We start from the raw sequence: 57,671 nt of genomic DNA, 5'->3' as shown, positions 1-57,671 counted from the left end.
TGAGGAAGTACGACAGCGACATCTTCTTGCAGCACGCCGAGGTCGCCCTCAATGAGGATGAGGAGCTGGGCCTGGAGGCGCAGGCAGAGTACGAGAAGATCATTGAGGTCGCGCAGCGCGTCTGTCGACGGCACAACATCCCCTACGCCGTTTACCTCGCCGACGTCCGGGAACGAAGCGGCTTACGTTACGGCGGACTTGAGATTGACGCCGACGACTCCGACGGACTTGAGTACTTCGGATGCCCGATCCCCGAGATCTCGCCCGCTGAGCGCCGGGCCTTGCTCCTGGTCGAAGGCCGGCTGCACGCCGAGTCCGAGCACGAAGTGCGCGAGTGGCTGCGTGACGACCGCGAAGCCTGCGCGGTCTTCGGAACGGACGCCTACTGGGAGTGGGACTTGCGCGACTACGACAATCACTACCTGTTCACCTGCTACGGCATTGACCTGGCCGTACGGCTCTATCGCGAGCACGAGGCCGAGAAGACCGGGATCACGGAGCAGGGTAATCCCACGGCTGAGCAGATCAGTGCGGTCGTCGAGTTCGCCGAACGCGGCATTGCCCGCGAACTCGGAGCGATCGACGCACGGCACCACTACACCGAGGAGGAGCGAGCGATGATGAAGGCCCGCTTTGATGACGTTCAAGCAGGGATCGCCGCCATCACCATGCTGCGGGCCCGCAGCGCCGAGACGGTGCAGTCGTGAGCCGCCGTCCGGTCCAGATTCCGGAGATTGACCCGGAGCACGGCGATGAGATCCATCCCGCCTTCGGTGTCGCGGTCGTGCAGCGACGGAGCGGAGGCGGTCGTTCGCTGTTCCAGTCCGACCTGCTCCACAACGAGACCATCTCGCTCTCCGTTTGCAAGGCCATACGCAAGCGCGACCTCAATCACGACTGGGTCCATCCGGGCCAAGAACTCGTGGAAATCGAGATGAGCCTCGCTCAGTGGGGCTCGCTCGTGTCCTCCATGGGACTCGGCAGCGGCGTGCCGGTGACCATCCGGCGTACCGAGCACGACGTCTTCGTACCCGAGATCCCGCATCAGCCCCGCACCGCCGAGAGCCTGCGGGAGGTTCGCGAGGTCACCGATCGGATGTATGCCGAAGTCAGGGCCGCCACCGCGGTGCTGCACGAGGCGATCCACGAGAAGAAGGGAGTGAGGGCCACCAAGGAAGCCCTCAACGCTTTGGAGCGCTCCGTCGCCGGCGCGGGCAGTAATGCCCAGTTCACCGTCGACTCGCTCGTGGAGGCCGGCGAGCAGGTCGTCGCCCAGGTCCGCGCCGACATCGAGGCCCACGCCCTGGAGGTCGTCCGGCTGACAGGTGCTGCACCTTCCATCGAAAGCTCGTCACTCGATGCCCCGGCGCTGCCGGGGCCCGCTACCAGTCGAGAGGAGCCGACTGATGCCTGAACTCACCTCGCTCGATGAGCTGTTCGACGCGGACCTCAGTGTCGCAGGCGAGGGAGAGCGCGGCATCGAGACGACCGATGGACGGTTCTTCGTCACCGTTCAGCCCATCGACTGACATCCACCAACCGCCCGATGTCTGGATGCGGCGCCGGCCGCGCGCGAGCACCCCGCGTCGTTCCCCCTTGCCCGACTCCACACGAGACAGGAACACCTCATGACCGACACGCCGCCTATCACCGCTCAACAACAGACCGCCCCCGAGGTCGACGCCGGGACCGCGCTGCTGGTCGGTGAGCAAGTCACCGCCTACGCTGCCTCGGTGCTTGCCAAGGCAGCTGACCAGATCACCACGCTGGGGAAGGCCCGCGGTTGGTCGACGTGGGCAGCCGACTACATCCACCCCAGCCGCGAGTTCGTCGATACCGGCGTGCCCGATCTGCCCCTCGTCACGCCGCCGTCGGCTGAGACCCACGCCATCAGGCAGGCCGCCACCGAACAGCGCGACAACATCGCCTTCAACAACGGCGACATGGTGGCCGCCCTCCGTGACGCCCTGCTCGATGTGGAGGGGCACACTACCGCCACTGCCGAGGCCGCCGCCCGCGTGCTGCTTGCCGCCCACACCCGCGAACTGGCAGCCGCCGCCCACAAGCACGCCACCCAGCGTGGCGAGGAGATGCGCGGGGCCGGTGACCGCAGCCACCGCGCCGTCTGCACCGGCATGCGTGACATCGCCCGCATGCTCGACCAGCGTGCCGCTCTGCTCGACCCGCTGCCCGAGGAGTAGCCCGCGGATTCGCCCATCGAGCCATCCTCTCCGCCGCCCTCGCCGTCAACTGGCCTGCGTGCAAGTCCCCCCGTCGGTCAGCTCTGCACCAGTCACAGCGGCACCCGTGTCCGCCGGAACGACAAGTACCAGACCCGTACCACCGCCTACCGCGAACAGACGCAGCACTGACCATCGCTGGGGTGCCGCCACCTGCGCGGCGCCCCAGCATCTGGAGGATCACGTTGACCACACCCGCCCACGAATTCCGCCAGGCCGCGAGCTTGCTGCGCGACCGGGCCACTGCCGCCATCCACGAGGGCCGCACCCGCTGGTCCACTGGCCACATCCTCGGCATCCGGGACCCCGTCGTCCTCGACGACCCAGAGCAGCCGTCCGTACTCATCAAGACCCACGCCGCCCGACTGGAGCGCGTGAACTCCTACCTCGCACTCCTCGGGCCCGCGACCGGCCTCGCCGGCGCCGAGTGGCTGGATGCAGCCGCGAAGTCCTACAACGCGCTCGTAGCGGCCGCTGCTCTCGTCTGGTCCGAGCAGCACGACGCCGACGAGCGAGAGGCCTGGGTGGCCAAGCAGACCGACCAGCACGCCCTCGCGTTCGCCCGGCAGATCCTTGGCACCGGGCAGGAACCGAAGGGACTCAGGAACACGACCGCCGACCGTGCCGCCGCACTCGGCATGACTCCGACCGAGTACCGGGCCCACAGGCACCACACCGCCGTGGAGCAGATCCGGACAGCCGCCCAGGGACTGCTCGTTGAGACCGGGGCGCGGGTGCTCAACGCGCTCGACACCACCCCGAAGTGACCGAGAAGCCAGGCCCGTGATCGTTTGCTACGCCCAGTGCGAGTCTTGCCAGGCCGAGTTCTGTTATGACATCCCCACACCGCACACGTGGGCTGGGCCCGATGACATTGCGCACGCCATAGCCCGGCAACCAGCACGAGCGCGGCGACCGCATTGCCTTCCGCGGTTCGATCAACGCACTTTGTCTCCGCCGGGGGGTGTTACCCGGATGTGCCTCGGAACACTGAAGCTGTTGAGCCACTACCTGCCGGAGCGTCTGAACCTCGACGACACCCGGAAGGCTCTGTCGGCGGACCTGGACGGCCGTTACGGCGGCAACTGCGAAGGCCGCTGGGTCGGCGAGAGCTACTGGGGCGCGCAGAAACGCCAACTGCCCGGCGTTCCCTCCCGGCTTCGACGGGTGGTGGAAGATCTGATGACTACTCGTGAGTAGCTGCTTCACCTCGTCGACCGCCCCCGACGCGGCAGCATCCTCCCCGCCGGACTCGATCGAAGGGCCGCCGGGACCACCGAGCTGGGCCAGTGGCCCGTCGTCGCAGCGCAGCTTGCCGCCGACGAGCGAGATCAGGCCCACGCAGCCGAACACCGTGCCGAGCAGGCCGAGGCCGCCACGCCCCCGTCGACCACAACGGCCGCACGATCGGCGTCAACTGCTCCGGGTACGGCAACGGCAGCACCGACACCCCGGCCCCGTACCCGTGCCCGACCATCCACGTCCTCGACGAGCAGTCCGCCACCTGACCGCCCAGCCGCCCCGACTCACGTCCACTCAATCGATTGGAGAACCAATGCGCCCGCTCGCCATTGTCATGCTGCACAGCGCACTGCTTGGCGGTGTCACAGCCGCCGCCATCAACGGCATCTGGCTCGTCCTGACCGGCCACGTCGCCTCACCGATGACCACCCTCGTCGCCGCCGAAGCCGTTTGCATCGCTGGCGCCGTCACCCACGCAGCCAGCGAACGCAGGCAGCGAATGGCCCTCGAAGAGACCTACCAGATGCCCGCCTTCGGGGAGAACTTCAACCCGCCCAACCGGCCGCCGGCCGACGAGAACCCCGAGGAACACTGACTCCAGCGCCCAGGGAATAGCGCCCACTGGACCCGGCGCTGTCCCACGGCCGACGGCGGCTGCGGCTACCAGACTCCGTGTTACCTGCGGACCGAGGAAGCTGCCAGGCAGACGCCCCCATTCTCGCCATAGAGGAACCCTGGTGATGCATGTGCATCACCAGGGTTCTCTTTTTTCACCCGCCCGTTTCGCGCCGCCTACGACGCGTCCCGCAGTTCGCTCTCAACGATGTCCTCGAAGCCGTCCGTATCCTCGACCATTCCGTAGGTCTCCGGCCGGGACGTCCCGTCCTCGTCAGCCTCGAGCCGGCGGTTGAAGCTGCTCGAAGCGGAGAACTTCAGCACCACGTAGTCGTCGACGTCGCTTTTGCCGAAGCGCACCTTGTGACCTTTGTGAGCCTGTCGGTAGAAGCGGCCGAAACCCGTGAGCACGACCGTCTCTCCGCAGCTGACCGCACCCGTGAGTTCACCGAGCAGTGACTCGTACACGTTGTTCACGACTCGGACCGGCAGCCCGCTGCGAGTCGCGACCCGAGAGATGAACCTGCGCTTGCTGACACGCGGATTCGTCGTCGTCTCCATACCCACGCCCTGTCCTATCGTCCTTCATGCTGCAATCTCACTTGAATACCAGTCTATCGGAAGTTGATGTGACTCAAGAAGGAGTACCGATCTATGTGGCATCCATTTGATGCTCTTGTTATAGCTCATTCGACTGGGACTCGTCCGGCCGATCACGTGACCGCTTTATCACCGGGTCGTTGATGTGGACATGGGGTGGGCTGATCTGAGTGATGCCGAGTGGGAGCGGCTGCGGCCGTTTCTGCCGGTCAGTAACGGGCGTTGTGGCCGGTGGCGGGATCACCGGCAGGCGATGGACGGGATTCTGCACAGGGTTCGGACCGGGGTGCAGTGGCGTGACCTTCCGGAACGGTTCGGGCCGTGGAAGACCGTCTACGAACGCCATCGCCTGTGGTCGGCCGACGGAACCTGGGAACGTCTGCTCGAGCAGGTCCAGGCCGCGGCCGACGCCGCTGGCGAGATCGACTGGGACATCTCGGTGGACTCCACCATCGTCCGCGCCCATCAGCACGCGGCCGGCGCCCGCACCGACCCGCCTCCGGCCCCGGGATCAAAGGGGGCCGCAGGGATGGAACACCAGGACGAGACGCCGTGGCAGAGTCTCGTTGCCCGCCTGGTGGAGGTGGTGCTGGAGGTGAGGGCCTGGGTCGCTCGCGGGGCGGGTTCACCAGCAAGCTCCACCTGAGCGCGGACGGCCGTTGCCGCCCTCTGTCCCTCATCATCACTCCAGGTCAGCGGGCAGACTGCACCCAGTTCAAGTCGGTCCTTGAGAAGATCCGAGTGCCCAGACCTGGCCTGGGACGGCCACGCAAGAAGCCGGACAGCCTCGCGGCCGACAGGGCTTACAGCAACGGCCCCATCCGCGACTACCTGCGACGGCGGGGAATCCGACACACCATCCCGGAGAAATCCGACAGCCAGGCGGCCCGCCTGCGCAAGGGCGCACGCGGTGGACGGCCGCCCGGCTTCGATGAGGACCGCTACAAGAAGCGCAACACCGTTGAGCGGGGCGATCAACCGCCTGAAGCAGTCCCGGGCGGTCGCCACTCGCTACGACAAACGCGGCTACGTCTTCCTCCGCACCGCCACCGCGGCGGCTGTCGCCCTCTGGCTCCGAACATGAACTCCTACGCGACCCAGCAGTAGACGCCGTGATCCTGGCGCCGGGCGCTGCTGACGAGACCAGCCAGCTCACGCACGACCGCCTCGGCGATCTCCGTGTCGATGGCCTCGCCATCCTCCGCGCGCAGCTGAGCCCATGAGGCGGCGATGTCCCGCAACCTGGAGTGCCCGGCGTCCCCGAGTGCAGTGGACAGGCGAGGTGAGATCGCGAAGACGACGCACCCGTCGTTGTCCTGGCCCGCGACGATGCGAGGCTCACCGGCATCGACGAGTTCCTCGAAGCTGCCGCCGGCCAGAAGGCATTCCCACTCGATCACTGCCTCTTCGGGATCGAAGTTACCGAAGGAGAGCGACTCGAATGTCCGTCCCGGCCCGGTTTGGAGGGTCAGAGCCGCTGACGTGTCGTCCGGCGCCACGAAGAACTTCACGATGATGCTCACCCGGGCATCATGCCCGACCGCCCACATCATGATCGGCCGGACAAAGTCCTAGCTGCCGGGTTCCTCGCCGAGGCCAACCTCACCACGGCGGCCACCAGTTCCACAGCCCCATCCTGACCAGCCCCCGCGTCACCGTGCTGGCCGAGGACTGCGACCGCGCCCGCTACCACCATGTTGCTGAGTCTCGCTGAGGTGTACGGGGGCTGTTTCATGCCGCCGAGCGGGACGGGCGAGCGGACCCAGGTGCGGCAGCGCTGCCAGCGGTAGGGCTGCGACGCCTGGTGCCCTGCGGTGGGCTGTCGGTCGGTGCCCGCCGCAGGTGGTGGTCACTACCAGGCCGTGGTGCGTTCCACGTCGTTGGCGTAGCGGCCAAGGGCCTGTCCGAGGTCGGCCCGGCCCTCGGTCCCGGGTTCGGAGGTGTCGACGGCGTCCTGCGCGGCTCGGATCACGGCGTGGGCCCGGTAGTCCATCTGGCCTTGGCTTCCGCCGGTGCCGGCCACCAGCGTGGTCAGGATCCGTAGGGCATCCGGGTTCTGGGCACTGCGGGCGGCTCGCTGCGCGACCCGGTCGGGGTACTTGATGTCTGGGGTGGCGGCGACGGTGCGCAGGGTCCGGGTCAGCCACTGGCGCTGGTCGGTTCCTTCGGTGAAGGCGAAGTGGCCGATACCTACGAGGGCAGGTGCGAGGGCGGGGTCTCCATCGACGAGGTCCAGGGCCTGGTCCCAAAGCTGGAAGGCGCGCTGGTGCAGAGAGAGGAGACCGGCGACGTCTTCGAGGGGCAGTGCCCGGGCGATGTCGCCGAGGAGCGTCGAGACGGCCGCCGGGCCGCCGTCACCGGTGATCAACGTGGCGAGGAAGTCGGAGTCGAAGGTGCCAGGGGAGTGGAGCAGGGTGGCGGCGAACCGGTCGAACACCTCCTCGGGTGCACCGGCGCGCAGGTAGTTCATGACCAGGCCGGGGTCGAGGTCGCCGAGCACCGCGAACTCGTCGGCGCCGAGGCGGTGCAGCGAGCGCAGCCAAGTGTGAATCGGGGCGGACGGCGCGGCGAGGTCGAGCAGGGTGGCCTGGTGGTCGGTGTACCAGGGCAGGGCGTAGTGGCGCAGCGGGGTGAGGGCCGCGCCGATGGCGGCCAGGGCGCGGTCATCGCGGCCGTCGGTGACGAGCTCGGTCAGTTGGGTTATGGCTTCGGCGGGCAGGCGGCCGGTGTCGGCCGCGCGGCGCACGGCCCACTGGAGGAAGGCGACCAGGGCGAGGCCGCCGGAGGTGGCGCTCGCGGTGACGTAGGGGCTGTCCGGGACCGAGGCGGGCGCGGTCCAGGCGCGGACGGCGGCCAGCAGCCAGGTAACGGCCGCGGCCTCGTCTACGCCGGGGTCGGCTCCGAGTGCCCAGACTTGGCGCAGCAGCTGGGCCACGATCCAGCGGGCCCGTTCGTCGATGTCCGGGTCGGCGCTGCCGTCACCTGCTTCGAGCTGGTTCTTCAGGTCCCAGGCGGCGGTGCAGGCGTTGGTGAGCAGTCGTCCGTCGTCTTCGGCGAGGCCCGCCTGCTGCTGGTCGGTGCGTAGGGTCTGCAGGTAGACCGTGCGCAGGTCGAACGAGCTGAGGGTGGCCGCGACGGCCGAGATGTCGGCCGCCCAGGCCGCGGGGTCCGCGTGGATGGCGGCCTCCAGCATCCGCAGGTCCGTGCGCTTGTAGTAGTCCCCCTGCGAGGAAGTGCGTGCCGAGAGCTCGGCGGCGCCCACAAGGACACCGCGCTCCTTGCACCGGGTGACGAAGTCCGCCACCGTGCTTTCGCCGTGGTCGGGGTACGGCCCGATCTTGATCAGCGGCTCGGTGAGTACCGGGGGCGGCCCGGTGAACTCGGCCAGCAGGTCCAGCACCGGGCGCCAGGGTGCCAGCACCGATGCGGGCGCCACCTCCGAGAGGCAGTAGACGGTCCGCCAGACGGGCTGGAGAGCGGACTCCCACTCCAGCTCCGGCATGTCGGCCGCGTCCTCGCCGAGGAGTTCGGCCAGCGCTTCCGTGCCGCTGAGCACGGAGGCGAGCGTGCGGGCGAGACGGGCGTCGTCGTCGGCCAGCTCGGCGCGGGCGGCCCGCAGTGCCTCCGGGCCGGGTACCGGGCCGAAGCCTTCGGTCAGGGCCGCCTCGAGGTCGGCCTGGTCCGCCGGTTCGCAGGTGCCGATGGCCACCTGGACGAACCGGCCGACGTCCGGGGTGAGGTAGGTCATGGCGCTCAGGCGGGCGAGCACCGCAAAGGCGGCCTTCCACCACGAGACGTCCGTCGGCGCGATCTCGGCGGCGTCCACCAGGTGGACTGCGATCAGCCGCTCCCGCTCCCAGCCGCCCAAGGTCTTGGACGTCCAGGCACCGGTCCGTGCGGCCAGGTTGGTGCCGACCTCGCTGAGCTCGATGCGAGCGAACTCGATGCAGGCCGCCGCCGCGAGCCGGGCCCCCGTCAGCGCCCGGTCCCCGGCCAGGCTCGGCGCACGCAGGTCGTCGCTGATCTGCAACTGGCCCCGGACGCCTTCGACCGCGAGGTGTGAGGCCAGCACGGCCGCGAGTCCGGTGCGGACCCGCCGGGCCAGCTGCGGGCCACTCGTTCGGCCGGTCTCCAGTAACTGGGCCAGCACGGTACGGATGTTCCAGGAGTCGGCCGCGGAGCCGTCCGACCCGACGGACAATGCCTTGACTGCCGCCTCCACCCACGCGGCGTCCCGGTGTGCCGGCAGGGTCTCCTGTGCCCAGTAGACCGCCATGGTCCGTACACCGTCGACGGAGTGCTTCTTCAGCGCGCCGGTGACCAGGGCCGCGCCGTGGCCGCCGAGGTGCCGGCACAGCAGGACGAGCTCGGCGGTGGCTCCGCGGCCGGACCGCCAGATCATCTCCAGGTGCTTGTCCTTGTTCAGCCACTCCACCAGGCGGGCGGGACTCTCATCGGCGAGACGCTCGAAGTAGGGCCTGGCCGGCCACCGGCCCTCCTCCGGTAGAAGCCGGACAGCGTCCAGTTTCTCCAGCCACTCCCAGCCGGTGAACCGCGTGAACAGGTAGGGGGCGGCAGCGGGGTTGTGCAGGTTGTTGACCTTCTGGATCTGCTCGGGAGTCGGGGAAGTGACCGCGCCGAGAGCCACCCACTCGGGAGCCTGGTCGACGACCGTGGCGACGAGCTCCTGGATCAGGGCCAGGCAGTCGTGCAGCATCGCGACCGCCGTCACCGCGTTCGCCTCGCGACCAGGGTGTACGACCCCGGACCCGATGCTGTACTGCTCCGTCCAGAGCTTGAATGCCGCCTTCTCTGCCTTGCCCGGCCGCTGGCCGGTTTCGTCGTGGACCACCGTGGTCAGCTGCATGATCCGGTAGGCGCCCTGCTGCTCCTCCATCTCGCACAGCCGCGCGTAGGCCGCACCGACCGCTTCGAGCCGCCGGTCGAGCACCGCCTGACGGCCGAACTCCTCGTCCGACCGGATCTTGTGGAGCTCGCGCAGCGCGACCGTCAGAGGGTGTCCGGCAGTCAACGTCTGGGGCACCGTGGCCCCGAGCCCGTCGACGGCGTCCAGCACCTTCTGGGTCGCGCCGAGCGCCGAGATCGGCGGGTGCTCGGCCTCCGTAGCCGCGGTCCGGGAGCGGAGCAGCTTGACAATGGCCTTCCCGAGAGCACTGTCCGCGTCCACCCCTTGGGGAAACGCCGGCAGGTAGTCCAGGGCCTCGATCAGGCCGTCCACCGGAGTCACGGCCTTGCGCGAGCTGTCCGTGTTGAAGACCGTACCCAGGGACTTGGAGACCTCAGCCTGGGCTGCCTTCAGCCCCTGGTAGTTGTTCCCGCCGATCTCCATCAGGCGCTCGATCGCAACCCGGCACATCGCCTGCGCGGTGACGTACGGCTCTTCGCGGCCGTCCGGCTCGCACAGCATGGCGCAGATGTCGCGCAGCAGGCCCAGCGCGACCGCGCCTTCCTGTTTGGGCCCGAAGTCCTGCAGCCGCAAGGCGAACAGGGAACCTTCCGCCAGCAGCGCTACGTCGTCCGCCGATGGCCTGATCCGGTCAGCCTCGAAGATGGTCACAGCGGCACGGTACCGGCGCGCCGGCCAGCGTGGCGATCGGTTTCGGGGGATGTAGCCCCCGCAGGCCGTCGAGGCCGTTCGGTCGGGCCGCCTCTTCGGCCGCTCCTCCTGGCGGGCCTGCCGCACGCGGCGCAGGGTCTCGACGACTGCCCGCTGGTCATCCCCACTGGCGGGTAGCGTCGTCAGCTCCTGAGCCAGGTCAAGGAGCGCGCGGACCACTTCGTACTCCGGCCGGGGGTCGGGATGAACCGGCAGGCGGCCCTTGGGGATGCGAATCAGCCGCTCGACTTCCGTTCCCAGGCTGGCCTTCGGCTCCAGTGCATCCGGCGCGTCGGCGGCGTCGAGAGCGGTGAGCAACTTGCCCAGCGGGGTCTTCTTCCCGGCCTGCTTGAGGAGGCTCGCGACCTCGTTGTTGACCTGCTTCTGGGCATCGTTCAGACCCTCGAAGTTCTCTCGGGCTTCCTTGAGGAGCGCATCCAGAGCGGATCGGTAGGACGCCTGGATGGTCTCGAACGGCCTGGGCCAGCGCTCGGGCTCCTGAAGCATCTGCGCGGCGGTGCGAAGGTTGGCCAGCGCCCGCTCACCATTGACTCCCCGTTCGGTGAGGGCCTTAGTCGGGTAGCCGGGACGGGTCAACCTCCGTGCCAGGAGCGCCATTCAGCGTCACCGACCCACGCCAGCACCCTCACATGCAGCCTGATCGGCCGGACAGCTCCTAGTAGGGCTTTGTTAGGTGTCTGGGCAAGTGGTCGCTCTGGTGGTTTCCTGCTGGTATGAGGGTGGATGAACTCGTTTCGTGTCGGGGTCGGTTGGAGGAGTTCGCTGGGGAGGTGTTCGCGCCGCTGGCGCGTGCTGATCAGCGGGTGAAAGGCGGGCTGTATCTGCGGGGACTGCTGCTGGATGGGCGTCGGAAGTCGATGCAGCCGATGGCCGGACGCCTCGGTGTGGACCATCAGCAGTTGCAGCAGTTCATGACCTCGTCGACCTGGCTGGTCGATGCGGTTCGCGCCAGGTTGGCCCGCCGGGCGGTGGTGGTGGTCCGGCCGCAGGTGTGGGTGGTGGACGATACGGGGTTCCCGAAGGACGGGAAGTCCTCACCGGGGGTGGCCAGGCAGTACTCCGGCACTCTGGGCAAGGTCGGGAACTGCCAGATAGGGGTCAGCGTCCATGCCGCGTCCGACACCGCGTCGTGCCCGTTGTCCTGGCGGTTGTTCCTGCCCGGCAGCTGGGACCGACCGGAGGCTGCGGACCGGCGGGCCCGCTGTCGGATCCCCGAAGATGAGCATCACCGGCCGAAGTGGCAGCTGACACTGGACATGCTCGATGAACTGGCCGCGCTCGGACTACGGCCGGCGGTGCTGGTCGCGGACACCGGTTACGGGGCGAACGCTGACTTCCGCCACGGCCTGGAGGACCGCGGGCTGGCCTACGCGCTGCAGGTCAAGGGCGAGATGACGGCCCATGCCGAGACCGCCGAGCCCTACGAACCGCCTTATGGCGGGCTCGGGCCCAGACCGTTGCCCCGCTACCGCACCCGCCCGGTCAGCCTGCGCGAGCACGTCCTGGCCGCGGGACGCGACAGGACAGTTGCGGTCACCTGGCGCAAGGGCTCGAAAGCCGCCATGTCTGCCCGCTTCGTGTTCCTGCGGGTCCGCCTCGCCGGCCGCCGCCCCAAACCCGCCCCGAACGGTGTCATTCCACCGCGGTGGCTGATCGCCCAGTGGCCCGAAGGAGAGAACGAGCCGGTCAAGTACTGGATCTCCAACCTGCCCGCCGACATCCCCGCCCGGGATCTGGTCCGCCTCGCGAAACTACGGTGGCGCATCGAACACGACTACCGGGAGCTGAAGACGACACTCGGACTCGACCACTTCGAGGGCCGCTCGTTCACCGGCTGGCACCGCCACGTCACCCTCGTCACCGCCGCCCACCTCTTCCTGACCGAACAGAGGTCCCGCCCAAAAGCCCCTGCCAGGGCCTGACCCTCTACCAGGCCCTGGCCCTCCTCCAGCACCTGTTGGCCACCTGGGCCGGGACCTGCCCCACCTGCCACCAACCCACCCCATGGCAGACCTACGACACCACCTAACAAAGCCCTACTAGAGCTCCAGATCCGGCTCGATCTCCTCCCGGTCGTCCTTGGGCTCGTAGTCGACCGTCTCCGTGATCGATCGCGTTCTCGGGTCGCGATGCTCACTCACGATCTTGTCGTGGGACTCCTCGAACCCCTGCTGCGCCGCCACGCGGTGGGCCGCGTCGAGCTTCGCGCCGACGATGCGCTCCCCGAAATCCAGCATCGAACCCAGCGACGACTTCGTGGCCTCCACCGCCGCGTTGATGTGCTTCTGGTTCTGTGCTCGGGTCTGCTCCCATCGGCTCCGGTCCTCCGCTGTGACATAGCCGAACATTCGCGCGAAGTGCGATCCGTACCGCGTCTGCTGCTCCTCGTGCTGTTCCCGGCTCATGGCTCTTCCTCCTGCTCCTTGGCCGTGATGTCGAACCGCGTTCAGGTCAGCTGGTAGGCCTCGGTGTTCGGGCCGTCGTTCTGCGGGCCGGCCTCCTGCTCGGGCGACGGGCCCGTGCGGTGTGAACGGGACCTAGAACGCTGCTCCTCGAAGAAGGTGCGCGGGTCGTCGACCGCAGTCTGCAATGTCTGCTTCCAGTTCTCCCCGAGGCTCCGCTTCAGCTCGTGCACGAGGTCCGGATACTCCTCGTTCACCGCCTCCATCGCATCGACGTAGGCGTTGGAGTAGACCCGCTGCTGCTCCTCGGGAGCAAGGCCGTCGATGTCCATGCTTGCGATCATCACCTCGGACTGGTCCAGGCGGTGCTGGAGCATGCCGGGCAGACCGCTGGTGTCCAGGCCCTGTCTCTTCGCCGCGAAGCCGACCAGATAGCCCAACACGTTGACCCCGTAGCCCTTCTGGTCGCCACAGGCCAGCGCATCAAGCATCGAGGTCCTCATCGTCTCGGCGAGTTGGACCTGGTGAACGTCCCCGTCCATGGGCCGGCGCAGCGTGAACATAGCGTCCCCGGGGAGGCGATGGCCCAACTGGTCGTCGAACTCCCCGCTCCAGACCCTGCGGACACGGTTCGTTCCTTTGACCTCCTTCTCGTGTGCGGGAGCCTTGACGATCCGGCCGTGTGCCACGCCGTTGAACATCGTGCGCAGCTCGGGCTCGTACTCCATCCGCTCCCCGATGATCAACCGCGCGCGCTGGACGACCTCCTGACGCTCCAGGCCGTCCTCGCCCATCTGGTCGTGCAGCCGCTTGCGCATTGCCCGGTAGCTGTCACGGATCTGGCCGACGTCCGCACCAGGCTCGCGCATCTTCCAGAAGGCGTTCTCCATGAGGGCGACCTCGGTCATGGCCGCCGAGTCCGGGGTGAACATCTCCCGGTGGCCGCGCTCGCGGTGCTGCATGGCGTCGAAGCGCTTGCGCCACTTCTTCGTCAGGTGGTCACGGGGATCGGTGCTGCCGACGAGCCGCTCGCGCCGGGCGTCGCTCTTCATGTCCCCGAACAGCTTCTGCCGGTGCGCGATGCTGCCCTCGGCGGAAGAGACCATTGCGCGGGCCCTGGTGTCGATGCGCTCCTGGATCTTGTCCTTGAGCGGCTGGAGGTAGCTGCCCATCTCCTTCTTGAAGTCCGGGGAGAGCATCCGCATCGCCATCATCATGCCGGCGGCCTGGATGACCGAGTTGGTGTTCACTCCACGCGAGAGCGGTTTGAGGCACGACTGCATCATCATCTGCATGTAGACGTGCTGCATGGCGCTGAGCTGCTCGTCGCGCTCCTCATCATTGAAGCCGGGCACCAGCAGCTTCGAGTCGCGCAGCGAGGCCATGTACTTCTCGCCGGCGAGCCTCGTCTCTGCCCGGAGCTTGAGCAACTGCTCGCGCTGATCCAGATCATCGCTCTCGTCCTCGGCCCGATCGACGTCGATCCAGCGCACGCGCTCGCGGTCGGCCATCCGCTCCCGGGTCTTCTCGCCGAAGAACCCGCGGGTGCGTTCCCGGAGGCGCTCGCGCCAGGCGCGCGAGCCGTCTGCATTCTCCGCTCTCGCCTCGTCGGTCACCTCGGCGTCGAACGGCTCGTCCGAGCGCGCGTCCCAGGAGGCGTAGACGCTGCCCTGCGGCTTACCGGCCCGCTGCCAGTCGCCGCTCGTCCCGGAGTGCGAGTCGGCCTGGCTAGTGCTGTTGCTGCCGACCGGCAGCGCCTTGGTCGTGCGCCGACGGTCCGCGGGCTCTTTCTCCAGGTCCTTGCGCTGTGCCACCTCAGCGCCCCATTCCGTAGCCGTCTTCGCTGCTGGGCTGCTGGTCGATCTCGATGCTCGGTGCGTAGACCGGGCGCGCCGCGCTCATGCTCACCGCGTGCGCCGAGCGGCGGCGCGCGCCGCGGGTGCGGGAGGCCTCGGCGTCCTGGCCGATCACGTCGGGCTTGACCACCGAGTCGTCGACGGCGATCGCGGCGTTGTCCAGAGCGTGTGCTTCGGCGGTGCCCAGTGCACCGAGCTGCCGGGCCATCTCCGCCTGGGCCTTCCGGGTCCCCGAGGACGCGAACTGCTCATTTCTCTCGCCGTCGTAGACGCTCTCGCGGTTCTTCGCTGCCTCAACCAGATCAGCGAAAGCACCGCCGTAGGCCATCCGGTCCATCACGGTGCCCCGGAGCGACGGGTCTTCCTCAAGGTTGCGGATAAGCCCGGTCTTCGGGTCCTGCAGCGCGCGGGCCACGCGGGCCACGTAGTCCGGATTGACCGTGACGCCGAAGCCCTCCTTTGACTCGTAGAACTCCGTGAACTGGGACTCCCACTCCTCAGCCGTGGCCTGAACGGGCTCGCCGTCGACGAATGCCGTGCGCCACTGGCCCGGGCCGACGTGCTCGATGCTGCGGCCCCTCCAGAGGTCGCGGCCGGGGCCCTGGAGCATTTCGTACTTGTGCCGGGCCTCGGCCGCGTCGTGCTTGGCCTGCAGGATTGACTGGGTCACCGGGTAGGTGACCTCCAGGACCGCCTTGAGATCCACGCTGCGCAGCGCCCGCACCGCGCGCTGGCTGAACGAGCCGCCCAGGCCCGTCCCATGAGCCTTGATTGCCGTGGCGAACATCGAGGCCTCCTGGTCGGCCTGCGTGATCCCGGGCGTGCCCTGCGCATCGCCCAGGTTCCGGGCGTAGTCGGCAAGCTTCTTCTCGCTGCCCTTGGCACCGGTCTCCACACAGACCTCGCGCACGCTCTGCAGGTGCGCTTCGCGGTCCGAGAACGTCAGCGCCGCGCCGAACTCGCCGCGCTGTGCCTGACGGTACAGCGCACTCAGCTCCTCCATGACGACCTGCTGGGCGATTTCGACGTCTTTCGGCGGTTCCGCTCCCGTCAGCGACTGCAGCCTGATCCGGTTCGCCTCTTGCCGCGAACTCTCCAGTTCCTCGGCCAGTTCCCCGTTCTTCGAGAGCGCGACCTTGGTGTCCAAGGAAACCTGCATCGCCAGCGGGTGTGATCCATCCGGACCGACCACGCCGGTGTCGAGCAGGTTGGCGGGCACCGAGAGGTTCGCCAGGGCCTCAGCCTTGGCTGCCTCGCCGTGCAGCTTCACCACAGCGACCGCGTCGCCGTCGAAGTCGCCGTCGAAGCACTTGTCCATCACCGGGTTGATCGCGGCTCCCGTGAGCCGGTCGTCAATCGCGACCCGCATGTAGCGCACTCCGGCGTCGCGGAGCACCGGGTCGCGCCACACCAGTGCGTGGTCGCCCTCGGCCAGCCCAAGCTGCTGGGCCTTGACCGAGCTGAGCGCAACCTGGTCGACATCCAGCCGCGGGTCCGCGGTCCACACCATCGTCGCCGAGTCCGTGAGCCGCGAGGACATCAACCCGGTCTTGAAGATGTTGTTCTTGCCCGTCAGCACCCGGTTCTGCGCGTCAGTCGTGATGACCTCGAAGGCGCGCTGTGCGCGCGAGACCGATTCGCTCATGCCTCGGCGCACCTCGGCACGCTTCTCGGCGGAAAGCCCCTGGCTCTCAAGCTGTTCGGCCATGTAGCGGTAGCGGCAGGCCTCAACGAAGACGTCCTGATAGCTGCGGGTGTAGTCGTGCGTGACTGAGGATCCGTCCTCGAACTCCTGGCCACTGCGCAGATGCGAAGACATCACCGGCAACTTCCACGAGGCCGCGCTCACCGCCTCGGTCTGCTCGCCGGTCGGGTACGTCAGCGCGAACGGGATTTCCATGTCCCCGCCCCGGTCTCCGATGAGCTTGCCGAAGGACTTGCGCATTGCCGTGGTGTTGAGCCCTGGGAGCCGGCCTTCCTTGCGTGGCTGGGTGCGCAGCAGTTCGGGCATCGCGATGAAACGGCGCTCGGGACGCTCATCGACGCCCTCGGCCTGGCCGACTACCCGCAGTGTGCCGTCTGCCTCCATGTCCATACCTGTCACCAGCAAGTACTCACGCAGGTTCGACTCGGCCCCGCTGTTGTGACCGTAGAACTCGTGCATGATTGCCGGGCAGTCCTTGGACTGCAGCGCCCAGGCCAGCTGCGAGGATGCCTTGCGACCCTTGCCCGCGCGCACCTGCTCGTCGTCGTAGATCTTCGTCTTCTCGTCCACCGCCATGTGCGTGACCACGAAGCGCATCCGGCTCAAGCTGCCTGCCATGACCTTGCCGACGGGGGATTTGAGTTGCTCCGCCCCTCCGCGGCCGTTGCTCGTCATGAGCTCGCGGGCGGAGCCGGCGTTGCGGCGGGAGATGAGCGAGAACGGGCTCATCACCACGTCCATGCGCGGGTTCGCGCGGAACCACGCGACCTCCTGCTCGATGCCCTGTTCCCGGGCCCCGTCTTCGGGCATGCTGCGGTCGACAACGAGAGAGACGACACCCTTGTTGCCGTGAAGGTCGCTGATCTTGTCGCCGACGACCAGGTCACGCAGTTTCCCGCCGGCCCCGCGGATCTGGTGGCGCTGGGCGAACTCCGAGCTGATGACGATGGGATCGTCGGCCGTCCAGCCGCCGAAGGTCATCAGCGCGGTGTACGTGGGGCCGGTGACCTCCGAGGACTGCATGATTGTCGAGGCCGTCATCTGCTGACGGTCGAACGGGTCGTACCGCAGCGTCTTGAGTTCCGGGAGGGTCATGAGTGGCGCACGCTGGCCAGCCAGTGTCTCGTCGCCCGGCAGAATCCGGCCGGCGCCGTCTACCTGTGCCTGCGTGGTCAGATACCGCACGACGCCCTGGTTGGTCGCGCCGCCGGTCATCACCGGGTCGAAATAACCGCCGGGCGCGGCGACGTCGTTCCGGTCCGTCCCGGTGAGTACCGCCATGTTCCGCCCGCCGGTGAGACGCCAGGCGTCGAAGCGGTTGTCATCGGCGGGATCGGTGCGGTCGCGCTGGGCCCGGTACTCGGCGTAGATCGTCGAGCCCTGCTTGATCTCGTTGGAGTAGCGTACCCGGCGTGCCTCGGTTTGCAGGATCGCGGCCGTCCATTCGTCCAGGTGCCCGCGCCTCTTGAGGCCGCCCCCGTCGAACTGGAATGAAGTGGCGCGCTCGATGAAGTCGACCGGGTGCTTCGTGCTGTACAGCTGCAAGTAGACCGAGTTGAGCGAGGAGGGTTCGCCGGTCTCACTGCGCCCGGCGATGAGATCGCCGGCGATCTGGTACTGGATACGCTCGTGCATGAGCTGCTCGTAGCCGCGCAGGCGTGTGCGTTCCTCGACCGAGGTCGGGGCCTCGCCCGGCGTCTGGGCCGTGATCGTGGCTTCGTAGCCCGGCACGACCAGGGCATTCTCCCCGCTGGCGAAGGCAGTGACGATTTCGCCGTGCTCGCCGGCGTCGAAGACCTGGCCGATCTCTCCGGAGATCGGCGACCCCTTGCCGTCGCGGCGCAGTTTCTCGCCGCTCCAGCGGATGACGCCCTGCTCGTCGACCAGAATCTCGGAGACCGTTGCCGCGTTGCGCTCGATGCTCTCGCGCACGGTGGCCCCGATGCGCCGCATGAACGCGGACTCGTGATCTGCGATCGGCGCGGCGCGGTCGGCATCGAAGCGGACGAGCCGGTCCTTGAACCGGGTCGTCTGGAAGGTGGAACCCATCATTTCGCTGGGGGGGATCCCGCAGCGGCGCAGCGCCGAGGCGAGGTTGTCGAGATTCGACCACTGCCCGGTGGGGCTGGTCATGTACCTCGCCACCCGGTCCGGGTTGAAGCGCTGATCGACCCACTCGCCGTCGACGTCGTGGGGTTCCGCCTCCCAGGTCCCGATGAGCTCGAAGGGGACGTCTTCGGCGTGCTGCCGGACCTTCTCGACGCTGGTGCCGGTGTAGACGAGGTTGCCCAGCTCTGGCACCTCATCGGCCTGCAGCTCGCCGATCTCGTCCAGCCGTTCCCGGTACATCTCCTCGGTTGCACCCGGGCGCAGCAGATCGCTGTGTGTGCCGGTGAGCACCTCCCAGTACGAGCGCTGGATCGCTGCGACTTCACCGTCGGCGGAATACTCCGGCGGATCGATCTCGTTCAGCCGTCCGCCCGTTCGCTCCAGCTCGGCCTCGGCGTGAGTGATGAGAGCCTCGACGCCGAGAGCTGCCTCCAGGTTCTCCCGCGCGCTCTCAACTGCCGCCTTCGCGTAGGCCTCGGCAGGCTCAGCATCGGCGAAGAAGGTCGGCAGGGACCGGTTCTTCGCATCTCGGCGCAGCATCACCTTCGACCCGGGCCGGGGGCCGGCCTCGCCCGGGGTCACGTAGTCGCCCACCACGAACATCGACTCACGATCGACGTGATAGCTGTCCGGTACATCCAGAACCGTGCGACCGCGGCCGCGCTCCTGATGACTCGTTCCGGTCTCGCCGACGGCATGCCCGGGAAGATCGGTGCGCTCGATGCGCTGGCCCTGCGCGAAGCGCAGCAGTTGTACGGCCTCGGCCGGCGAGGGGGAGTAGACCGCCATACCGCCGGGGAGCCGGTGGTTCGTCGAGTAGCGCAGCACGGTGCCGTTGTCATAGATCCGGGCCCCGGCGTATTGCTCCTGGCGCGTGTCGGTGAGCCGGATCTCCATGCCGGTTGCAGCGATCTTCGCCTTGATCTGGCCGGGCTCGCGGTCGCGCATCACCGCGTAGGACACGCCCTGGGCCTTCAGTTCCTCGAGTACTGCCGCCGAGCGGGCCACGGCGTGCCGGGACATGAAGCGGTTGCGGTCGACGCGGCCCGTCTGCGGGTTCCGGCCGCCGTCGATGACCCACTCGCGTACCTGGTCGTACTCCTGCTGGCTCATCTTGTCCATGAGCGCGGTGAGTCCGGCGGCATCGTCGTTCGTCATCGCACGACCGGCCTCGGACGGCTTGCCCTCGGCATCGATGCGCCAGAGCACCATGTTCCCGAGCCGCGGATCGGCCAGGGCGTCCACTTCGCCGCCGGTCACACGCCCGATCGTCTCGTCGGGCAGATACACCAGCGCGGTTCCTGCCCGTTTCACGCTGGCACGCTCCGACCAGTGCGGGTCGTAGGGGCTGATCGGCAGCCGGGCCGACTTCGGGTCGACCCGAGCACCGACGCCGGTGGCGCGGGTGAATTCCCGCTGCAGTCGCTGGTACTGCTCGTTCCGCGGGGAGCGGTCTCCGAACTGGGGCTCGTATCCGGGCACCCGCTCGCTGAACGCCTGGTCGACGGCGGTGAGGCAGTCCGTGACGCCCAGCCGCGGGTCGGCCACTGCCGTGCCACGCTGGCCGAGGATCTCGTCGACTCGGGCCCGGATGGCCTTGGCCTGTGAGATCGGAATGACCTGCCCGGTCTGGTCCCGGGCCTGTTCGACTGCTTTGTAGTAGACGTACTCGTAGAAGTACCTGCGCAGTCCATGTGCCTTCTTCACGGCAATCAGCCTCCTGTGGGGGCTCGGGTCCACTTGAGTATTCATAGAGACTACCCTGCTTATCGGAAGGTCTTTGATAAGTCATTCAGAAAGGGCAGTGCCGAGGCTGGCACTCTCAATCGAGAGGCAACCTCGGCACTGGTCGCGATCCTTCTGACGGCCGGTCCACGGCCGGATGCGCTACTTCGACTTCACCTCGATGGCCATCGCCCGGTCGAACCGGCCGTCGGCCAGCACCTCCCAGCTCGGCAGCGAGGCCAGGTACTGGTAGAAGGCCGAGTGGACCTTCACGGTGGCCAGCGACTTCAGGTCCTCCTCCGTGACGTCCACCTCGGCGAACACCCGCGCGTCCTCGTCGTTCACATGGCCGTTGATGCGGCGAGCCGCGCTGGCGTACGCGTCCGAGCGGACCTGGCTGATGTACGTCTGGGACCCGTCGGCGCTGCGGAGCTCGCCGTCGCCGCCGACCGAGAAGTGCTCGTGATCCTGCTCCAGCTCGGTCTGCGCCGACTTGTAGGCCTCTCCGATCTCGATATCCAGCGTCTTCAGCTTCGCCGAGCCGTTGTGGTTGATCAGCATCTCCTTGCTGATCGTCCCCTCGGCGTAGGCCATCCGCTTCCGGTCCGCCTCGTCCGCCTGCAGCGTGACCATCGCGGTGGCCAGCTCGACGTTCTCCAGGAAGTCCTCGTCGCTGGACAGCATCGTCGACTCGTACTCCGCCGGGTCGACCACGACCGGGCCGGCTCCGTCCTGGCCGTCGTCGGGCATGGTCATGCGCGTGACGACCTGCATGACGGCGTCCGAGTAGACGTCGGGGTCGAGGCGCTCGATGTCGACCTCCTCGTACTGGAACGTCTCCTGGAAGAGCTCCTTGGCGTTCTTCGCCTTCACCGCCTGCGCCATGCGCTTGTCGAGCATCTTCACGAAGTCGGGCTGGTTCATGCGCACGTCGAAGTCGATCGCCGAGGACAGCGTGGGGATCGTCTGCAGCGAGTACTCGTGCCCCGGGTGCGTGATCTTGTTGTCGAAGAGCCGCCACGACATCGGGAAGATCGTCTCGTTGCGGTTCCAGACCGGTGCATCGCCCGCGCGGAAGATGATGTTCTGGTTCGGCGAGATGAACGCCATGTCGTTGTAGGAGATCAGCGGCTCCTCCTTGGTGCTCATCGTGTACGACACGCGACCCTCGGTCTTGCCGCCGATGACCTTGTCGAGGTCCTGGCTGATCTGCTTGCTGTCCCGGTACGAGCGGTGCGTCTTGCCGCTCATCTTCTCCAGCGTCTCGATCATCGAGTCGTCGGTCGACTTGAGGAACACGATGTTGCTGGTGTTGTGAGTCGGGATGAAGTCGTCGGTGATGTAGAGGTGCCGCTCGTCGGCGATGCTGATGCACTGCACCTCGTCATCGCGCACGTACTCGACGCTGACGATCCGGTTGAACCCGCGAGTGCGGTCCTTCCCGCGCGCGGCCTTGCGGCCCAGCAGGAACGGATTGATCTCAGGCAGGCGGATGTTCTGCACGCGGTGTGCCGGCCGTCCGGACTTGGGCTCGGCCTGGTTCGGCGACGTGTAGGTCACCTTGGCCTTGAAGTTGATCGCCACCCGGCCGCCAAGCGATCGGATTAGCGTCTGAACGCCCTCCGCGAGCTCCTGGCTCGCGGAGGTGAACTCCATCTCGCCCTTGGCGCTGATCGTCCCGTCGGTGTCCATGAGCCCGCGCAACAGGTCGATGCGCTGCTGCACTGAGCCGAACAGATACGCCTCGGGGATCCGCTTCTCCCACGACCGCTTGCCAGCGAAACCGAGATCGCGCATCTCGGCGTTCACGCCGTTGATGCGATAGCAGATGCCGTCCTTGCGCTCACCCCGGACGATGTCATCCACGACGACGTATCCACGACGACGGATCTCCTCGACCGTCTCAGGATCGTTGCAGGTGAACTTCACGACACCACTGGGCTGTACGTGACCGTCCCCGAGGATCGCCCCAAGCACGTAGGGATCGATCGGCAGAGCGGCCTCCGCGTACTCCAGCGGTGCGACGCGAGGAAGGTCGACCTGGGTCCCCTTCTCGACCAGCTCCTTGATCATCGCAGTGGTCATCTGCTCCGAGACACGCGTCGAGGTCTTGCCCTCAGGACTCGTCCCAACAGCCTTGCCATCAACGAGCTTGAAGCTCGACTTCCAGCGCTCGATCGCCCAGATGTGTCCGGCAGACGCCTCCGCCGAAGAACCATCACACAACGTCACGCGGTAGACCGGCTGCACGCCCTTCGGGTACACGGCAGTGATCTCGGACGTAGTGCCGAACGGGGTGAGAACCTTCGCTCCGACCTCCGCGTCGCCCATCCGCATCCAGCCAGCCGGCGTCGCGATCTTCGCATCCAGGGGCTGCGGATTTCCCTGCACGATCTTGTCGACCGAGTCGCCGTAGACGTCCCGCAGCTGCTGCAGCGTCTGGAGAATCAGCGTGAACTGCTGCTCCTGGCCCAGGCCGATCGAGAGCATCGTCTCGAAGCCGGAGATGCCGTTGCCGTCGGACTGGAGGTTGCCGAGCTCGTCGAGCATGAACCGGGTCCGGTAGAGCGGCTTCTGGTTCGACTTCGTCATGTACGACTGGTCGAACGAGACGTCCACCAGCTGCTTGACCAGAATCAGGATCAGCTTGGCGTACTTCATCAGGTGCGGGGGAGTGACCAGGAAGACGGCCTTCGGCGACTCCGAGTACCGCGCCATCGTCTGCGTGACCGCTCGCGCTGAGTCCTCGATCTTCTCGGGGTTCCCGCCGCCGGAGAAGTCGAGCCGCGTGTGCGGGTAGGTCGTGTCACCGGGCTGGAACGAGAGGATCTTCCCGTCCCGCGTCCCGCCCTCGCGCACCGGCCGCAGCTCGCGCAGCACACCATTCTTGATGATCTTCTTGCTCGTCACCGGCTCGACGACGAAGTGCCGGCCGTTGAGCGAGAGCTGGTAGCTCTTCTTGAAGTGGAAGTAGAAGGTGCGCACGAGCATGTTCGACTGCGGGTTGAGCAGTTCGAGCTTCAGCCAGGCCTCGTCCTTCGGGAAGATGCCCTTGAAGTTGTAGCGGGCCCATCCCACGCGGCCCACGATCTCGGCGTGCTCGAAGTCCTTGCCCAGATTCTCGGTGAACATCGGATCGGCGTACGCCGACCACACCGCCTGCATGCCGATCAGGTGCTCGCGCTTGAGGAAGTCGACCGCGAAGCGCACGCCGAGCCGGCGCGGGAACGACAGCCCCGCCAGGTCGGTGTTCTGCGAGGGCTTGCCGGAGGTGAGCGTCGAGATCGTCGGATCGGTGAAGAAGGCCATCCCCGTGATCGCGATGCCGTAGACCGAAGACATCATCTTCTCGGCACCGGCCATCGCCACCAGTGAGTTGTGGGCGTTGCCGACCAGCGTGCGCATCGTGTTGCGGGGGAGGGCCTGCGTGGCGTTGAAGAAGAGGGTGAGCAGATCAGCCTCAGCCTTACCCTCCCACAGGAATTCCTGCTCGGCGACCTTCGCCTGCTCCTCCGCCAGGGCGTCCTCGTCGCCGTCGAACTCGCCGGCCTTCATGCGCTTCTCCAACTCGGCGGCGGGGTTCTTGCGCTTCTTCGACGTCAGCTGCACGAAGAGCTGGTACGAGTTGTAGAGCGTGACCTTGCCCCACATGTCGTCGAGCCGCTTCTCGAGCACCTCGGGGTCCATGCCGGTCGCCGCGGCGTACTCGCGCAGCTCGCGCTCCTCTTCCAGGTAGAAGTCGATGAGGCCGTAGGTCGCGCGCTTGAAGGCATTGTTGGCTGCGGTCGGCCACACCGGGTCCTCGCCTCCGTCGAGCGGGAAGAAGACCTCGCCGATGTTCTCGATGTAGAGCGCGCACTTGCTCGAATCCCCCTCGCGGGCAGCGTCGGCAGCCATGCCGAGGGGGTTGTAGATGTCGGTCTTCATCGAGTTGATGAGGTTGAACTGCACCGGCTCGAAGCCGCGCGTGACCAGCGAGACGTAGTTCTTCACCAGCAGTTCGCCCTTGGGGTCGTTGACCACCATGTTCGAAGGGCGCTTCTCGCGCGACCACATGTCCAGCACGGGCTCGATGTACGTCTGGCCCTTACCGGCTCGCGTGATGGCCAGCACCATCGTGTTCACCGGGGCGGTGTCCACAATGTAGGCCCCGGCCGGGCGCTGGACCTCGTACGCCGGGAACTCCCAGTCGCTGTTGATCAGGTCGGCAACGGTCTTGTAGTGCGGTTCGGGGGTCTGACCCGGCTTCGCCGCGCCGAGCTTGTCCCGGTTCTTGCCGCCAGGGTTGTACGGGATCAGCGTCGTGTCGTACTTCTTGCGCATCGTCTTGTCCCGTGGCAGGCCCGAGGACTCGAACAAGTCATCGCCGAAGTCCTCGTCGATGATCGGCAGGGTCCGGGTCAGCGGATTGCCCTCGTCGTCGTCCATGACCTCGCCGGCGTAGTAGACGACCTTTCCGCCCTTGTCGATGACATCCTTCTCGGCACGTTGGGAGACTTCGGCGGTGCCCAGTCCCTTCTTCCTGAGCATCATGTGGCTCATCACCGAGCTCACCTGGACGTCCGAGTGCGCGCCTGCGTCGGGGAACCAGTCGAAATTCCGCTGGATCTCCTCCGGCAGAGCGATGTGCTGGTCGTTCTGGTACTGGTTGATGTCGCTCGTGGTGTTCATCAGGTTCGCCGCGGCGACCTTCCGCGAGAACCACGTGCCGATGGTGAGCATGACCAGCAGCCCCGAGCCGAGCGTGACGAAGAGCTTGAACCCCGAGACATCGGCCATCTGCTCGCCGACCGTCGTTGTGCTCTTGGGCGCGGCCGTCTCGCCGGTGCCGGGCTTGCGGTCCTGCGCCGCGGTGTACCAGTCGGGGACCGGGACAGCCTCGGCACTGGGGTAGCACTGCGCCTTCACGTCCGGGTAGCCGTCCTTGGTCAGGGGACGGTAGCAGGTCACGACCGTGCCGCTCTTGCCCGTCGTGGTGTCCTGGACGTAGTACGCGCGCGGATTGCCGCTGCCGGGCAGACCCTGGTCCACGGACGCGCCCACCGAGAGCACCGCCGTGGAGAGGACCGAGTACAAAAGCCAGGCGAGGACCGCCACCAGCACGCCGGCAACCACTGCGGCGACGACGCCCGGAGCCTTTGACCTCCGGGGCCGGAGCTTGCTGCGGTCCAACTGCTGGTTGTCGTAGACGTCTCGGTTCGTCAGCGTCTCGCCGGGCGTCCGCGCCGATATCTTGTCCCAGCTGCTCGCCTTCGGCCGTGCCGCCTTCCACCTGTTCAGGACCATCGTGACTCCCTACTCTTGAGCCTCGCTCGTTCTGCTGGTCTGTGCGCCTGCTCGTGCAGACGGCGACGGCGCATGGGAAACGCGCCCCATGCGCCGTCAGATCACCCCGTCGGTCATCACCGGATCGCTCAACGGATGAAGGCGACACCGGCGATGAGGCCGGCCACGCCCATCAGGAGCGAGAGCATGACGATCATGACGATGAGGATCTTGTTCGACCGCCTCTGCACCTCGGAGGACCGCGCCTCGTACCGCCTGGCGACCGATGCCTCGACCGTCTCCAGTTGCTTGAACAGGTCAGTGACCCGCGCCACCTGGGAGTTGGTCATCTCCTTCTCAAGACTGAGGTTGTGCTGCCACTCCGCGTCGCGATCCGTCATTTGCGTGATGGCGTCCCTGCGGTTGCGCTCAAGCTCGTCCTCCATCCTGCGGATCCGGTCAGCGTGCTCGGTGCGCACCGACTCCAGGAGGGCCTGCTGCTCCCGGCGAAGGACGCCGATCTCATCCGTGGTCCGCAGATGCTCGGCCAGCGTCTTGGACTGGGCGATGTCGGCCTTGCGGTTGTCGTCGATCATCTGCTTGATCTCGGACTTCCACTGGTTCAGGCGCTTTTCCTCGGCTGCCAGGTACGTCGATTGCTGCTCGGCCAGGAGCTCGAAGATCCGCGTCTGCCCGGTCTGCGTCTTCAGCGTCGCGTCCGAGCGCCGGACGCGCAGGATCTCCTGCCGGTTGTGGGCGTGGGTGTCCTCGATCTCCCGCTCGATCTCGGCGGCGGAGTCGATCTGTTCGCGCTCCATCTTCGAGCGGTAGCGCTCCTTGTAACGCAGCTCCGCCGAGATTGCCGCCTGCTGGGCCACCTTGGCGGCATCCACCTCGAAGTCATTGGCGATCTCCGCCCGGCGGGCCCGGATCCTCTCCTCCTTCTTCGCCTGCCGCTGCTGGTGCTCGGCCTCTGCGGCGTCCTTCAGCCGTTTGTACCGGGAGCCCTCGCGGTCGGTGGCCACGTCGCGGATGACCTGCTCGGTATGAGCCGACATGAGGTTGACGTAGGACGCGCGCAGCTCGTCCTCGTGCGCAGAGCGCAGCTGCGTCAGGTCCGCGTTGGCCTGCCGGTTGAGCTGGGCGACCTGATCCCCGAGCCACTCGGTCGCGCCCTCGGGCACGGCGATCTGTACGGTCGGCGCGCCGATGGCGAAGGTCGCGTTGAACTCGTCGAGCCGGACGTCCAGGTCGAGGTCCTCGGCGAGGAACCGGCGGGCGATGACTTCGCGCACCTGGGCCTGATCGGCCAGCAGCACGGTGTCGTCAGCCTCCTGCGCCGGCGCGTCCTCCTGGTAGCCGTCCTCGATGCCGTAGCCGGAGTCGGTCTCGTCGAACCTCTCGTAGCCAGTCACCTCGTCGCCGTCGAATTCCGGCTCCGCTTTGACCAGGGAGGTGCCCGCGTCGTCCATGCCTGCGGCGCCTTCCGGGAACATGGGCGCGCCCGCTCCTTCATCCCCGTCGACGACGTCGCTGAAGACCGGCTCGTTGTCGGTGCTCTCGTCGGCCTCCTCGTCACCGGGAATCTGGTCGAAGATCGCATCACCCTCGTCCTTCACAGCGACCGAGCCGGGCACTGCCTGCACCGTCCCCGTCTCGGTGACCAAGCCGCTGTGTTCCTCCCAGGCCTTCTTGCCCACGGCCTCTTCGAGGCTCGTGGTGCCTGCGGCAACCGAGCACGCCTGCACGAAGGCCGCATCGCTCACCAGGTCGACGAGCAGATCGCCGCTGGACTGCTGCCACACGACGGCCCAGCTGTAGTTGGCACCAGTGAGCAGCGAGTACTCCTCCATGCGCGCGAGGGTCTCGTTGTCGGGGATGATGCCGAAGACCTCCGCTTCGAGCATCTCCGCCGTGGCCACGGTACGGATCTGATCGGAGCCGATGAGTTCGATGATCGAGCCTTTCGCCTCGTCACGTCCGTGCCGCTTGCTCAGACCGTCGATCGCATCGGCCGCGAGCACGAGCATGACCCAGGCCGTGCCGCTGGGAAAGACGAAGCGCGTGTTCGACCGCAGCAGCTCGACCGCCGCCGGGATCGCCGTCTCTCTCACCACGGAGGCCAGAAGCTCGTCGGGCTTCTTCTTCCGCTCCTTCTTCTGGCTCCCCATTGCCGTCCCCAGAATGCCCATTGATGCCGGTCCCTTCGCTGATGAAGCACAGTTCGCCTGGTTTGTGAATCTCTTATCTGCGCCCTATTCGGTTTGATGTTCATAAGGCGCGAAAGGGGAGCTGGCTGGCGGGTCGACTCATGGCCGCGTTCTCGACCGGTTCATCGCACCGCGCTGACGTCGACGTAGGCGTCGGAACTCAGCAGGTTCTTGTCGTCACTGACCAGGTCACCGACGACGTCGATGCGGATTCGCCGCTCCGAGGGGTGCTCGTTGATGAAGGCCGCCACCGCGGTGGCGACCTCGTCGGTCATCTTCGCCACCGCCGCACGCGCACCGCCGGCATCCGAGTCGGTATCGGTCTTGTCCTCGATGAGGTACCGCAGGACCTTCGTATCGATGTCGACCCGCACGTTGTGCTTGACGAGCACCTCCTGCACCATCTGGCGCAGCTTTTTCCGCACGATCCTCTTCTGCGTATCCAGCGACAGCGGCTGGAAGGGCACAATCGCGTCGATGCGACTCAGCAGCTCGGGCGGGAACCGGTTGTCGCTTGTCGTCGAAGAGATCGAGCGGTGGATGAGCTTCTTGTACTTGAGCAGCTGCTTGCCCGATCCGGTGTCGTCGGCGGCGTACTGCGCGATCGTCCGGTAGATCTCCGAGCCCGCGTTCGTCGTGAGCAGGATGTAGGTGTTGAGGAAACTCACCTCGCGGTTGTTGTCGTCGGAGAGCCGGCCGTCGTCGAGTACCTGCAGCAGCACGCGCGTGACCATCTGCGAGGCCTTCTCGACTTCATCGAAAAGAAGCACGGCGTGAGGGAGATCCCACACGCGCTTGGTGAGTTCCGAGCGGAAGCTCGCGAACGACGAGTCTTCGGCGTACTCGGTGCAGTCGAACCTGATCAGGTGTCGCTGATCGTCCCCGAAGAGAAGCTTCGCCAGCTGCTTGGCGAGCTCGGTCTTGCCCACACCTGTCGAGCCGGTCAGTAACATCGATGCCTCTGGTCGACCCTTGTCGTTCAGGTCTGCCACCGAGAGCTGCAGCCGCCGCGCCACCGCGCTCGTGGCCAGGTCCTGGCTGAACACCTTCGTGTCCAGCTGCTGCTTGATCTTCGCGCCGTCGACCTTGAAGGCCACGTTGATGCCGAGGAACTCCTGGAGCACGTCCGAGAGCAAGTCCCGATCCATCGGCCGCTGCGTGAACCGGTGCCAGCCGACCATGGAGTCGAGCACCAGGATCGACTTGCGCGGCTGAGCGCTGGCCGGCATGTAGCGCTGGGTGTACTCGTAGATCTGCCGGAAGATGTGGTCGTCGTAGAACTCGTCGAGCACCCCGTAACGCTCAGCCATTCCCTTGAGGATGGTGATCGTCGCCTCCTGGCCCGGCGGGTTGAGATTGATGCGCTGCAAACGCTCGACGAGCGCCTGGTTCGACGCGATGTGCTTGTGGAACTCGTCGTAGGTCGTCGCCGCGATAATCCTTATGCCTCGGGCCCCTGAGGCGGCGAGGACCGGCTTGATCGCCTCGACGGCGGCGTCGGAGAGCTGGACGATCTGGTGAAACTCGTCGATGAAGAGAACCAGTTCGTGTTTTTCACTCAGGACGAAGTGCTCCGCCTCGTCGAAGAAGCCCTTGAGTATCGCGGCCATGTTCTCGGCGCTGCCCGCCTCGGAGATCATGCGCGCCGGGTCCACTTCGAGATAGAGGCGATCGGGATCCACGAGCATCGTGGCCTGGACGAGTGCTGTCTTGCCCGTTCCGGCCTCGGCCAGCAGGAGTGCGTTGCACAGCTCGGGACGGCTCATCGAGGCCAGAAGCTGCGTCGTCTCGTGCTCGCGGCCGACGATGTCGCGCTCGGCCTTCTTCAGTCGCTCCGAGAGCTTGGACAGGAGCGGGTAGCGCTCTTTGAGCTGTGCATCGTCGAACATGCCCCGCAAGACCTCTCAACCGGACTCTGATTCAACTGGAAAAGCAGTCGAAATCTTATCATGAGTGGCATTCAGTAAGGCATTGAGTGTGGATGTGGAAAGACTTACTGGCTTCACTCCGAGCCCTTTCGGACCGCGCTGTGATCCTTGGGCGCTCACCGGCCGCACTCGGACTCGCCGCCCTCCGGCGTCGGGAGCCGCTCGAACTGGCCTGCGCCCATGCGTCCGACCATGTCCGCATCGAACAAGGCCGAGGGGCGGTCATCCCTTGCGGAGTGCGGCACGTCCCCCGGTTGGGCTTTCCGTCCGGGGCCGGGGGGTCGGCTCCTGATTCTGAGGCCGGCGCTCGCGCACCACCGGGTTGAACGACGGATAGCTGTGGCGCGGCCTGCGAATCCGTCTCTGGACCCCGCGTCGGGTCCGACGCGGTCGTCCCCGTCCGTCTGGACTGTTCAGGACCGACTCAGAGCACCGTTCCTCACAAGAGCGAACCCGGCGTCATCGCCCGGAGCCGGTCCTGCGTCAGCGGCCGGCCATCCTGGGTCGGCCTTCTCCGCAGCATTCTGCTCCGCCGGCGTGCGCTCATCCACCTCAAAGTCCGAAGACTCGATTGCCGTGAACTGTCCCTCTCTTCTGCCCACACCCCGTGTAGCCAAAAGGCCCCCGGGATGGCATCCGGGGGCCTTTCGCATGGGGATTGCTCAGTCTCAGCCGACCGAGGGCTCTTCGGCCTCGGCCGCCTGAACGGCCTCGGGGGCCTGGCGCTGTGCTTCCTGGGCCGCTGTGTGCGCCTTGTGGGCCGAGCGCATGGACGCGAACTGGTTGTCCAGCGTCTTGTCGTCGACCTTGAAATCGGAGGGCTCGACCGCCTTGGTGTTGACCACCAGGCCGGTGCCGCGCGAGGCCGGCATCACGTTGCCCTTGAAGCCGTAGAGGGTGCCGACCTCTTTGCCGCCCTTGTCCAGGATCGGCTCGGTATTCGGGCCCGCCGCCTTGGCGATCTCCGCCATCTGGCCGACGGAGTACGGAGCGCCGTTGTTGAAGCGGGTCTTGCCGTCGTCGCCCGTGACGCGTTCGGACCTGAGGTGGAGATTCGTCTGCTCCGGGCCGCGCGGATCGCGGGCATCGACCTGAACGTCGATGTACTGCGACTTGCCGTCCTTGGTGATGCCGGTCTTGTAGACCTTTGCGATGAGGTTGACGCCGGTCATCATGCCCTTGCCCTTGAGAAGCGCCATGGTCTCTTCCTTCCGTTGTTCCGACTGCCCTTCCGGCAGCCTGGCCGTGATCAGTCACGTCATCCGGGCAATGCGCCGAATGCCAGCCGGACGCTCTTCACGCTAATACTGTATAGAGCATTCGACAAGGCATGGGACTCATCTTTTCTATCCGCGCCCAATGCCAGTCGACAAGGAGGGTAACTGCGAGTCGAATGCGGTCGCGGCATCGGCCCTGGTCACGGCCTGATCGACCTCGGCCTGGACCCGAACGACGAGACCGGCGTCCAGCGACGAGGCCTTGGACCGCCGCATCCGCTCGGTGTGTCTGTGCTCGGTGCGCAGCTCGGCGATCCGAGAGCGCAGCACGAGCGGACGCGATCCCTCATTCTTCTGCGAGGTCGTCAGCTCCCGGGAAAGCCGTGCCATCGCCGCGAGGTCGTCCACCGGCAGACCGGGGATCGCCTCTGACTGGCCCGACTGATCGAGGTAATCCATTGCCGCCAGCAGCAGCCGGCGGCGCTCCTCGGTCGTCTCGACGAAAATCCGGGACGCCTGCGGGCCGATCTCGACGTCGGTGACGAAGTCGTAGCCCAGGTGATGCAGGTCCAGGGCCTTGACTTCGCCGAAGTCGAACGCGGTACCGGCAACGATCTCGAACTCCGTGCTGACCGTGTCGGTCCCGGTCGCACTCGCCTCGTCCTCGGGGCTCGGCCCCACGCGCAGCACCAGGCCGGAGGACGCGAGATCGGCCCGCAGACCGTCCAGCTTCTCGCCGTAGAACCGCTTCATCGTCCGGATGCGCGCGTCCAACACAGCCCGGCCGCTCCTGCCCTGGGTCAGGAGCCTGCCGCCCGGCTGGTCGTAGATCGTCCTGCCCAGTCTCTCAGCCTCGTCTGCGTCGTTCATCCGCTGCAGGGAGGCGTCCGCGCGCAGGGCCATGAGCGAGAGCAGCCGCTGGCCGTAGGCCGCAACTTCCCGCTGCTGCTCGTACCACTGACCGACGTCCCCGAGGAAGGGCAGGAAGCGGCGGTACTTGCTCATCAGACGTCGGTGGTAGTCCTCCTCGAAACGGTAGAAGTCGTAGAGCGGGCGTGAGTCCTCGGCAGCGACGCCGGCCTTCTCCGCCTGCTCCCACTGGCGCACGAGGTCTCGGTAAGCCCCCGCCTTCTCCGCGTGGTGCTGCAAGCGCGAGGTGTAGCTGCGCAGCCGGAAGCCGAAGGAGACCAGGTCGGCTTCCGTGTTCTCGTCCGTTCCCTGCCGGTCCGCGGCCAGCACCGCCATCTGCTGATAGTCCAGCCCCATGACTTCGAGCATCGGCGTGTGCACACGCAGCTCCGACTCCGGCATCGCCCGCAGCATCTGGTAGACACCGTTGACGGCGCGCTCCATGATCTGCGCGCGTCCCCGATCGACGAGCTTCTGCCATTCCCCCGTGCTCAGAGATTCCCTCGCCCGACGCTCGTTCGCGTAGCCGACGCATTTCTCCATGGCCTCCGGCATGGGAGATCCGGCACGTTCGAGCTGCTCGGTCACGAGTTCGGTCACCAGCCGGTTCGCCTTGCGCATTCGAGCGTCGTTCGAGCCGGCGCGCCACAGCTGACGGTTCGCCGGCAGACAGGCGAGCAGAAACTGCGGCATGGATTCGGCCCGGATCCGTTCGTGCGCCCACCGCTTAATGAAAGTGGTGACGTTGCGTCGTTCATAGCCGACGGCGCTGGAGAGGTGGGCGACCGCCTGCTTCTCGTCGAGCCAGGCGTCGACGCCGCGGCGGAGCCTGGTCTTGTGCCGGTCCAGGAGCTTGCCGCGCTGGGTACCGTTCTTCGTCACCTGCCCCGGACCGCCGTCGACCATCGCCAGATGGCAGTGCACGTGCTCGGTGTCGACCTGGATGACCCCGACGTAGCGCAGATCGTCGAATCCGCTCGTACCCGAGCTCATCCGCTCCAGGCCATGCATGATCGCCATGCGCAGCTTCATCTGGTCGATGTGGCCGCGGTAGTCGCCACGCGTCTCGCAGCGGAAGTCCTGGTCGACGATGCCGTGCTTCTTCAAGTACGCCTCGTCGAAGGAAAGTACCGTCTTGAGCACGGTCTTCCCGTTCTCGAAGTGCCGCTGGAGATCCTTCGAGGCGGCCTTGAGCTGCTCGTCGGAGAGCGAGACCGAGCCGTAGCCGAAGGCCACGCCGCCGATGCCCTGGGCCTGGCGCATCTCCGTCTTCACCACGTCCCGCGAGATGCCGGCGCGCTCGACGGCTGACTCCCGTGCCATGTACCGCATGACGAAGCCGTCGGTGCGCAGACGCTGGATCGGTGCCAGGGACTCTGTCGCCTGCTCGCGGGCCATGTATCGCTCGACGTACTGTCCCGGCGTCGCGCCTCGCGATCCCTTGCCGCCAGGAAGCGGCACGCTGAACTCGTTGACCACGATGATGTCCTGCTTCAGGCCCATCGTCGTTCTCCTTCTGTCCTTTTGCCGATGCACTACGGCCCCGGCTGCTGTCCGCCAGCAACCGGGGCCGCATTCGCCATGCCTGGTCCGCCCTCAGGACCCCAGGGCCTGCTCGCTGTTGTCGCCGAAGTCGAGATCGGCCGCGCGCCGGGCCAGGTGGTGCTTGCGCTCGTCCAGGCTCGGAGCGGGCATACCCGTCTGCTGCTGGGGCTCCTGCTCTTCCAGGTCGAGGTCCAGGTCATGCTGCACACCATGGGCCGGATGCGGTGGAGCGAACGGCTCGCCCTGTTCCTCCGTGCGCAACGCTGCAGCCACGTGCTCCCGGTAGAGGTTTTCTGTGGTGCCTTCGGTGCGCCCTCGCTCGGCCTGGTATTGCGCGCGCTCGGCGGCGATCTCCGCCTCCACCTGCTTCAGGCGCGTGCTCATGCCGTCGGCGGCCGGTGCCGCCTCGGGCGCGGGCGTTGCGATGACCTGCTCGGCCTCGGAGCCCAGGCCCAGTTCTTCCTCGGTGAACAGGGAGTTGACCGCATCCGAGCGCGCCTTCAGCCCACGCTCGTCGACCACGACCTGGGTCTGCGAGGCACCGTCCTTGGAATGGTCGGCGAAGTACCCGGCGAGGTCGTAGCCGCTGGACTCGAGATCGATCTCCAAGCCACCGATGTTGTGTACCTGAGTGAAGACCACGGGCGCATCGCCTTCGGCCTGCGTCCCTGACGGAGCGAGCACGAGCATGTTTGCCGTGGTCGGCAGCTCCCACTCGATCCCGGTGATCTGCTCGGGTACTGCAAAGCCGTTCGTGAAGTAGCCCTTCCCGGCGAGTACGACCAACTGCTGGTCGTCGAACTCGTAGAAGGCATCGACTTTCTCGCCCTGTCCGGGGGAGTAGGTCACCTGGGAGATGCCGAACGGCAGCGCCTCGGCCGGGGTGACCGAGCGCAGCTCGCCCATGATGTGCAGATACGGGCGGTAGTTCTCCTCCTTGCCCCGGTGCATGAGTTCGAGTGATTCGACCAGGACACAGATCTCGGCGGCCATCCCCTCCAGCCCGTACGTCTCCACTCCTTGCTCGCGCAGGACACGGTGTGCCCATGCGTTGTTCATCGTCAGTCCCGCGGTGCGCATCACTTGCTCCTCTTGCGGGTGGTCTTGCTCTGTTCGTTGGTCCTGGCCGTATAGGTCGATGCAGCGTCGGCGCCGGTCGCCCCGCGCCGGGCGTCCCGGATCTTCGTGATCATCCGCGTGGCCGAGCGCCACATGGCACGCATGAGGACGATCTCGCCTGCGGCGAGCAGAGCGACCAGAAAGAGGAGGGGCATCAGCCACATGGCGATGGTCCCGGCCGCGGTGAGCGCGCCCTGGGACGCGCCCGACTGCTGGTGCAGCCATGCGCCCAGCTGCGGGATGATGACCACGGCCGTGATGAACGCCAGCAGGCAGTCGACGACGAGGAGGACCACCCGGAAGAGCCCCGCCCATACCAGGAGGGAGAACCTGCCACCCTCCCTCTTCGGAGCCAGACGCCGCCATCCGGTGCGGAACTTCGAGACCTGCTCCTTCATGGACTTCTTCGCCGTCGTGACCGTGCTCGTCGCAATCGTCGTCTCGGTCTTGTCCAGAGTCGGGGTCGACATGTTCTCCTCCTTCGTCTCGTTGATGTCTTCTCGGGTGTACGCCCATGCGATCGGCTTTTCGGTCACCCGGTCGGCTTGGGGGAGGATGCCGCCGTGCTGCCCGGCTCCGCGTACTGGTCCTTGTCAGCGGCGGCCAGCGCGTCGCGTGTCCTGCTCGAAGCCCGGTAGGCATCCAGCAACGTCACCGTGCCGTCCTGAGAAGTGGCGTAGGTGAAAACCACGAACTCGCTCTTGGCAGTGCTGTTCCGATCCGCTCCGACGCGGACCGGATCGAGCCGGGCCACCCCCGTGTAGGAGTAATCCAGGCCCTGCACCCGGCTCACGTCGATATCGAGGCCGGCGAGCGTGTACGTCGTCCCCGAGCCCTGCACGGCCCCGGTCGCCGTCATCCACTCCGGTACGAACTCGGTGAGCACACGGGACTCGTGGTCGAGGCAGCCGTAGCGTGCGTCGAGCAGTGCCTGCTGCTCCTTGACGGTCCGAGTCGACGCCGAGCTGTCGGTCAGGCTGAGCAGAAGGGACCGACCCGTTGCCGTATCGCGGTCCACCCGCTCGACGTCCACGCCCGGCAGTTGGGTCAGCAGCGCAGCGTGCTGCGTCCTGAGCTCGGCCTGCGCCTTGTCGAGGTCGCTCTTGAGCCGCTTGACGAGCGCGTCAGGCCTTGTGTCCGACGCGGCAGGGCTGTCGCCGACCAGGCTGGAGCCGAGCGTAAGCACCGAGAGTGCGAGCAACGTCCCGGTGCCGCCGATCAAAAGCTTCCCGGTGTGCTGGCGCAGTCGGCCCTTGATGTTCTCGTTCACGGTGTCTTCACCTCCTGCCGCAGCGCCTCACCCGTGGCCGTCGTGCCGGTCTGGATGTCCGAGAACGTCTTGCGGGCCAGGTCGTAGTCGGCGCGGGCCCACGCCAGCACCGCCGGCTTCTCGCCCTGGCCGGTCCTGGTCTCCATCGCAAGCCAGGTGGCCGTGATGGTGTTGTCGTCATTGACCAGGTAGGGCACCTGGGCGACCCACGCAAAGCCGGAGTCGAAGCTCATCGGGATCCCGATGCCGGCCGCCACGTCTTTGTCGCTGGCGAGCAGGTACCACGGCCTGAGGTCCGGCTGATGCACTGACCGGGCGAAGTAGGGGATGAGGTTGCCAAGCGTCGACTGGGACGCCGCGGCGTCGAGCTTGCCGCCGGACGCCGACACACCGGGGGTCAGGTAGCGGTAGTCGTTCTGCAGAGCCGCGACCCGGCCGGCCGAGGCGAGGGCCTCGGTCAGGCCGCGCTCGGCGTCGTTGGCCTTCGGCAGCGCGGCCGTCTTCGCCTCGGCGGTCCGGATCTGCGCCCGCAGGGAGGAGACCTTCGGTACGGCCTCGTCGCTCGCTGCGGTCTGGCCGCCGGGTAACCCCGCGGAGAGTGCAAAGCACAGCAGTGCGGCCACGCTCATGCTCACGCCGGCCACGAGGGTGGGTGTGCGCAGGCAGTCCGTGAGCTCCGTCTGCTCCGGAGCGTCCGTGCCTTCCGCCGAGGACGAGGATGTGGCGACGAAGCGCGTCTTGCGCACCGCGCGGTCGCCCGACTCGTCAGTCTGTTTCGATGCCATTAGCCATCAACTCGCTTTTCCACTCGAATGCCAGGGCGACTCTATCAATAGGGCGAGTCGAAAGATGGGGCGAGTCATCCGGAATGGCGAGTCTCGCCGCTCGCTGGGACGCCGGACAGATTCGAGACCTTGCCCTGAGCGTCGACCGTGACAAAGATCAGCACCCGCCGGTTCGCTGTGACGCTCGCGTTGCTGGCACTGTTCTGGGTCACCGCGTCGGAGGTGACCTCGACGTCAGCCATGACGGCGTAGGTGTAGTCACCTGCCTTGACGTCGACGACCTCGACGTCCGGATCCTCGCCGAGCGCCGAGTTCAGACCGATCGTGTCGAGGTAGTAGTAACGCCGCCTCTGGGTGTCCTCGTTGAACCGCGACGGCGGCATGAATGACTTCAGGAACACCTTGTTCTCGGTGAGGCCGAACCGGCGCTTGAGGCGCTCGCGCGCCTCCTCGTAGCGCTGCCCCGAGTCCCACGTGAAGGTCATTCCGAGCAGCGACTTGATGATCGCGCCGTCGGTGCCCAGCCGGTTCCGGCTGACGCCCAGGGCCTGGAGGACGTCCGCGTCCACCTGCTCGTCGTTCTTCTTCCGGATGCCTGCCAGCTGCCCCTCGGCCTCACTGATCCGTGCTTCCTGCTCGGCCAGGCTTGCACGCTGGCTGCTCCAGGTCAGGCCGGCGACGGTCGCGACGACCACAAGAACCGCCGCTGTCACCAGGACCCAGGCGTTGCGCCAGAAGAACCCCCGCCGCGCCGATACCGCCGTCTGCTCCGTCATTGATACCAGCCCTTCTTCTGCGCGCCCGAGTCGTCGAGCTCGGGGAGGCCGGGCCCGTCCGGCTTCTTGCTTGCGGGGATCTCGTGCTCCTCAGAGGCGGCGGCCACCACAACATCGAGACCGGAGAAGAGACCGCCCTTGCCGTCGTAGGTGTAGTCCGCGCTCGCCCAGGCGAGCACCGCCCCGGACTTCGTATCCCGGCACAGCCAGACGACCTCCACCTGGTTCGTCGCGCCCGGAGTGCCCTTGGGGCTCAGGTCGGGCATCACCGTCTCGACCGTCCACGCGTACGTGCTCGGGTCGGCGGCATCCTGGCCGTCGTTGCGGATGTACCAGGCGTAGCGCGGATCGATCTCGGTGGTCGCGTCGAATGGCGTCGCCGACGTCATGCTGTACGCCTCCTTGTCATTGACCAGGAAGGAGTCCTTGCTGAACAGCGGTGCCATCTCCCGGCGGTGCATGATGATGTCGAACGTGGCCCGGTTGGGAGCGCCGTTGCCCGGGCCGGGTTGGCTGCTGGCCCGGTAGTACAGCTCGGCGAATGCCTGCTGTCCGGTCACGACTTTCCCCGCGTCGGCAGCTGCCGCCTCGGTGAGCTTCGACAGCTGTGCGCCGGCGTCCGCCTTCACGGGCGTGGACTGGGCATCAGCCAGCTTTCCCTCGAACTGGATGATGCGGGCCCCGTTGTCCGCCTTGCTTGTCCTGAAACTCTCGCCCGCTACGCCCGTGGCGACGATCAGGGCGAGGATCGCCGCTCCCATCGCCGCGGCCACGCCGCGCCGGATCAGACGTGCGCTGTCCTCAGGTGTACGTGCCCGGACCTTCTCGCGCCGGCGGATCGTCCAGCCCGTGAAGCGCTCCTCAAGATCGACGCCGGTGACCCTCCTGTGCGTCCTCGGCGCTGCGGGCTTCTCCTCGGGCATCGGCACGGCCGACGCCGTGTCACCGATCTCCTGCCCTGGGCCCGTACTTTCGGACGCGTCATCGGCTGTTGTCATGGCACGCACCCCTCACTCAACATTGCACTCATAAGTGACTCAAGTCTATCTTGAAAGCCATTCATGAATGAGTTGGAATCCATTCGACAGGGTGTCGGAAGGCAGGTGCTACACACAGCCCCTGTCCCGGACATGAAGAAGCCGGTGCCCGGATCGCCGGGCACCGGCTTCTCGCTCCGAGGTCACGTGCAGCGCATCAGGACTTCTTGACCTTGCCGGTCGGGAGCATCTGATCCGACATGTCCACGAACTTCCAGCCCGCGGCCTTCATCCGCGCCGCGCTGTCGACACGTACCCGGCCCATATAGGCGCAGTAGCCTGCCTCACCGACGATGACCTTGTCGCCCTGAACCCCGAGCACCGCGAGGGTGTGGCCGGCAGGAACAGTGCTCGGACCGGATCCGACCGAGTAAGGGACCGGGGTTGACTGCATCTTCTTGCCGGTCTCCTCCGAGATCGTGTACGCCGTCCGCTTGCCGTCTCCCTTGGGGTAGGTCTGGAACGTCGTGTACTTGTTCACGAAATAGGTCGAGAAGCTTACGCAGTTCATCGCGTGGTTACCCCCGCACGAGCCGGGTCCGCCCTGGTCGCCGTAGCGGCCGTCAAGGAACTTGTCGCCCTCCTTGTTGAAGAGGTCGACGAGCGCCTGGGCCTCGTCCCGCGTCATCCCGCCGTTCTTCGGCGTGACGGAGTCGGCCTTGGTTTCGCAGTTGCCCAGGATCGTGTTAATCCCGTTCCCGATCGCGTCGATGATCCCGCCAACAATGTTCTCGACGCCGCCGACAATGGAGCTGTCGACCGACCAACCGCTCATCCTGCCGAACCACATCTCGGCCTTCGCACCGCGGGCGGCGATCCCGGCGGAGCCGTCGGCGGAGCGCTCCCATTCCTTGTGGAAGTGCAGCGCCGCCGCGCTCGGCGAGTCCTGCGAGTTCTTGAGCATGCCCTTGAAAACTCTGATATCGCCCGGGTTGTCACCCTCAAACATGAATGCCAACTGAGCCTTGACCGTGTACCAGTCGACGCCTTTACCCTTCGCGTACTCCCGCAGTAGCTTGTTGCGGCCGAAAGTCCACTGCCCGAGGCCAATGCCGTTGTCCGTGTTCTGCGCTGCGCGCCCCTTCTCGTCGGGCATGTCATACGTCCCCGTCGGGAAGTTCTGCACGCTCGTCGGGTCGATCCCGGATTCCTGCGACCAGTTGCCGAGGATGCCCGCGATATTCTCCTTCGGCATCCCCCAGCTGCTGAGCACCGAGTAGATCTCCTTCGCGTTCTGCTCCATGTCCGCCGAGATGCCGGCCCCGGCGCCGTTGCCGCCGCCCGTGCGGACTGCACACGCCGTTCCGTTCGAGCCGGTGTTGCCTTCGGTCAGAGCTGTCGAGTCGAGGAGGCCGGTGAAGAGCGTGCCCAGCAGGGCCACAGAACTCACGAACGCGACCACGCCCGACATCGCGGCGGCCAACGGGGCCATCGTCGCCGTGACGGTGATGCCCAGGACCGCGCCGGCGGTGTTGGCTATGAAGCTGCCAATTGCCATGAACGGTGCTGCGATCGCGTGGCCAATCGCCTTGATGATGTTGGTGACTAACGTCCACACCAGATTCGCGGCGTTGACCGCCAGGGCCATGGCGGCGAAGAACATCGACTTCAGCCAGTTCAACAGGGCCATGGCCATGACCACGCCCATGGCCGGAGGAGCGACGGCCGCGGCACCGCCGACGGTGACGCCCTTGGCGACCTTCGGGCCCATGGCCTCGTCGTCCTTCTTGATGCCGCGCTCGTAGCCGGTGCCGCCAGCACCCAGGTCGCGCTTGTCGGCGGGCTTGGCGTCCGGGCTGCCGCCGGTGACCTCGGAGGCGCCCTTGACCGCATCCTTGGCCGCCTCGATGCCGACGTTCTTCGCCGCGCCCATCACGGCTCCGGGGAGCGCTCCGACGCCGCCCGCAGCGGCTCCAGCCTGCGCGCCGGCCACAGCGCCGGACACAGCGGCTCCCGCGTAGCGCCCGGTGTTGCGTCGAGCCGTGCTGCTGCCGTCTCCCTCGACCGCCTTCTGGGTCGCGCCTCCTGCCAGGTTCCCGGCGACCCCATCCATGCTCTTCGCCGCCGTGGACGCGGCATTCGCATCACCCACGGCCCCCGCGCTGCCCGCATCATCCGACACCTTCAACGCAGAGTTCGCCGAACCGGAAGCGCCGGCTTCCGGGGCCGGGAGCTGCTTGGGCACGCTGGCCTCGCCCCCAGAACCCCTCTCAATGCCGAGACTCTTGGTTCCGCGTCCCCGCGAGGGATTCCCCTGACTCACCGGCGAGCTCGGCTGGTCCTTCGACGTCCCATTCTCGGGACTCCGATTCGGCTTGTCGGTGGCCATGCGTTTTCCTTTCGGCTCATTGCCAGGTAGCGGGATGTATCACTCTCTAGCCATGCTCAGTAGAGCGTGGTGAGGAATTCTTTGTCGTCGCGAATGGTGCTGTTGGACTGCACGTCCCGCAGATTGACATCCAGTCGAAGAAGATTGAGTGTGAGATCCGACTGGTACTCGGACTTGTTTCTGGCGTAGTTCTGATATGCCTGCGACAGGTTGTTCATCACGTTCATGAGAGGCCGCATCGTCACGTCGGAGGACTGGTAGTCCTTGGTGAGGCTGGAGCCGTCCGAGATGATCCACTGCATGTCCGAGATCTGCTGGCCCGTCGGATCCGAGCTCTCGTCGCGCTTCTTGGCGAAGAACTGGGCGTAGGTCTGCCCGGCCGGTACAAGGGCCTCGAGGTAGCCGTCGTAGACGTTGCCCACGCGCCAGTTGAGGACGAAGCCGCCCGGGACGACGCGCATGGTCTGCAGAGCCAGCGTCGAGACACCGTCCCTGGCCTCGGCCGCGGAGACACCCGTGACCTTGTCGCTGGAGATCGAGGCGGGAACCGTCGGCGGGCGCAAGAACAGGCCGTCGACCTTAGTCGTCTCCAGATCACTCGTATACGATTGAATTTGCGTCAGATTCGTACGCATTTCGACGAGCTTCTGGTCCAGGGCGTGCCTGGCCTCGGTCTCCTGCTCCTTGAGCACGACCTCATAGAAGGCCTGCGCTGGGTCGAAGGCCACGGCGTCGAGCGCCGCGATCTTCTTGACCCCCGACGCGCCGGGGTTGAAGAAGACCCGCCACTGGTCGTACTTGGAGAAGGTCTCGTCGCCGGCCAGTTTGTCGGTGCTATTGACCTGCTCCGGTCCGGGAGTGGTGAGCTCTGCGGTCGCGCGGACCGTCAGGTTGAGAACCTGGCGGTCGAATGACTCGTCGGCCTCCAGAAGGACCCCGACGTAGCCGGTGGAGCCGAAGACGTGGAAGGAACCCTTGATCCCACTGGTACTGACCGGCTCACTGTTCAGCGAGGTGTCCGACCCGAGTAGGAACGCCCTGTAGTCCGCGGCGCTGTACGAGATCTGAGCGCTCGTGTCGAAGTGCATCATCACGAGAGCCTTGCTGTCACTCTTGTTGGTGTAGACCCCGTCGACGGTGCCGTCGAGATTCGTCTTCGACGCCTTGAACTTGGTGGTGTACAGCGCCGTCTGCGTCAGCGCGTCATTCCCCGCCTTGAGAGCCGCGGCTCCCGATCCGGCGATCACGATCGCGCCCGTGACTGCGAAGATGCCGAAGAACACTCCAAAGCGCTCGATCGCGTGGTGTGAGTCGAGCTTGAACTTCCTGCTGAAGGCCAGTGCCTTGCCCTTGAACCCCATGTCCTGCTCTCCTTCGTGCCTGCGAGGTGCTGCGGGCCCGGATACGGCAAACCGGGCCGGACGAGGCCTGGCGCCTCTACCGACCCGGTGCGGCTTCGCTTCTGTCCTCGGTCGTGTGCATGCACGGTCCGTGACGGCCTTTTACTTGGAAGCACCGCCCAGGAACCCGCTGACCTGGTCGAGGGTCTGGACGATCACCGTGCCGCCGCCGAGGTCCGTGATGGTCTGTTGACCGCCGGAGCCGATCGTCGAGACCAGTGACCAGCCGCCGGTGCCCAGGGCTCCTCCGACGAGGATGAGAAGGGCGATCGTGCCCCAGCTCGACTGCTGGTTCGCCGACTGCGGGTTGGCCATCAGCTTCTTGATCCCGAGCACGCCGCCCCAGACCAGGCCGGCAGCACCGAACGCCATGAGCAGGAGCCCGCCCCACTGCTGAATCTGGGACTTGGCGTTCAGCAAGAAGTTCGTCAGGTCCCACGCGGCACTCGGCAGCGAGGCCTGTGCAAGGACCGCTGCCTCGTAGATCTTCGTCATGATTCTTTCCTCTCGCCTTTCGAGTCATTCGCGACATGACGGTAAGTCGCAAGGCGACAAGCCTGTCTCGATCACCGGGAGTGGGTGATGATAGAAGAAGAAGTGACCGGTGACATGCTGTCAACCTCCCTGGTGGCTCGTATATGTGCAATCTGCATTATCTAATCTACCTCATTCGAATGATGAGTCACAGAGGCATGTAGGGTCCTGTCGATAGGGACTCAAAAGGGATTCATAGACGAGGTGAATCGGGGGGCGCGGTTGGTGCCTGCAGCGGTATGTCGGGCGTCTGTGGAATCCGCAGTGCGACCTGTGTACTCTGCTGCTCCAGCACTGCTGTGACGTCGACCCGCTCGCTTTCGAGACGGACCGCCCCCACGTCCCCGTCGAACGCGCCCTTGACCAGGAAGTGTCAAACCGTCATGAACCCACTGCCCGGGGACCTTTTCGCCCGCCGACTTCGCAAAGAGCGCGAACGCCTCGGCGTGAGCCAGGCCGAGTTGGCGCGGCGCATGGCCGAGCTGTTCGGCACGAACGTCGACTCCACCGCCATCACTCGCATTGAGCTACAGACCCGGTCGGTCAGACTCGACGAAGCGGTCATTGCCGCCACCGCTCTCGGGATCCCCCTGGGCACGCTGCTGAGCGACGACTACGCCCGGGAGAACGAGGCCGAGATCCAAAAGCAGCTCGCCGAGCTAGCGCTGGCCGAGCAAGAGTGGGAGAAGCTGCGCCAGAAGATCCACCGGATCACCCGGACCATTCAACTGCTATCCGCCGAGCGGGAGGCCTTCCGCTCCCATGCACGGGACGTCGACCCCGAGACCGCCGGCGACTACGAGCTCGACCCCGCGACCAAAGCGGCTGTCGACGCCCGGCTGGACCCCGTCCGCGACAAGCCGGCCGCCGAAATCGCAGACCCAGACGCATGACGCTGTTGCGGACGACTGGGTCGAACTCCCAGTTGTAGATGTTCAACATCCCGGCGTTCTGCAACCGACCGGCCTGAATGATCTCCTCGGTGCTCGCGCCGATTCGGTCTTACGCGTGACGTACCCGGATCGCAGACTGTAAAAGCCCATACACCGACAGGTTCATCCCGGCCACGGGCATCCGCGTGCGCAACGTCGTGTGCAGCGCGTCGCCGAGACGCCGGCGGGGTAGACATCGTGTCCATCCCACAGGGACATTTCAGTGAGGCGACCGCCATCTGACGATCTGCACTGGTCAGCGCCGGGCAGCCAGCGAGAGAGGTTGGACGGGGCGGGCCGGCGGGGCTCGTGCAAGGCGGCGGCGGAACCTGCCCTGGCATTCAATTCCCCACCTGCAGGGCTGGCAGGCAGACTGCCAGCATGAGGAAACCACGGATGCGTGAGCTGCCGCAGGACGAGCTTTCGGACGACGAGATTGCGGCCTTGCACTCGCCTGCCTACACCGAGGCGTCATCTGGAGATCTGCCAGATGGCTGACCTCGGCGATCCTGTTGCCGACGAGATCTTCTACAGCTGGCCTACCGAACGCCAACGTGCTGCGTCACAGGCAGCGGATAAAAACGATCAAGAGCAGTGGGATTGATCAGACTCGCAGCGATAGGTCATCGAGTCGAGTACTTCAGCGCCCGATGACGTCGGGAGCTGAAGTACTCCGCATGGCGAGTGTGACTCAGGCCACCATGCGAAAGATCTCCGCGCTCACGTGAGCGCGACCTGACCAGCACACCCCCTGACCGACAGCACGACATCACGAGTCCAACGTCACTAACTCGTTCACTCTCGCCAGAGCTCCAGCAACTACGCCCGCGGATCCGCTGTGCCCGACGACGAAGTCGCGTGCCCGGCCTGCGCCATGTGGTCATGGCTCGACGTACTTGGCGCGATCAGCAACTGATTGCACAAGGCGGCCCGCTCCCTGGCTCCGCCGCGACGGTGCTTCAGGCGCGGAGCGCCGGCATAAGGCCGACGCCCCAGTCCCGGCAGGTTCGACTAGCCCGACCATCCGAACCTGCCGCCCACGATCGACCAGTGGGGGATGGATCAGTCGGTACGGCTCGACGCTCGCTTCATCCCTGTCGGTCCTCATCCAGACGACGACGGACGATCCTGAGCACGCTCTCCTCGCCTCCCGCAGCGAAGACCGTGCCGACACCGCCCCCGCGTCGCATCGCCCCTAAAGAAAAAGCTGCGATCTTCGCCCCTGCCGACGACTGCAGTGCCCGCGTCGTCAAGATCCTTGAGCAGTACGGCTAGGCTCGTAATCATGGGAATCGACTGGGAGAACATACTCGGCGCGAGCGGCAACAGCCTCAACAACGCCTACGACCATGCGGTCTCCACGGTCATCTACAACGAGGACTCCGAGGAAGACCGTCAGCCACTCCCAGTTGGTGAAGAGCATGATGTCACAGACGGCCTACGCTGAACTGAGAGCGCACGAAACACCGCGGCGAGCCGGGGCGTTTCGTCGCGACCGAGGCTGCGTCAGGCCAGGAGCCGACAGACGCTCAGCTTTGCGCTTCTCAGGCACATCCGGCCAGCTCGCGTCGAGCTTCCCCGCCCATGCACTCAGGTCGTCTTCGACCTGTTCCTGCAAGTCTGACTCACGGATCGTGATCGAGTGACCGCAGTTCGCGCCCCGCCCCACGCGCAGGTCGCACAGCCGCTCAAGTGACGATGGGACCGGCCCGACGGGCCACTTGCCAGATCGCGCGGATATCCGCGTGCCGGCCTGCACATGAACGTAGCTCCGGCAAGATCTCCGGCTACGAAAACCTTGCCAGAACCGACTGAGGCCGTACGCCGACACTGCGTTCACCGTCAATGGCGAGCGCACCGGAGCGGCATGCCGAAGAGTGATCGACACGGAAACAGGCTGCGAGACAGGACTGCAGCGGCACCTACGTAGGGTCGTCGTGTGATTGAGACCATGGTCTTCGACATCGGAGAGACCCTCACCCGTGACGACCGATACTGGGCGTCGTGGGCAGACTGGCTCGGCGTACAGCCCCACACGCTCAGCGCGCTCGTGGGCGCTGTCGTCACACAGGGCCGCGACAACGCTGAAGCCCTTCGACTCCTGCGCCCAGCTATCGACATCTCGGCCGAATATGCGGCCCGGGAGATTGCCGGGCAGGGCGAGCATCTCGACGAGGCCGATCTATACGACGACGTGCGACCCGCGCTTGCCGGGCTCCACCGTCTCGGAGTCCGCGTCGTCGTAGCAGGGAATCAGACGGCGAAGGTGGGCAGTCTGCTGCGCGCGCTCGACCTGCCTGCGGACCTAGTCGTCACGTCCGCAGAGTGGGGCGTCGCCAAGCCGCGCCCGGAATTCTTCGCGCGGGTGCTGGAAGTATCCGGCGCCTTGCCACACGAGACACTGTATGTCGGTGACCACCCGATCAACGACATCTATCCGGCGAAGGCGGCCGGCTTGCGGGCAGCACACCTTCGCCGTGGCCCGTGGGGGTACTGGTGGGCTGATGACCCGCAAGTTCGCGCCGCGGCGGACTGGTCCATCGACTCGCTCACTGATCTGCTGGGCATCGTCAGCTACTGACGAAACAGCCCCGCCCCGAACGCGTGTCGAGCGGACACGTCTGGACGGCCCGGGGACCGCGAGGCCCCTGACGGCGAGCCGGTGAGGATCGTCCGCCTGGAGGTGAGCGGCGGCCTCCGGAGCGGCTACACGGAAGACGGCTACCGGCTGGACTCTCGGGCTGCGCGACGAAGACGTGGGGCACGCAGTGAAGACCTCAGAGTGCCTCCCACAGGGCACCCGCCTCGGTCCGCGTCCACCCCAAGCCGCGCCATGCGCGACGACGGTGCCTGGTCCTGGACCGCGCTCGGATCCAACGGCGAAGTCCTCCAGATCGGCTCCCAGTGCCCCATGGCCGATCTACTCAAGGCCGCCATGCTCGAAGTCAGCCACCACCACGTCTGGGGCGGTCGGCTGTGACCTCGACGTTACCCCCGCTAGAGCAAGCCAACAGTGCCGCAGCGCAGCGACAGCGGTGTAGTGCATCTGCCGGATCCCGCCGTGCCCGGACTGCTTCACCGACCATCACTACGAGGGCTATAGGACCCCGGCGACCCCCATGCTGCCCTTGAAGGCCGACCGCCGATCAGTTGGACCTCCAGCAGCGACGACCGCTTCACATTGGACCAGTGGGTGCAGAGGACTCGCTGCTCACCGTCTCGGTCGGATGCGACCTCATCGAGACTTCTTTGCCGCCCGCGCCCATGCTGCCGAGCTCCGAGCCCTGGAGCAGGCCACCGACACCCGCCCGGCCGCCGACGGCGCCCCGACTGTCGCCGCGCAGGGGCGCACTTCACGTGCGGGCCGCCGTCATTGCCAGGCGGGTCGGTCGAGCCCACGCCGCGGACGAATACCTCGATGATGCGGGCAGGCTCGGCAAGCAGGGACGGAAGGACGTCTATCAAGGGACCTCGTTCGGCCCGGACTGTGTCAGGGCCGAACGAGGTGTCCGTCTCCAGGTAGCGGCCTCGCCCTGGTCCGTTACGTGGGAGATCGAATGGGAGATGAGTGGGAGATGATCATGTCGAGCGGGCTCGAATTGCCGCTAATTCTCGCTAAAAATCTCCACCTGAGGTCGAGGGATGGGGCGCTGGAAAGCGCCCCATCGGACCCTCCTCAGCCCGCCGACTCACCCGCGTGCGGGCTCAGCACACCGGCCGTGACCAGCACGAACAGCAGCACGCCCAGCAGCACGCGGTAGATGACGAACGGCATGAAGCTCTTGCTGGAAATGAACTTCATGAACCAGGCGATGACCGCGTACCCCACGCCGAACGCGATGACGGTCGCGAAGATCGTCGGCCCCCACGACACATGTCCCTCGCCCGCGTCCTTCAGCTCGAAGACCCCCGAGGCGAGCACCGCCGGGATCGCGAGCAGGAAGGAGTACCGGGCCGCGGCCTCACGGGTGTACCCCATCAGCAGACCACCGCTGATCGTCGCTCCGGAACGGGAGACACCCGGGATCAGCGCCATCGCCTGGCAGAAACCGAAGATCAGGCCGTCCTTCACCCCGAGCTCCCGGAGCGTCTTGCGCTTCTTGCCGGCCCGGTGCTTCCCGCCCGCCTCGTCGCGGGCGGCGAGACGGTCGGCGATGCCGAGGACGATGCCCATCACGATCAGCGTGGTGGCGATCAGCCGCAGATCGCGGAACGGGCCCTCGATCTGGTCCTTGAACGTCACCCCGAGCACGCCGATGGGGATGGAGCCCACGATGACCAGCCAGCCCATCTGGGCGTCGTGGTCACTGCGCATCGACCGGTCGGTCAGCGAACGGAACCAGGCCGAGACGATCCGGACGATGTCCTTGCGGAAGTAGATGAGGACCGCCGCCTCCGTGCCGATCTGGGTGATGGCGGTGAACGCCGCACCCGGGTCGTGCCATCCGGCGAAAGCTGCGGTGAGCCGCAGATGTGCGCTGGAGGAGATCGGCAGGAACTCGGTCAGTCCCTGAACGAGGCCCAGGACGAACGATTCGAACCAGCTCATGGGGCTTTGGCCATCCCGGAGGTGATCGTGCATCGGCCGACGGCAGCGAGAGCCGTCGGCAGCGTGCGCATTTGCGGTCAATTGGGGGCAGGGCCGTGACGGGCCCGGAGATCTTCGGTCGGTCGCGGGCAGGGTACCGCCCTCAGATGAACAGCGTTACGCGTGCCCCCGGGCCGCCCACCGCCCCCCGCTCCGGCCGCCGTGCGCACCGGCTCACTCGGCGGCCAGACGGTGGCGCTTGCGCCAGGCGACCACGGCCGCGCCGAGCCCCGTCAGCACGATGAACCCCATTGCCGCCAGGAACGCCGGCGACGTCGGTGACGAGGCCTCGCTGCCAGCGACGACATACGCCGCGGTGTTCGGGATCGAGCCGAGGCCGGTGGCCACCAGGAACGGCGGATACCCCATGCGCGACACCGCCGCGCAGTAGTTGGCCGCCGCGAACGGCACGCCCGGGAACAGCCGCAACGCCAGCATCGAGCGGAACCCGTGCCTGCTCAACTGGCCGTCCGCCGCCTTCAGCCATCGCCCGCGCAGCAGGGTACGGAGCGCGTCCTGCCCCAGCACCCTGCCCAGCCCGAACGAGATGCCCGCGCCGAGCACCGTCCCCGCCAGTGCGGCGGCCAGTCCAGCCTGCGTACCGAAGAGCGCGCCGGCGGCGAGATTGAGCAGCGGCCGCGGAACGAAGGCCACGGTGCACACGCCGTACGCCACACCGAAGAGGAGCACCGCGACGGCGCCACCGCTGAGCTGGGCGGGCCAGCCGGTGGCGAGCAGCCGCTGCGGTTCGAGGAGGAGCATCGTCGCCGCGGCGCCCAGCAGCACGGCCACGAGCAGCGAGAACCGGGACCAGGGCGAGAGCAGCGCCCTCGTGCAGCGCACGGCGAGGCCGGTGGCGGGCCGGGCGGCGGGGACGGGGTCGAGCATGCCGGGAGACTAACCGACCCCGGTGGGTGATCGCCGCAATGCGCCCGGTGGGAGCCGGTCCGTCGATGCCGCACCCCTCGCCTGCTCCGGCCGCCGGCGCGGGCCGAACTCCCCTGCCGGGACCGCATCGTCCGCCGGAAAACCATTCGACGCGGCCATGCCCGTCGGACATGATCGACCCATGTTCCGGTACGCCTTCCCCGCAGCGCCGTCCGCAGTCGCGGACGCGCCGAAGGCTGCCGTGAACCCCGTCACCGCAGCAGTTGTCGCAGCAGCGTTCACCGCTGCCGCAGCGCCCATCGGCGGCGCCCGAAGCTGACCCTCCCCCGACAGTCCGGCGGACCCCGCAAGGGGAGGGTCGGCGGGGCCCTGGGGTCTTCTCTCTCAGCTTCGAGCACCAAGGAATGAGCCATGTCCAAGACGGCATACGTGCGCACCAAGCCCCACCTCAACATCGGCACCATGGGCCACGTCGACCACGGCAAGACCACCCTGACCGCCGCCATCACCAAGGTCCTCAGCGACCGCGGGACCGGCACGTTCGTCCCGTTCGACCGGATCGACCGGGCGCCGGAGGAGACACAGCGCGGCATCACCATCAACATCGCGCACGTCGAGTACGAGACCGACACCCGCCACTACGCGCATGTCGACATGCCGGGGCACGCCGACTACATCAAGAACATGGTCACCGGCGCCGCCCAGCTCGACGGGGCGATCCTGGTCGTCTCCGCGCTCGACGGGATCATGCCGCAGACCGCCGAGCACGTGCTGCTCGCCCGCCAGGTGGGTGTCGACCACATCGTCGTCGCGCTCAACAAGGCGGACGCCGTCGACGACGGCGAGGACACTGTGCTGACCGACCTGGTCGAGCTGGAGGTCCGCGAGCTGCTCTCCGCGCACGGCTACGGCGGTGACTCCGTTCCCGTCGTACGGGTGTCGGGCCTCAAGGCCCTGGAGGGCGACCCGCGCTGGACCGCGGCCGTCGAGGCGCTGCTGGACGCCGTCGACACGTACGTACCGATGCCGGTGCGCTACACCGACGCGCCGTTCCTGCTGTCGGTGGAGAACGTCCTGACCATCACCGGCCGGGGCACCGTCGTCACCGGAGCCGTGGAGCGCGGCACCGTCCGTACCGGGGACCGGGTCTCGGTGCTCGGCGCCGACATCGAGACGGTCGTCACCGGCCTGGAGACCTTCGGGAAGCCGATGGAGTCCGCGGAGGCCGGTGACAACGTGGCCCTGCTGCTGCGTGGGGTGGAGCGCGACCGGGTCCGCCGCGGCCACGTGGTCGCGGCGCCGGGCAGCGTGACACCGAGCCGCCGCTTCACCGCGCAGGTGTACATCCTGTCGGCGAAGGAGGGCGGCCGGACCACCCCGGTCACCACCGGCTACCGGCCGCAGTTCTACATCCGCACCGCGGACGTCGTCGGCGACGTCGACCTCGGCGCGGTGGCGGTGGCGCGACCGGGCGACACGGTCGACCTGACCGTCGAGCTGGGACGTGACGTCCCGCTGGAGAGCGGACTCGGCTTCGCGATCCGCGAGGGCGGACGCACGGTCGGCGCCGGCACCGTCACGGGACTGCTCTGAGCCGCGGCGCACCAAGGGCCCGTCTCCCGTACCCCACGGGAGGCGGCCCCGGCGCCGTGCGCGAGACTGACGGCATGACAGATACAGCACTGGTACTCGGCTCCGGCGGTGTCACGGGGAGCGCCTGGGAGACCGGAATCCTGCACGGGCTCGCGCAGTCGGGCGCGGACCTCTCCGCGGCGGATCTGATCATCGGCAGCTCGGCGGGGGCGATGGTCGGCGCCCAGCTGGCCTCCGGACTGCTCGGCCTTCCCGAACTCTACGAACTCCAGCTCGCCGATCCGCAGGGCGTGACGGGCGGCAAGCTCGGCATGCTCACGCTGCTGCGGTACGCGGGGGCCGTACTGTCCGCACGGACACCCGAGGCGTACGGCCGGAAGCTGGGCAGGATTGCGCAAGGCGCCCGGCTCGGGATCACCGAGGAGCAGCGGCGCGAGGCGATCGCCGGCCGTCTCCTGTCGCCCGAGTGGCCGGGGCGTCCCCTGATCGTCACCGCCGTCGACGCCACGACCGGCGAACTCCACACCTTCGACAAGGACAGCGGAGTGTCCCTCGGCGACGCCGTCACCGCGAGCTCCGCGGTCCCTGCCGTCTGGCCCGTCGCCCGGGTCGAGGGACGGTCCTGGATCGACGGCGGGGTGTACTCCACGGCCAACGCCCAGCTCGCCGCGGGCTATCGACGCGTCGTCGTCATCGCGCCGTCGGCCAGTGGCAACAAGGTCATCGTCTCGCCGCGTTCGCAGGCGGCCGAACTCGCCGCGAACGGTGCCCATGTCGAGGTCATCACCCCGGACGCGGCCGCGAAGAAGGCATTCGGCCGCAACCCACTGGACCCGAGCTGCCGGGCCGCGGCGGCCCGCGCCGGGCTCGCCCAGTCGGCGGCACACACCGAAGCGGTCGCCGCGGTCCTGAGCAGCTGATCCGGCACCCCACAATGGGGGAGTGAACGACTCGATACCTGTCATCCGGGACGTGGACCAGGGCACCGCCAGACTCCTCCCCGACGTGGACCGGGACAGGGCCTGGCTGCTCACCGTCGACGGCGCGCCCCAGTCCTACGTGGACCTCGACGCGCCGGACCACCTCGAGTTCGAGTACGCCCGACGGCTCGCCCATGTAGTCGACTGCGCGGCGGCACCGGGCGCACCGCTGGACGTGCTCCATCTCGGCGGCGGTGCGCTCACCCTGCCCCGCTATGTCGCCGCGGCCAGGCCCGGCTCCCGCCAGGACGTCGTCGAGGCCGATCTCGGGCTCCTCGAACTGGTCGCCGAGCAGTTGCCGGTTCCCGACGGCAGCGGGATCACCGTGCACGGCACGGACGCCCGCAGCCACCTGGAACAGACCGCGCCCGGCTCCGTCGACATCCTGATCGCGGATGTCTTCGGCGGCTCGCGGGTACCCGCCCACCTCACCTCCGTCGAGTACGCGCAGGCTGCCCGCAGATCGCTGCGGGACGGCGGAATCTACGCCGCGAACCTCGCGGACGGTGCGCCCTTCGGCTTCCTCCGCTCCCAACTGGCCACCTTCGCGGCCGTCTTCGAGGAACTCGCGCTGATCGCCGAACCCGCGGTGCTGCGCGGCCGGCGCTTCGGCAACCTGGTGCTCGTCGCCTCCGCGAGCCCCATCGACACCGCGACGCTGACCCGCCGCTGCGCCGCCGACGCCTTCCCCGCCAGGGTCGAGTACGGTGCCGCGCTGGACCGGCTGGCCGGTGCGGCCCGGCCGGTCGGGGACAGTGAAGCGGTTGCCTCACCCGAGCCGCCCGACGGAGCCTTCAGCATCGGCTGAGGCCGGTCCCCGGTCCTTCGCCACCTCGGTGGTGGCGGGGGCCCGGGTCAGATCGCGTACCCCGGGCACGAACAGCACGGCCCCCGTGACCAGCACGATCAGCACCGCACAACCCCACAGGGCCTCGCTCCGCCCGACCAGCGACTCCACCGGACCGGCGAGCGCGGTCGCCACCGGCATCATCGCCACGGAGCCGAACCAGTCGTACGCCGAGACGCGCGAGAGCTTCTCCTCCGGGATCTCCTGATGCATGGCCGTCATCCAGGAGACCCCGAACACCTCGATGGCGACTCCGCTGACGAACATCACCGCGCAGAGTCCGCCCACCGGCAACGGCACCGCGAGGCCCGCCGACGGCAGCGCCAGCGGGAAGACGCAGAGCGTCCCGGCCAGCAGCAGCCGCCGGGGCTTCCAGCGCATCATCAGGAGCGCCCCGCCCAGGGTGCCGGCCCCGAACGCGGCGAGCGCGAAGCCCCAGGGGCGGGCGCCACCGAGTTCGTCCCGGGCGACCAGCGGACCGTACACGGACTCGGCCGCACCCACCGCGGCGACCACCACCGAGAACTGCGCCACGATGCTCCACAGCCAGGGGCGGCCGATGAACTCCTGCCAGCCGTCCCGCAGGTCGGCGAGCAGGCCGCCGCCCGGCGCGCGCGGGGGAATGTGGCTGACGTCCAGGAACGCGCGCAACGCACCGGCCACCGCGAAGGCCGCTGCATCGATGGCCAGCACCCAGCCCGGGTCCATCGCCGCGATCATGGCGCCGCCGAGCGCCGCGCCGCCGATCGTCGCGCCCTGCATGGCCATCCGGAACAGAGCGAAGGCGCGGCTCGCCTGCTCACGGCTGACGCTGGACATCAGCATGCCCTCGGCCGCCGGGCTGAAGAACGCCTGCCCGGTGCCGCACAACGCGGTGAGCAGCATCATCTGCCACAGCTTCGGATCACCGGCCAGGACCAGCCAGGCGAACGCGGCCTGCGAGAGGCAATTGAGGGCGTTCGCCGCGACCATCACCCGGTGGCGCGGCAGCCGGTCCGCGAGCGCCCCGCCGACCAGCAGGAAGAGCACCAGGGGCGCGGTCCTGGCGGCGGCCACCAGACCGACGTCGCCGCCGTCACCTCCCGCGTTCAGAACGGCGAACGCCGCCGCGATCAGCGCGCCATGGGTACCCAGGCCCGTGATGATCGCGGCGGCGGTCAGCAGACGGTAGTTGCGGCCGGGGCGCAGCGGACAGGACGCGGGGGCGGAGGCGACAGTCACCAGGGGACTATCGCCTCGGCGCCCTCGCCGTGCCAACTGCTTTCCCGGGGGACGAAGGGAGGTCAGTCGGACTTGACGACGTCCACCAGCCGCACGGTGCTGAGGATCTTCTGGATTGTCGTGTCCGGGAGTTCGTCCTTGACGGAGTCGGCTCCGTACAGGACCCAGGACGCGAACTCACCCTTCTTGTTCTTGAAGGTGAAGGCGATCGTCTTGCCGTCGCTGTCGCACTTCTTCCGCTTCGTGACGTTCGGGGCGGTGGCGGTGACGACCTGGCCGGTGAGACCCGACTTGGTGGTGTACTGCTTGGCCTCGGTGAACTTGATGGTGCTCTCCGGCATGTGCTGGGCGTAGGCGGCCCACGCCCAGGTGCCGGCCTCGCTGTGGGCGTTCTTGGCGGCGTCGGTGGCGCCCTGGGCGCCCCTGGTGCCGGCGCTCGCGAGGCTCATGTCCTCGTCGGTGCCGTCCTTGTCGGAGTCGTCCACGCACCACTTCTTCTGGAAGTACGACGGCGCGGAGAAACCGATGAGGGGCGAGCCGTCGCCCTTCTTGTCGTCCTCGAAGTACGAGAACGTGCCGGGCGTCCCGACCTCCCAGTCTCCTGGCACGTCGAACTGCGTGCCCCACTTGGGATTGGTGACGACCTTCCATCCGGGGATGAGGGGCTTGGGGTCCCCGTCGTCACCACGCGGGTTCGCCTCGGCGGAAGAGGCGGACCCGGACGGCTTGGGCGCCGACGACTGCTTGCCGTCCGCGACGTCCTTGCCCTTGTCGTCCTTGTTCATCACGACGACACCGGTCACCACGGCGGCCACGACGACAGCGGTGGCCGCGACGATCGCGACGACGGTGGTCTTCTTCTTGTTGTCGCCGGGCTGCGGGGGGCCGGGCGGGCCGGGCACCGCGTACTGCGGCACGGTCGGCTGCTGGTACGGGTTCGGCTGCGGATAACCGGGCTGCTGGCCCTGCTGCGGATGCCCCGGCTGTCCCTGTTGCTGATATCCCGGCTGCTGATAGGGATTCGGCTGCTGGTACCCCGGCTGCTGGTACGGGTTCTGGTTCTGGTCCTGCGGGTTTTGCTCGCCCCCGGGCGGCTGCTGTCCTGGCCACATGGCGAGTAACGATAGAGGGGTGGTGGCCGGTCTGCTACGCCCGCCCCCGTGTGCGGACGGTGAAGGATGTGATCAAGGAGGGGCGCAGGGGAGCGCCGGGGATGGTCAAAGAGTTCTACTCATGAGTAACATCTGGCCATGAGCGCTGAACAGATGACCGTCGGCGAGATGCTCGTCGCGACGGTCCCGATGGCCCGGACCCTCAACCTCGAGTTCCTGGAGACGACCGCCGAGCGTGCGGTGGTCCGCCTGCCGGACCAGGCCGAATACCACAACCACGTCGGCGGACCGCATGCCGGAGCGATGTTCACGCTGGCGGAATCGGCGAGCGGAGCGATCGTCATCGCCGCCTTCGGCGACCAGATGTCGCGCGCCGTGCCGCTCGCGGTGAAGGCGGAGATCGGATACAAGAAGCTGGCCAAGGGTGTCGTCACCGCGACGGCGACCCTCGGCCGCCCGGTGGCCGATGTCATCGCCGAACTCGACGAGGGCAAGCGGCCGGAGTTCCCCGTGGCCATCGAGATCCAGCGCGCGGACGGCGCGGTGACCGGTGAGATGACGGTCGTCTGGACGCTACGTCCCAACGCCTGATCCCGGCCGGTTCCACGGAGAGCCGTCACGCACCTCAACGAGAGGGTGCGTGGCGGCTTTTGGCGCTGCCCGCGCGGTCGGCGGGACAGGTAGGCTTCCCGCCGTGCGCCGAGGAGTTGCCCGGCGGGCAACATGCATCAGCTACGGGAGGAACCGGCGTTGCACATCCAGGAATGGCTGGAGACCATCCCCGCCATCAGCGTCTACGCCCTGGTGGGCGTGGTCATCGGGCTGGAGAGCCTCGGCATTCCGCTACCGGGCGAGATCGTCCTGATCAGCGCGGCGCTCCTGGCCGCCGGGCACGACGGCATCAACCCGTGGGTCCTCGGCGCCTGTGCCTCGGCCGGCGCGATCATCGGCGACTCGATCGGATACGCCATCGGCCGCAAGGGCGGACGGCCGCTGCTGGCCCGGCTGGGCGGGAAGTTCCCCAAGCACTTCGGCAAGGTCCAGATCGCGATGGCGGAGCGGTCGTTCCAGAAGTGGGGCATGTGGGCCGTGTTCTTCGGCCGCTTCGTGGCGCTGCTGAGGATCTTCGCCGGTCCGCTGGCGGGCGTACTGCACATGCCGTACTGGAAGTTCGTGATCGCCAATGTGCTCGGCGGCATCGTCTGGGCGGGCGGCACCACGGCCGTCATCTACTCGGTGGGAGTCGTCGCCGAGGCCTGGCTCAAGCGGTTCTCCTACGTCGGCCTCGTGGCCGCGGTGCTGATCGGTATCATCTCGATGCTGATCGTGAAGAACCGGGCCAAGAAGGCGGCGGAGCGGGCGTCGCTCGCCTCCCTACCCGAGTCTGCGCCGGTACCGGTCACGGACTGACCGGACGGGACTGGCCGGACGGGACTGGCCGGACGGTGCGGAACGAGGACGGTGCGGGGCGGGCGGTGCGGCCCCGAACCGTCACCTCCGCTCAGCCCTCGTGGGCCTGGCGGTGCGCCTTGGCCAGCTCCACGTAGCCCACCGCGTTGAACTTGATGCCTTCGAGCTCCTCCTCGGTCAGCTGCCGCTTGACCTTGGCGGGGACACCGGCGACCAGCGAGCCCGGCGGCACCTGCATCCCCTGCGGGACCAGAGCCTGCGCCGCGATCAGCGAACCAGCCCCGATACGGGCGCCGTTGAGGACGGTCGCGCCCATGCCGACGAGTACGTCGTCCTCGACGGTGCAGCCGTGGAGCACGGCGTTGTGCCCCACCGAGACGCGTTCGCCGACGGTGACCGGGAACCCGGGGTCGACATGGACGCTGCAGTTGTCCTGGATGTTGCTGTCGGCTCCGATGACGATCGGCCCGCAGTCGGCGCGCAGCACGGCCTGGTACCAGACACTGGAGCCCGCGGCCATCGTGATCTCTCCGATGACGACCGAGGTCGGTGCCGTGAAGGCATCCACGTCGATGTCCGGCTCCTTGCCGCCCATTCCCGTGATCAACGCCTGCTCTGCCATCGCCCGTTCCTCCGTGCTCAGGTGCTGCGCGGCCGCGGTTGTCCGGTCCCGGCGGCCGGCCGCGGCTGTCCGGTCCCGTCGGAGGAACGGTATGCGACGGCCGGCGGGCCGCGGCCGAGTGGGGTGAACATCACAGGCGGCCGCGGTGATCGTGTCGGGCGCCGCAGACTACCGTGTGCGAGTGCCGAAGAACAGGAACGCGTTCTCTTCTCTCGCCGCCTGGCGGCGGCGCGCCCTGTCCCGGGCCGTCCACCGCGGCTGGCGTTGGGTGCAGGAGTCGGGCGCCGTCACCGCGGACCGTCCCGGCGCGCTGCGCTTCGGCCGGATCGGCGCAGGCACCCGGCTGGCCTTTCCGCAGGGCACGGTCTTCGGGGAGCGGTGGATCGAGCTCGGCTCGCACTGCGTGATCGGTGAACAGGTCACGCTGACGGCCGGACTCATGCCCGATCTGGACCTCGGCCCCGATCCGATCCTGACCCTGGGGGACGGGGTGGTGCTCGGTCGCGGAAGCCATGTGGTCGCCGACACCAGGGTGACCATCGGCTCGGACACGTACTGCGGGCCGTACGTCTACATCACATCGACGAACCACAGTTACGACGATCCGCACGAGCCGGTCGGCCGGCAGTGGCCCCGGATGGAGCCGGTCGCCATCGGGCCGGGCTGCTGGATCGGCACCGGAGCGGTGATCCTCCCGGGGGCCACACTCGGGCGCAATGTGGTGGTCGCCGCGGGAGCGGTGGTACGGGGCGAGGTGCCCGATCGTGCGGTGGTGGCCGGCGCCCCCGCCCGCGTCGTACGCAGCTGGGATCCCGAGAAGGGCTGGCAGCCGCCGCTGCGCACCCCTGCTCCGGTACCGATCCCGACGGGTGTCACGCCCGAGCAGTTGCTGGCCCTGGCGGAACCGGGCGAGGCATCGGGCCCGTCCGTCGGCTGACGCGGCGGGCGCCGGGCCTCATCCGGTCGCGAGCAGCACCGTGCCCAACAGGGCGAGACCGGCCCCGGCGGCCTGCACCCCCCGC

The 57,671-nt window shown here is 67.3% G+C and carries 44 protein-coding genes and 1 pseudogene (1 of these 45 running past the window's edge); 20 read left to right on the top strand and 25 right to left on the bottom strand.

The window, feature by feature from the left end:
- The 7 genes from ABZY11_RS05035 to ABZY11_RS05005 all read left to right on the top strand — a co-directional run.
- Positions 1-707, top strand: partial view of a hypothetical protein gene (locus tag ABZY11_RS05035; RefSeq protein WP_326742889.1) — the 3' portion only. It extends 337 nt beyond the left edge of the window; only the last 707 of its 1,044 coding nucleotides appear in the window; its start codon lies beyond the left edge, outside the window; it ends in the stop codon at positions 705-707.
- A complete protein-coding gene (locus ABZY11_RS05030) occupies positions 704-1,414 on the top strand; it encodes a hypothetical protein (protein ID WP_326742890.1) in 711 nt (236 codons plus the stop codon). Before ABZY11_RS05035 ends, ABZY11_RS05030 begins: the two co-directional genes overlap by 4 nt.
- Entirely contained in the window at positions 1,407-1,529 is a 123-nt protein-coding gene (locus tag ABZY11_RS05025) for a hypothetical protein (protein WP_326742891.1), read from the top strand. Before ABZY11_RS05030 ends, ABZY11_RS05025 begins: the two co-directional genes overlap by 8 nt.
- Positions 1,530-1,628: 99 nt before the next feature.
- Positions 1,629-2,201, top strand: a complete 573-nt coding sequence (locus tag ABZY11_RS05020; protein ID WP_326742892.1) for a hypothetical protein — start codon at positions 1,629-1,631, stop codon at positions 2,199-2,201.
- A 224-nt stretch (positions 2,202-2,425) separates the two neighbouring features.
- Positions 2,426-3,007, top strand: a complete 582-nt coding sequence (locus ABZY11_RS05015; protein ID WP_326742893.1) for a hypothetical protein — start codon at positions 2,426-2,428, stop codon at positions 3,005-3,007.
- A 232-nt stretch (positions 3,008-3,239) separates the two neighbouring features.
- Positions 3,240-3,440: a hypothetical protein gene (locus ABZY11_RS05010; RefSeq protein ID WP_326742894.1), complete on the top strand. Its 201-nt coding sequence runs from the start codon at positions 3,240-3,242 to the stop codon at positions 3,438-3,440.
- 355 nt (positions 3,441-3,795) lie between these two features.
- On the top strand, positions 3,796-4,077 hold the full coding sequence (locus ABZY11_RS05005) for a hypothetical protein (RefSeq protein ID WP_356477783.1): 282 nt from the start codon (positions 3,796-3,798) through the stop codon (positions 4,075-4,077).
- 197 nt (positions 4,078-4,274) lie between these two features.
- Here ABZY11_RS05005 and ABZY11_RS05000 read toward each other — a convergent pair whose 3' ends face one another.
- Positions 4,275-4,658, bottom strand: coding sequence for an HU family DNA-binding protein (locus tag ABZY11_RS05000; RefSeq protein ID WP_356477782.1), 384 nt, complete (start codon positions 4,656-4,658; stop codon positions 4,275-4,277).
- A 190-nt stretch (positions 4,659-4,848) separates the two neighbouring features.
- Here ABZY11_RS05000 and ABZY11_RS04995 point away from each other — a divergent pair.
- A pseudogene (locus ABZY11_RS04995) lies at positions 4,849-5,781 on the top strand (IS5 family transposase).
- A gap of 4 nt (positions 5,782-5,785) precedes the next feature.
- On the opposite strand, the gene ABZY11_RS04990 reads toward ABZY11_RS04995, so the two are convergent.
- Both ABZY11_RS04990 and ABZY11_RS04985 read right to left on the bottom strand, forming a co-directional pair.
- Positions 5,786-6,220 carry a hypothetical protein gene (locus tag ABZY11_RS04990; protein WP_326742897.1) on the bottom strand — a complete coding sequence of 145 codons (435 nt, stop codon included), beginning with the start codon at positions 6,218-6,220 and terminating at the stop codon, positions 5,786-5,788.
- 329 nt (positions 6,221-6,549) lie between these two features.
- A complete protein-coding gene (locus tag ABZY11_RS04985; RefSeq protein WP_356477781.1) occupies positions 6,550-10,932 on the bottom strand; it encodes a hypothetical protein in 4,383 nt (1,460 codons plus the stop codon).
- Between the two features lie 116 nt (positions 10,933-11,048).
- Here ABZY11_RS04985 and ABZY11_RS04980 point away from each other — a divergent pair, with 116 nt between their 5' ends.
- Positions 11,049-12,257, top strand: a complete 1,209-nt coding sequence (locus ABZY11_RS04980; RefSeq protein WP_356477780.1) for an IS701 family transposase — start codon at positions 11,049-11,051, stop codon at positions 12,255-12,257.
- A gap of 117 nt (positions 12,258-12,374) precedes the next feature.
- Here the strand turns inward: ABZY11_RS04980 and ABZY11_RS04975 are convergent, their stop codons facing one another.
- The 17 genes from ABZY11_RS04975 to ABZY11_RS04895 form a co-directional block, all read right to left on the bottom strand.
- The gene (locus tag ABZY11_RS04975) at positions 12,375-12,740 is read right to left on the bottom strand and encodes a hypothetical protein (protein WP_326742902.1); all 366 of its coding nucleotides are present in this window, start codon (positions 12,738-12,740) and stop codon (positions 12,375-12,377) included.
- 41 nt (positions 12,741-12,781) lie between these two features.
- Positions 12,782-14,551: a hypothetical protein gene (locus ABZY11_RS04970; protein WP_356477779.1), complete on the bottom strand. Its 1,770-nt coding sequence runs from the start codon at positions 14,549-14,551 to the stop codon at positions 12,782-12,784.
- 1 nt (position 14,552) lies between these two features.
- Complete coding sequence (locus ABZY11_RS04965) at positions 14,553-20,114, bottom strand: hypothetical protein (RefSeq protein WP_356477778.1); 5,562 nt, start codon at positions 20,112-20,114, stop codon at positions 14,553-14,555.
- A 180-nt stretch (positions 20,115-20,294) separates the two neighbouring features.
- Positions 20,295-25,418 (bottom strand): type IV secretory system conjugative DNA transfer family protein, encoded by a 5,124-nt coding sequence (locus ABZY11_RS04960; protein WP_326742905.1) that lies wholly within the window; start codon positions 25,416-25,418, stop codon positions 20,295-20,297.
- A 128-nt stretch (positions 25,419-25,546) separates the two neighbouring features.
- A complete protein-coding gene (locus tag ABZY11_RS04955) occupies positions 25,547-27,589 on the bottom strand; it encodes a hypothetical protein (RefSeq protein ID WP_356477777.1) in 2,043 nt (680 codons plus the stop codon).
- 140 nt (positions 27,590-27,729) lie between these two features.
- A complete protein-coding gene (locus ABZY11_RS04950) occupies positions 27,730-29,496 on the bottom strand; it encodes an AAA family ATPase (protein ID WP_326742907.1) in 1,767 nt (588 codons plus the stop codon).
- Between the two features lie 707 nt (positions 29,497-30,203).
- A complete protein-coding gene (locus ABZY11_RS04945; RefSeq protein ID WP_326742908.1) occupies positions 30,204-30,734 on the bottom strand; it encodes a hypothetical protein in 531 nt (176 codons plus the stop codon).
- Between the two features lie 147 nt (positions 30,735-30,881).
- Entirely contained in the window at positions 30,882-33,164 is a 2,283-nt protein-coding gene (gene mobL, locus ABZY11_RS04940) for a relaxase MobL (protein WP_356477776.1), read from the bottom strand.
- 93 nt (positions 33,165-33,257) lie between these two features.
- A complete protein-coding gene (locus ABZY11_RS04935; protein ID WP_356477775.1) occupies positions 33,258-34,286 on the bottom strand; it encodes a hypothetical protein in 1,029 nt (342 codons plus the stop codon).
- On the bottom strand, positions 34,286-34,795 hold the full coding sequence (locus ABZY11_RS04930) for a hypothetical protein (protein WP_356477774.1): 510 nt from the start codon (positions 34,793-34,795) through the stop codon (positions 34,286-34,288). The genes ABZY11_RS04935 and ABZY11_RS04930 overlap by 1 nt, the downstream gene beginning before the upstream one ends.
- 62 nt (positions 34,796-34,857) lie before the next feature.
- The gene (locus tag ABZY11_RS04925; protein WP_356477773.1) at positions 34,858-35,595 is read right to left on the bottom strand and encodes a hypothetical protein; all 738 of its coding nucleotides are present in this window, start codon (positions 35,593-35,595) and stop codon (positions 34,858-34,860) included.
- Complete coding sequence (locus ABZY11_RS04920) at positions 35,592-36,380, bottom strand: hypothetical protein (RefSeq protein ID WP_356477772.1); 789 nt, start codon at positions 36,378-36,380, stop codon at positions 35,592-35,594. The genes ABZY11_RS04925 and ABZY11_RS04920 overlap by 4 nt, the downstream gene beginning before the upstream one ends.
- Positions 36,381-36,454: 74 nt before the next feature.
- Positions 36,455-37,156 carry a hypothetical protein gene (locus ABZY11_RS04915; protein WP_356477771.1) on the bottom strand — a complete coding sequence of 234 codons (702 nt, stop codon included), beginning with the start codon at positions 37,154-37,156 and terminating at the stop codon, positions 36,455-36,457.
- Entirely contained in the window at positions 37,153-38,154 is a 1,002-nt protein-coding gene (locus ABZY11_RS04910; RefSeq protein WP_356477770.1) for a hypothetical protein, read from the bottom strand. The genes ABZY11_RS04915 and ABZY11_RS04910 overlap by 4 nt, the downstream gene beginning before the upstream one ends.
- 196 nt (positions 38,155-38,350) lie before the next feature.
- Entirely contained in the window at positions 38,351-40,378 is a 2,028-nt protein-coding gene (locus ABZY11_RS04905) for a phage tail tip lysozyme (protein ID WP_356477769.1), read from the bottom strand.
- Between the two features lie 200 nt (positions 40,379-40,578).
- Entirely contained in the window at positions 40,579-41,883 is a 1,305-nt protein-coding gene (locus ABZY11_RS04900; protein WP_356477768.1) for a hypothetical protein, read from the bottom strand.
- A gap of 141 nt (positions 41,884-42,024) precedes the next feature.
- A complete protein-coding gene (locus tag ABZY11_RS04895) occupies positions 42,025-42,417 on the bottom strand; it encodes a hypothetical protein (RefSeq protein ID WP_356477767.1) in 393 nt (130 codons plus the stop codon).
- Positions 42,418-42,839: 422 nt separating this feature from the next.
- Between ABZY11_RS04895 and ABZY11_RS04890 the strand changes: the two genes are divergently transcribed.
- The 4 genes from ABZY11_RS04890 to ABZY11_RS04875 all read left to right on the top strand — a co-directional run bounded on the left by ABZY11_RS04890 (position 42,840) and on the right by ABZY11_RS04875 (position 46,368).
- Complete coding sequence (locus ABZY11_RS04890; RefSeq protein WP_356477766.1) at positions 42,840-43,349, top strand: helix-turn-helix domain-containing protein; 510 nt, start codon at positions 42,840-42,842, stop codon at positions 43,347-43,349.
- Between the two features lie 1,324 nt (positions 43,350-44,673).
- Positions 44,674-44,835, top strand: a complete 162-nt coding sequence (locus ABZY11_RS04885) for a hypothetical protein (RefSeq protein WP_356477765.1) — start codon at positions 44,674-44,676, stop codon at positions 44,833-44,835.
- 492 nt (positions 44,836-45,327) lie between these two features.
- Positions 45,328-45,969, top strand: coding sequence for an HAD family hydrolase (locus ABZY11_RS04880; protein WP_356477764.1), 642 nt, complete (start codon positions 45,328-45,330; stop codon positions 45,967-45,969).
- Positions 45,970-46,221: 252 nt separating this feature from the next.
- Entirely contained in the window at positions 46,222-46,368 is a 147-nt protein-coding gene (locus ABZY11_RS04875) for a hypothetical protein (protein WP_356477763.1), read from the top strand.
- Between the two features lie 696 nt (positions 46,369-47,064).
- Here ABZY11_RS04875 and ABZY11_RS04870 read toward each other — a convergent pair.
- Complete coding sequence (locus ABZY11_RS04870) at positions 47,065-47,937, bottom strand: undecaprenyl-diphosphate phosphatase (protein ID WP_356477762.1); 873 nt, start codon at positions 47,935-47,937, stop codon at positions 47,065-47,067.
- 213 nt (positions 47,938-48,150) lie between these two features.
- Complete coding sequence (locus ABZY11_RS04865) at positions 48,151-48,864, bottom strand: TVP38/TMEM64 family protein (RefSeq protein WP_356477761.1); 714 nt, start codon at positions 48,862-48,864, stop codon at positions 48,151-48,153.
- A gap of 181 nt (positions 48,865-49,045) precedes the next feature.
- On the opposite strand from ABZY11_RS04865, the gene ABZY11_RS04860 reads away from it, so the two are divergent.
- From ABZY11_RS04860 to ABZY11_RS04845, 4 genes are all read left to right on the top strand, one after another.
- Entirely contained in the window at positions 49,046-49,183 is a 138-nt protein-coding gene (locus ABZY11_RS04860) for a hypothetical protein (protein WP_356477760.1), read from the top strand.
- Positions 49,184-49,275: 92 nt separating this feature from the next.
- A complete protein-coding gene (tuf, locus tag ABZY11_RS04855) occupies positions 49,276-50,457 on the top strand; it encodes an elongation factor Tu (protein WP_356477759.1) in 1,182 nt (393 codons plus the stop codon).
- Positions 50,458-50,531: 74 nt separating this feature from the next.
- Positions 50,532-51,377, top strand: coding sequence for a patatin-like phospholipase family protein (locus ABZY11_RS04850; RefSeq protein ID WP_356477758.1), 846 nt, complete (start codon positions 50,532-50,534; stop codon positions 51,375-51,377).
- Between the two features lie 22 nt (positions 51,378-51,399).
- Positions 51,400-52,245, top strand: coding sequence for a fused MFS/spermidine synthase (locus ABZY11_RS04845; protein ID WP_356477757.1), 846 nt, complete (start codon positions 51,400-51,402; stop codon positions 52,243-52,245).
- Here ABZY11_RS04845 and ABZY11_RS04840 read toward each other — a convergent pair.
- Together ABZY11_RS04840 and ABZY11_RS04835 are read right to left on the bottom strand one after the other, a co-directional pair.
- Positions 52,207-53,505, bottom strand: a complete 1,299-nt coding sequence (locus ABZY11_RS04840) for an MFS transporter (protein ID WP_356477756.1) — start codon at positions 53,503-53,505, stop codon at positions 52,207-52,209. The genes ABZY11_RS04845 and ABZY11_RS04840 overlap by 39 nt on opposite strands.
- Positions 53,506-53,567: 62 nt before the next feature.
- Positions 53,568-54,617, bottom strand: a complete 1,050-nt coding sequence (locus ABZY11_RS04835; RefSeq protein WP_356477755.1) for a hypothetical protein — start codon at positions 54,615-54,617, stop codon at positions 53,568-53,570.
- 153 nt (positions 54,618-54,770) lie between these two features.
- Here ABZY11_RS04835 and ABZY11_RS04830 point away from each other — a divergent pair, with 153 nt between their 5' ends.
- Complete coding sequence (locus ABZY11_RS04830) at positions 54,771-55,208, top strand: DUF4442 domain-containing protein (RefSeq protein WP_356477818.1); 438 nt, start codon at positions 54,771-54,773, stop codon at positions 55,206-55,208.
- A gap of 159 nt (positions 55,209-55,367) precedes the next feature.
- On the top strand, positions 55,368-56,027 hold the full coding sequence (locus ABZY11_RS04825) for a DedA family protein (protein ID WP_356477754.1): 660 nt from the start codon (positions 55,368-55,370) through the stop codon (positions 56,025-56,027).
- 91 nt (positions 56,028-56,118) lie between these two features.
- Here the strand turns inward: ABZY11_RS04825 and ABZY11_RS04820 are convergent, their stop codons facing one another.
- Positions 56,119-56,649 (bottom strand): gamma carbonic anhydrase family protein, encoded by a 531-nt coding sequence (locus tag ABZY11_RS04820; RefSeq protein WP_356477753.1) that lies wholly within the window; start codon positions 56,647-56,649, stop codon positions 56,119-56,121.
- Between the two features lie 181 nt (positions 56,650-56,830).
- Here ABZY11_RS04820 and ABZY11_RS04815 point away from each other — a divergent pair, with 181 nt between their 5' ends.
- Entirely contained in the window at positions 56,831-57,586 is a 756-nt protein-coding gene (locus ABZY11_RS04815; protein WP_356477752.1) for an acyltransferase, read from the top strand.
- The last annotated feature ends 85 nt before the right edge of the window (positions 57,587-57,671 follow it).

Origin of the sequence: Streptomyces sp. NPDC006510 (genome assembly GCF_040611955.1) — a bacterium.
In the GTDB taxonomy this organism is placed as follows: domain Bacteria; phylum Actinomycetota; class Actinomycetes; order Streptomycetales; family Streptomycetaceae; genus Streptomyces.
Note: the sequence above shows the minus strand (reverse complement) of the source record. Positions and strands in the feature narration are given on the sequence as shown.

Bases quoted from the DNA above. Each gene is read 5' to 3' on its own strand.
- tuf (WP_356477759.1), top strand. From the start codon at position 49,276: ATGTCCAAGACGGCATACGTGCGCACCAAGCCCCACCTCAACATCGGC.
- ABZY11_RS05005 (WP_356477783.1), top strand. From the start codon at position 3,796: ATGCGCCCGCTCGCCATTGTCATGCTGCACAGCGCACTGCTTGGCGGT.
- ABZY11_RS04900 (WP_356477768.1), bottom strand. From the start codon at position 41,883: ATGGGGTTCAAGGGCAAGGCACTGGCCTTCAGCAGGAAGTTCAAGCTC.
- ABZY11_RS04910 (WP_356477770.1), bottom strand. From the start codon at position 38,154: ATGACAACAGCCGATGACGCGTCCGAAAGTACGGGCCCAGGGCAGGAG.
- ABZY11_RS04835 (WP_356477755.1), bottom strand. From the start codon at position 54,617: ATGTGGCCAGGACAGCAGCCGCCCGGGGGCGAGCAAAACCCGCAGGAC.
- ABZY11_RS05020 (WP_326742892.1), top strand. From the start codon at position 1,629: ATGACCGACACGCCGCCTATCACCGCTCAACAACAGACCGCCCCCGAG.
- mobL (WP_356477776.1), bottom strand. From the start codon at position 33,164: ATGGGCCTGAAGCAGGACATCATCGTGGTCAACGAGTTCAGCGTGCCG.
- ABZY11_RS04945 (WP_326742908.1), bottom strand. From the start codon at position 30,734: ATGGCGCTTCTCAAGGGCAAGGGCATGATGACCGGCGTCAACCTCATC.
- ABZY11_RS04955 (WP_356477777.1), bottom strand. From the start codon at position 27,589: ATGGGCATTCTGGGGACGGCAATGGGGAGCCAGAAGAAGGAGCGGAAG.
- ABZY11_RS04950 (WP_326742907.1), bottom strand. From the start codon at position 29,496: ATGTTCGACGATGCACAGCTCAAAGAGCGCTACCCGCTCCTGTCCAAG.
- ABZY11_RS04960 (WP_326742905.1), bottom strand. From the start codon at position 25,418: ATGGTCCTGAACAGGTGGAAGGCGGCACGGCCGAAGGCGAGCAGCTGG.
- ABZY11_RS04850 (WP_356477758.1), top strand. From the start codon at position 50,532: ATGACAGATACAGCACTGGTACTCGGCTCCGGCGGTGTCACGGGGAGC.
- ABZY11_RS04830 (WP_356477818.1), top strand. From the start codon at position 54,771: ATGACCGTCGGCGAGATGCTCGTCGCGACGGTCCCGATGGCCCGGACC.
- ABZY11_RS05000 (WP_356477782.1), bottom strand. From the start codon at position 4,658: ATGGAGACGACGACGAATCCGCGTGTCAGCAAGCGCAGGTTCATCTCT.
- ABZY11_RS04875 (WP_356477763.1), top strand. From the start codon at position 46,222: ATGCGCGACGACGGTGCCTGGTCCTGGACCGCGCTCGGATCCAACGGC.
- ABZY11_RS04865 (WP_356477761.1), bottom strand. From the start codon at position 48,864: ATGCTCGACCCCGTCCCCGCCGCCCGGCCCGCCACCGGCCTCGCCGTG.
- ABZY11_RS04895 (WP_356477767.1), bottom strand. From the start codon at position 42,417: ATGACGAAGATCTACGAGGCAGCGGTCCTTGCACAGGCCTCGCTGCCG.
- ABZY11_RS04820 (WP_356477753.1), bottom strand. From the start codon at position 56,649: ATGGCAGAGCAGGCGTTGATCACGGGAATGGGCGGCAAGGAGCCGGAC.
- ABZY11_RS04860 (WP_356477760.1), top strand. From the start codon at position 49,046: ATGTTCCGGTACGCCTTCCCCGCAGCGCCGTCCGCAGTCGCGGACGCG.
- ABZY11_RS05025 (WP_326742891.1), top strand. From the start codon at position 1,407: ATGCCTGAACTCACCTCGCTCGATGAGCTGTTCGACGCGGACCTCAGT.
- ABZY11_RS04975 (WP_326742902.1), bottom strand. From the start codon at position 12,740: ATGAGCCGGGAACAGCACGAGGAGCAGCAGACGCGGTACGGATCGCAC.
- ABZY11_RS04920 (WP_356477772.1), bottom strand. From the start codon at position 36,380: ATGGCATCGAAACAGACTGACGAGTCGGGCGACCGCGCGGTGCGCAAG.
- ABZY11_RS04935 (WP_356477775.1), bottom strand. From the start codon at position 34,286: ATGCGCACCGCGGGACTGACGATGAACAACGCATGGGCACACCGTGTC.
- ABZY11_RS04885 (WP_356477765.1), top strand. From the start codon at position 44,674: ATGGGAATCGACTGGGAGAACATACTCGGCGCGAGCGGCAACAGCCTC.
- ABZY11_RS04980 (WP_356477780.1), top strand. From the start codon at position 11,049: ATGAGGGTGGATGAACTCGTTTCGTGTCGGGGTCGGTTGGAGGAGTTC.
- ABZY11_RS04890 (WP_356477766.1), top strand. From the start codon at position 42,840: ATGAACCCACTGCCCGGGGACCTTTTCGCCCGCCGACTTCGCAAAGAG.
- ABZY11_RS04930 (WP_356477774.1), bottom strand. From the start codon at position 34,795: ATGTCGACCCCGACTCTGGACAAGACCGAGACGACGATTGCGACGAGC.
- ABZY11_RS04915 (WP_356477771.1), bottom strand. From the start codon at position 37,156: ATGACGGAGCAGACGGCGGTATCGGCGCGGCGGGGGTTCTTCTGGCGC.
- ABZY11_RS04870 (WP_356477762.1), bottom strand. From the start codon at position 47,937: ATGAGCTGGTTCGAATCGTTCGTCCTGGGCCTCGTTCAGGGACTGACC.
- ABZY11_RS04985 (WP_356477781.1), bottom strand. From the start codon at position 10,932: ATGGCGCTCCTGGCACGGAGGTTGACCCGTCCCGGCTACCCGACTAAG.